This window comes from Shewanella sp. 2_MG-2023, from assembly GCF_030548905.1.
GTDB classification, from domain to species: Bacteria; Pseudomonadota; Gammaproteobacteria; order Enterobacterales; family Shewanellaceae; genus Shewanella; species Shewanella electrodiphila.
Genome location: NZ_JAUOSO010000020.1, coordinates 1 through 57,671 on the forward strand (window position 1 = coordinate 1; position 57,671 = coordinate 57,671).

Sequence of the window (57,671 nt, forward strand, 5' to 3'; positions counted from 1 at the left end):
CAATGAATTCTGATTACATTATGCAGACTCGGAAGAATCTACATCCTGTTTGTTACATATTGCTATGAACACTCATCGTTACATTGATAATAATTTTGATTGCCACCTAAGTGACAATTTCGATTAACTCAACACCTGTGAGTGTCCACACAGATTTACTTGTTTGATTGTTAAAGAGCGTGATATCAATTTTTCAGATATCGCCGTTAGACGCTAGGTCATTGGCTTGAGGAGGCGTATTCTACACTTCCCGTTGTTGGCGTCAAGCGTTTTTTAAACTAATTTAAAAACTCTTTTCTGCCTGTTAATTATGAGGTTTGAAACCGTCTTAATTAACTCTGATACGTTGAGCCTATTGGCCTGTTGCCGTGTCAGTGGATGCGCATTATAGGCAGATTCTGAAACACCGCAAGGGCTTTTTTAAAGAAAATTCACTTTCCGCGTTTGCTTGCTGAGAATTTAAACTAATCAGCTATTTTTTATGCTTTTTTAACAACAAAAGAGCACTTTTAGGCTTTATACTGAGGCTAATTAAACAAATCAGGGATTTTATATGTTTAGCTCAATTCGTTCTTATCAGGGGATCCATCCTCAATTAGCTGATAATGTCTATGTAGATAGTGCTGCTGTAATAGTAGGTGATATTGCTTTAGATCATGATGCCAGTATTTGGCCAATGGTTGCAGCGAGAGCTGATGTTAATATAATCCGTATCGGTAAACGTAGTAATGTACAAGATGGGTCTATTCTTCACGTTACTCGTAAATCACCTTCTAACCCAGAAGGTAACCCTTTATTGATTGGTGATGATGTCACTATTGGTCACAAAGCTATGCTTCATGGTTGTACTGTTGGTAATCGTGTTTTAGTCGGCATGGGCGCGATCATTTTAGACGGGGCTATCTTAGAGGACGATGTGATACTTGGTGCAGGCTCACTTGTCCCTCCTGGTAAGGTATTACAAAGCGGGTTTCTCTATGTGGGGAGTCCTTGTAAACAAGTGAGACCTTTAACTGATAAAGAAATCGCTTTTTTACCTCAATCTGCAGATAACTATGTGCGTTTAAAGAATGAGTATTTAGTGGACCTTCAACAGTCTAGCTAAACCCATCTTTATAAATTTGGCACATATAAGCCGAGACTATTCGATATATATGTGTCCGTGCTCATCGAACGACTCTGATTCGATGAGTGCCTCTGCTAAGTCCTCTATATCAAACCTGACTTGCTCAAAGGCAACTAATGCCTCTGTTCCATTTTTGATAGTTGTTGATGTCAACTTTTCTATAATCGCGGGTTTAATGAAGCAGCTAACATTCACTCCTTGAACTTGTACAATTAAGTAAACTTGTTTTAATGCTTCATCCCATTCGACAATATCGGTAAAAATAATACTTTGATTCATGCGAACGCCCTTATACCAATTGTGTTCTCAAGGTGTCGTGGACAGCTTGAGTCGTTGGCATAACGCCTCGCCAAATATTAAAGCTTTGCGCTGCTTGCCCAACTAACATGCCTAAGCCATCGGCGACTTCAACAGCGCCTCTTGATAATGCCCATTGATTAAATAATGTCATTTCTGCGCCGTATGACATGTCATAACATTGAGTTTTAGGGCTGATAATACTCTGTGGGAGACTAATAAGCTCTCCTGCTAATCCTGCCGATGTTGAATTAATTATCATATCGAATGGTGCATCCAACCCATCAATGGGTCTAGCTTGCACTTCACCAAACTCATTAAAAATCTCAGCAAGGTTTTGCGCTTTGCTAAACGTACGATTGCATATTGTTACTTTTGCGCCAGCTTCTAGTAATGGCTTAATACAGCCTCTTGCTGCGCCACCAGCCCCAACTAACAATAAACGCTTATTCGATATACAACCAAAGTGCTGCTTAATATCAGCGACAAGACCCACGCCGTCAGTATTGTCACCGCGTATTCGTCCATCTGGTAAATAGATAAGAGTGTTAACGGCACCTGCAAGTTTTGCTAATTCACTTAATTCATCACACGCCGCATAAGCTTGCTCTTTAAAAGGAGCGGTGACATTCGCCCCTTTACCACCAGCAGTGAAAAATGCCATTAACGATTGAGAGAATTGATCTACCGGTGCAAGTATTGCTTGGTAAGTGATTACTTGCTGAGTTTGTTTAGCAAACTCAGTATGGATATATGGCGACTTACTCTGTGCGATTGGGTTGCCAAATACTGCATACTTATCGGTCATCAATATTCTCTCTTCGTTTATTGCATTGATATTAAGTTATTAACATTACAAGTTACTTAGTGTAAGCCTTAGGCATACTGGATTGTGTCATATAGCGGTCACGTAGCTCATCATGGCGACTTTCAGTGCTTTGCTCTTCACCGTTAATCCACATCTTTTGAATGTGACTACTGTATTCAAACGGATCGCCACTCCACAACACCATATCAGCGGGCTTGCCAACGGCTATGCGTCCAGCATCAAGGTGAAAAGTATCTGCTACGTTTGACGTAATCGACGCCATTGCATCGTCATACTTCATCCCATTGGCAACGGCATTGCCGGCACTATAGCGCAAACCATATACGCCATGAGCATCACCTGGTACAGCTAACACGACTTGGACGCCAGCTTTACTTAATTTCCCTGCGTTATCCAGTGAATTATTCAAAGAGTCAAAACTTTCAGGTAAATTACGCATGGCATCCATCACCACAGGGATACCTGCTTGAGCGAGTTGATCTGCAACCACCACAGCGTCGGCAGCTTCCAACAACACTAAATCAAGCTTAAAGCGTTGCTTAAGTTTAATGAGTTGCAAAATATCGCTGGCACGATCTGCATAAGCGATTAAAGGCTTCTCACCACTCAGAACGGCATTCAAAATCAATTCTTCTTTAGTTGGAGCCTTATCGGCCTCTTTATCAGCTTTCTTCGTTGCCGCCTTAGTTAATGCTTTTTGACGTTCATCTAATTTATTAATTAGATTCTGCATACCGATAATTCGGGAACCATCGTGTTTCGCACCTAAAGCCACGAACAAGGCTTGCTCTGTGGCAACAATGCTATCCCAATCTCCAGTTAATTCAACCTCAATGGTTTGACCTGAAAAAATTGTCTCGCCGCCACCAGGTGCAACAATACTGCGGGTTAAGCCGCCTTTTCTAGCAAAAGGAATTGCTGTACTTTTAGGGTTAAATGCAAGGCTAGGATCAAAAGTCATATCCGCTGCTTTGTCGTTAGTATCACGCGTCATTTTTTCTTGACCCACTTCAACTAACCCCAATGAATTCATTGCGCCAATAAAGCCAGGAGTTAAGACTCCACCTTTGGCGTCAATGATAATATCGGCATTGACCAACTCTGGATTTACGGCAACGATCTTACCGTCTTCGACGATAACAGATGCGTTGGTCAGCATGCCTTTGTCTGTTGAGGTATAGATCTTCGCGTTAGTAACTGCAATCGTTTCAGCTTGTGATAGTGACGGTACTAAGCCCGCAAGCATTGAGATGGCAACTAATGATTTTTTAAATTTTTTCAATGTCTTGCTCCTTATTTTTGACCTAACATAAAATCACTTTTCGCTTGGTACTTATCATCTTGGCGATCAAACACTTTGGCGCCATCAATGAATACTTGTTCAGCCTTAGCGTAAACACTGAATGGATTACTGTTCCAAATGACAACATCGGCATTTTTACCCGCTTCAAGTGAACCGGTTTTATCTGCAATACCTAAAGACTTAGCTGCATTCGAAGTGATCCAGCTAATGACATGTTCTTCGGTTAGCTCAAAACCGTGCTGATTAGCACTATGCATGATCTTAGCTGTTTCTTGGTTTAAACGTTGAATAGTGGTGCTAGAGTCAGAATGAACTACGGCACAGGAATTCTTCACGGCATCGACCATTGCGACATTTTCAATCACCATGTCATTCGCTTCCATTTTAAAGCCCCACCAATCTGGCCACATCGCTGCGCAGTTACCATTTTCAGCCAATAGCTCAGCAATCTTATAACCTTCAATGGCATGGTGGAACGTGCCTGAGTGGTAATTAAATTCTTTACCTAAATCCACCATCATTGCCATTTCTTCAGCTTTGTAACAATGGTTATGGATCAGTATTTCGCCTTCTAACACCCCTTTTAAAGTGTCATTGGTTAAATCACGTTGAGGGACTTCTGGATTTAATCCAGCAGCATAATCCGCATCATACTTATCCCATGCACGCTTATACTCTGTCGCTTCTATAAAGGCTTGGCGATAACCAGCCATATTGCCCATACGCGTCATAGGTGCAACTTTTTGTCCTCTTCCATAAGCCCCTTTGGGGTTTTCGCCACAAGCCATTTTTAAGCCATAAGGCGCATCTGGAAATTTCATACCCTGCATTGTTGTTGATGGTGCATTTTTCAAGGTAACGCCACGCCCACCGATTAAATTGGCAGAACCAGGGAGAATTTGTAGCGTAGTCACGCCACCTTCCCTTGCTCGGTTAAAGGCTGGATCTTGCGGCCATACACTGTGCTCAGCCCAGACCTCTGCGGTATTAGGGTTGGTCACTTCATTGCCGTCACTATGCGCATCGGCGCTAGGACTCGGGTAAACACCAAGGTGAGAATGCACATCGATAATACCAGGAGTGATCCACTTATCTGTTGCATCAACAACTGTGGCACCTTTGACTAACTCTGAAGAAAGTTGAGCACCAACGGCTTTAATTTTGCCATCGACCATCAACACATCCGCTTGCTCTATTTTTTCGCCAGTGCCTGTTAATACTGTTGCATTGGTGAGTAAGGTCGTTGTACGAGGTAATACTTGATAAGTACTAGGATAGGGATTTTTATTAATTGTCACTTGAGGATCTTGCTGTTGAGTTTGATTACACCCTAACAGTGCCGTTGATACAGCAATTACTACTAATGACGGCGCAAATCTGGTCATTGCTTTGTACTCCCTTTTATTATTGTTGTGCCTAATCTAACTAAGTTGTTAACGTAAATAAAGTAACAGTCTGAAATGATTTGTAGCAAAACATTAACAATTAAGAAATACGACAGTGATGAGCTTTCCCTATTACATACTTAGAAAAAATGTCGTTATAATTCATCATCAAATTAGCCTAACTTAGCGTAATCATCATGAATTGGTTAAAAAAACTATTTAGTTCTAGACAACAAGGCAGCATATCAAGTGATGATCGTGATACTACACAATCCAACGCATATGATTTGATAGGTGGTGAGGAAACGATTCGATTACTAGCAAAGCAGTTTTATCAGCAAATGCAGCATCGTACCGACACAGAATCGCTACTTGCTATTCATCGAGCGCCTATTGCGGACTCTGAGCAAAAGTTATTTGAATTTTTAAGTGGCTGGTTAGGCGGACCACAGTTATATCAGCAAAAGTATGGCCATCCAGCATTACGTGCTAGACACATGCATTTTGTGATTGACCAAGCGATGGTCGATCAATGGCTCACCTGCATGGAACAAGCTATTATCCAGACAATAAAAAAGCCTGAACATCAACAAGTGATATTTCAGGCCATTTCAACGCTTGCCAATAATATGCGAAATAAAGATTAACTCTCGAGGTTTAACCAATCTTGTGGTTTCAGGTAGCGATCGTATAACTCTGCCTTTTGAGAATCTTGTTCTCGCGTAAAGGCGTAAAACCCTATTCCTAGCGAACAAATGATGAAGGCATAAACAGCAGAAATAATTTAGTGCCTCCATCGATTTTAAGCCATACAGAGACTAGCTTTCTAACTGTAACCAATCTTGTGGTTTCAGGTAGCGATCGTATAACTCTGCCTCTTGAGAATCTTCTTCGGGCGTAAAACCATATTCCCAGCGTACAAATGATGATGGCATAGACATCATTTACTTAGTACAGCTATTGTTTTAGCCCCTACAGAGACTAGTTATCTAACTGTAACCAATCTTGTGGTTTCAGGTAGCGCTCGTATAACTCTGCCTCTTGAGAATCTTCTTCGGGCGTAAAACCATATTCCCAGCGTACCAAAGGCGGCATCGACATCAAAATAGATTCGGTGCGCCCTCCTGTTTGTAGACCGAACAAAGTGCCTCGGTCATAAACCAAGTTGAACTCAACATAACGTCCACGACGGTATAACTGGAACTGACGTTCATCATCGTTGTATTCAAGGTCTTTGTTACGCTCTACAATTGGCGAATATGCGGTTAAGAAACCGCTACCTACCGCTTGCATAAATTCAAAGCTTTTCTCAAATCCGTGCTCATTAAGGTCATCGAAGAATAAACCACCGACGCCGCGAGTTTCATTACGGTGTGGTAAAAAGAAGTATTCATCACACCACTTTTTATATTTTGGATAGACTTCTTCGCCAAATGGCGCACAAATGTCAGCCGCAGTTTGATGCCATGAGACAACGTCTTCTTCAAAAGGATAATAAGGGGTTAAATCAAAACCACCACCAAACCACCACACAGGATCAGCGCCCTCTTTACGAGCAATAAAAAAGCGTACATTGGCGTGAGTGGTCGGAATGAATGGGTTTTTAGGGTGGATCACTAATGACACGCCCATGGCTTCAAAACTTCTACCTGCAAGTTCAGGACGGTGCGCTGTAGCAGATGCTGGCATTGCTGCTCCCATTACATGGGAAAAGTTCACCCCAGCTTGCTCAAATACTTGCCCGTTGGTTAATACCCTACTAGTGCCACCACCGCCTTCAGCACGTTCCCACGACTCAGCTTGAAACTTAGCTTTTTCATCAAGCGTTTCTAAACCTTCACAAATGCTTGCTTGAAGCGCTAACAAATATTGCTTAACTACTGAGGCATCAGGTATTGCCATATCAAAATCCTTATTGTCCATTGCGCAGCACTTTACCGCTGCGGGCGTCGATAATTGTTGAAGGCTGACGTTGAGCTCCTAACTCACCGAGTACGAGGGCATTAACGTCAGCAGAAAAAGTCTGTTCAATTTCACTTGCTGACATGGCAGGATTTTGACCTGCTAAGTTAGCACTACTTGAAACAAAAGGTTTATTCACGCTATCGCAAAGGGCTCTCACCACAGGATGGGCAGAGATGCGTACCGCAATTGAATCAAACTCACCACAAAGCAACTTACTAACACCCGCTTTAATTGGCATAACAAACGTATAAGGACCCGGCCATTTGCTGAATGCAAAAGCCAGTTGAGCCTCTGTTAGTTGAGCTTCATCGATGTAAGGCTTGAGTTGCTGGTAATCACTGGCCACAAGGATCAAGCCCTTTTGCCAAGGTCGTTGTTTTATATCCAGCAACTTTTGGATAGCAGAAAGATTATCAGGATCACACCCGAGGCCATAAACCGCCTCTGTAGGGTAAGCAATAACGCCCCCTTCAACAAACACCTTGCCGACTTCAGATGGTTGCAACAGCTGCATGATTTTCCCTTTAACCTTCTTAAATTAATGGCAAATTATACAGACTATACGGATATGAACAAATACTGATATACCAGCTATTTAGTCATAAGCTTAAAGCGGACGTTTATATTTACAGGATTTTTGAGGACACTCTAAGCGACTCCCCGCCGCGCCTTTACGCTCAACAAGAATACCAAAATCACATTCAGGGCATGTTTCGTTATGAGGTGGGTAATTCACTAAGTATTTGCACTTAGGGTAACAATTACAAGCAAAGAAAGTTTTGCCGTAACGACTCGTGCGAGACTCTAAATGACCTTTTTTACAATGTGGGCAGGGTATCACTTCAGCTTCTGCATCATGATCGTGCTTTTCAATATGGCTACACTCAGGGTAATTTGTGCAACCAATAAAAATACCAAAACGTCCAGACTTAACCGCTAACTCATTACCACAATCGGGACATTCAGAGCCTTCTATTACTTGAGTCTCTATTGACTCATGCTGCACTAAGGGCCTGGTAAAGTCACAAGTGGGATAATTATTACAACCAATGAAGCCACCATGCTTACTGTTTTTAACCGACAACTCGCAGCCACACTTAGGGCAGAGCTCAAACTCTTTTTCTAAAGCGTGTTCGTGCACGGTAAATAACTGCTCATCTATTTTAGACATCTGGCTCTCGATTCACATTTAAGGTGAAAACTGGTTTCAGCCTTCATGGGTAGTAAAGGATATAATTGGTATAAAAATATAGTAGCAAACAAGAAGATCAAAAAAGGAGGCCTAGCCTCCTTTTTAATCACTTCATCACAAACAACCAATCTTATGAATGTAAACGGCCATCAGGCTGCTCAAAAATAAGATCTTCCATTTGTTCATAAGCTGATTCGTTGCCTGGCACATTAAACAGCACCATCAACACCACCCATTTTAAATCTTCCAAGATTAGGGAGGTTTCATCTAACGCCATGACGCGGTCAATGACCATTTCACGAGTTTCCACTGTCAGCACTTGGATTTGCTCGAGGAATAAAATAAAACCTCGGCTTTCAACATCCAATTTCGCCATCTCGTCTTTGGTATAAATTCGAAATGATTGCTGCGCATGATTACACAAGTAAGGTTTATCACTTTCTTGTAAATCTGCTAAACGTTCTAGCCACGATAAGGCTTTTAAAATGTCAGCTTGGTGAAAGCCCGCACGGGTTAACTCTTTGGTAAGCTCATCTTCGTCAACTAATAGCTCAACTTCACTATGAACATAGTTCTCAAAAAGATACATGAGGATATCAAACATATGGTTATCTCCTCTCTAGTCTGACGTAACCACCAGGCACTTGCGCAACCCAGCCCTGTAATTCAAGTTCAAGCATTTCTACTAACACCAGATCTATCGACTTCCCGCTATGCTCGACCACCATATCAATACTGGTAGTCTCATAACCTACACTAGCTAACAGCGCAGAAAATGGCAAATTTGTTGTATTATCTTCTATATGGTGACGATTAGCGACATCTTCAAGGTGAAAGCTTGTCATTGTGGACAATTCTTCAACAACATCGGCTGCACATTCCACTAATTTCGCCCCATTCTTTAACAAATCATGACACCCTTGATGATAGCCACCAGCAACTGAACCAGGCACAGCAAACACTTCGCGGTTTTGCTCCATGGCTAATCTTGCAGTGATTAATGATCCACTTTTACGTGTTGCTTCGACCACAATACTGCCGAGAGATAAACCGCTTATTATTCGATTGCGCTTCGGAAAGTTGCCTGCAAATGGACCTATTTGAGGCCAGTATTCACTGACAACACTGCCCGACTGTTGAATCTGCTGATATAAATTACTGTGTCTTTTGGGATAGATACAATCGACTCCAGTACCTAACACTGCAATCGTCACTCCATTATTGCCTAATGTCGCTTTATGCGCAGCGCCATCAATCCCTGTCGCCATACCACTGGTAATCGAGAAACCTAATTGTACTAGTTCAGCCGCTAAGGTATTAGCCGTGCTCAAACCACCGACAGATGCATTTCGACTGCCCACCATACCAATGGATGGCAGTAACAAACTTTCTAGTTGGCCTTTTACGAACAATATTGAAGGCGGATCGGATATTTGTTTTAGTAAAGCTGGATATTCGGGATCAGAAAAGCAAAGTATGTGGTGTTGTGAGGACTGCTGTTGCCACTCAAGCGCTGTATCAACTTTGTCAAAATCTATCTGACATTGAGATAACAGCTTTGCCGATAACGGCAAAGACTGCTTTTCAAACTCTAAACGCTGTCGTAATTCCTCAACATCCATTTGAGTTAATAATTGTTGAATCCGGGCGGGTCCTAGCCCGGATACTGCACAAACAACTAGCCAATCGACCAGTTTTTCAGATATTTACTCGCCTCTTAAGTCAGTGCTTTTAGGGGTAATTAATTTATCATCAACACGCACAGGACGCTCATTAGCAACAATGATAGCCATGCTGGTCTTTTCAAAAACTTTAAAGACCATTAATTTTCCATGATAAGTATCAGGCATCATGAATACATCATCATCTGACACTTTCGCTTTCATACGGTCATAAGCACTTCGTTCAAGTGTTGATACAGGTAAGCCGTCGCCGTTAATGACAATCTGCTCACCGTTACGATATATCGCAAATACATGTCCCGTTTCAATATTGTCCTGTTCACCTTTATCTAAATAAACAATATCCAGTTTACCGACTTCGCGAATGTCTTTTTCAATCGCTATCACATTAGCGGGAACCGTTTCCGGTGCAGCTTTAGGAATAAAGTAAGCTGACATCAACGCTTCATCTTCAACGGGTGCGACTCTAAAGCCTGCCTTTGACTCACGAAAACTGCTCAATAATTGAACTTTAGATATTTCACCTGACTGAGTCACACGACCACTTGCCGTTAAAATAATTTCTTGCCCTAAGCTATCATTGGTTTCTTTATCTAAGAACTCACGACCTTCTTGATAAATAGCGAGCTTTTCTCCGACTGGCAAATTGGCATTAATATAAACCACATCATTGACCACATGGTGACGAGAATTCCTTTCACCATCTAAAATCATCGGCAAACCTTCAACCCACTCTGGGTCAACAATACGGTTTTGGACTAAATAAGGTTGAATCAAAGCAAGATCAATCGCTGGAATTGGACCACCTTTATCACTAATACGCCCTTCAGGTCCTTTTTTGATATGCTGCTTTAATACCAAGCGTGGTTCGCCATCGATAAAAACAAGCGTTAATCTATCACCTGGATAAATGAGATGCGGGTTAGCAATCTGTGGATTTGCGCCCCATAATTTAGGCCAATGCCAAGGATCGTCTAAGAAAAAAGCAGAGATATCCCAGAGGGTATCGCCTTTCTTAACGATATAAGAATCAGGGTGACCTGATTTTAATGTTAAAGTATCTGCATTAACTAACAGTGTACTTAGTGTCAAAAACGCGAGTAAAAATATCCGTTTCATGGTTCATTCCATGTGTTTAGCTCTTTATTAGAGCTTTTGCTGTTATTGATGGTCAGTAAGGATTAAAATTAACCCATTATCTAAGCCAGTATAGCTAACTGGCTGAAATTTGACAGACTTGTTAAGAGTTTATATATGCCATTATTAAAAGTTTTACGCTTTCCAGATGAAAGATTACGTACTGTAGCCAAGCCAGTAACCGATTTTGGTGAAGGACTACAAACCCAAATTGATAACATGTTAGAAACAATGTACGAAGAAAAAGGCATTGGTTTAGCAGCAACTCAAGTAGATTTTCATCAACAATTAATTGTGATGGACCTGCAAGATGATGTTGAACGTCCAACAATTTTTATCAACCCAGAAATCATTGCCAAGAGTGGTGACTTCACAAATGAAGAAGGCTGCTTATCGGTACCAGGTGTATACGCTAAGGTTGACCGTTCTGAGTTTGTCACTTTCAAAGCCTTGGATCGTCATGGTGAAGAGTTCACTGTTGAAGCAGATGACTTGTTCGCCATTTGTATTCAGCATGAAATGGATCACTTACAAGGTAAGCTTTTCGTTGATTATTTATCAAAAATGAAGCGTGACCGCATTAAGAAAAAGCTTGAGAAAGAAGCACGTTTAGAAGCTAAAGAAGCATAGGACTCCATTTGAAACCGTTAAATATTATCTTTGCTGGTACACCTGACTTTGCAGCTTTACATCTGCAAGCCCTGATCGAATCAGAACATAATGTGGTTGCTGTTTACTCACAACCAGATAGACCTGCAGGTCGAGGGAAGAAGTTACAAGCAAGTCCGGTGAAACAGTTAGCTGTTGCCAATGATATTCCCGTTTACCAACCAGCATCTCTGCGTAAAGAAGAAGCTCAAGCTGAGCTTGCCGCTTTAAATGCCGATATTATGGTGGTTGTGGCTTACGGGTTGATCTTGCCAAAGATAGTATTAGATACCCCACGCTTAGGTTGTATTAATGTCCATGGCTCTATTTTACCTCGATGGCGCGGCGCTGCGCCTATTCAACGAGCGTTATGGGCTGGCGATAATGAAACTGGTGTGACTATCATGCAAATGGATATCGGTTTAGATACTGGTGACATGCTATTAAAGACATCATTAAAAATTGAAGATACAGATACTTCTGCCAGTCTTTATAGCAAACTCGCTGAGCAAGGTCCAGCAGCGCTTATCGAAGCGTTAGTCGGTATTAGTGATGGTTCAATCACACCAGAGAAGCAAGACGAAGCTCTTGCTAATTACGCCGAAAAACTCTCTAAAGAAGAAGCGCAAATAGATTGGCGTAAAGATGCTAAACAGCTCTGGCAAGAAGTTCGTGCTTTTAATCCTTGGCCAGCCAGTCACTTTCCACTGCAAGGTAATACCATCAAGGTATGGCAAGCCAGTTACTCAGCCGAGCAAACGAGTGCTGCACCAGGTACGATCATTGAAAGCAATAAGCATGGTATCACTGTAGCAACAGGCAATGGCGCTCTACAATTGCAAGTTATGCAAGTTCCTGGGAAGAAACAAATGCCTGTGGCTGATATTTTAAATTCTCGCGCTGAGTGGTTTGTTGAAGGCACATGTTTTATTAGCGCGGATGAATCAAAAGAGGCACAAGCTTAATGAATGTTAGAGCCCTTGCAGCAAAAGCCATTTTTAATGTCTTAGAAAAAGGTGTTTCGTTATCCGTTGCCCTGCCAGATCAACAGCAACACTTAACGAATGGAAAAGACAAAGCTTTATTAGCAGAGCTTTGTTATGGCGTTATGCGTCAATTACCGCAATTAGATAAGTGTGTCAGTGATTGCCTCAGTAAACCTTTTAAAGCCAAGCAAAGAATACTGCATCAGCTACTTTTAGTTGGTTGCTATCAATTATATTTTACCCGTATTCCTGCCCATGCTGCGATTTCAGAAACGGCAGAAGCCTGTCGTCAAATGAAGTTTGATGGCTTAGTGAAAGTCGTTAATGGTGTTTTACGTAATATTCAGCGTAAAGAAGCGCCATTAAACACTGACAACGATACCTTAAAATACAATACACCTGCGTGGTTTATTAAACGCTTGAAAAGTGCCTACCCAGAAAGTTGGGCAGATATTATTGAGCAAAGTCATCAACGCCCTCCTATGTGGCTTCGCAACAATCAACTATCTCAAACTCGCGACGAATATTTAACCCTTCTTGCTGAACAAGAAATTGAAGCCAGTGCTGGTGACAGTGATGATGCCATTCTGTTGTCGTCACCAAAAGATGTGATGCAATTACCTGGTTTTGCAGAAGGTTCTGCATCTGTACAAGATGGCGCCGCACAATGGGCCGCGACGTTATTAACGCCTCAAGCAGATGAGCTAGTTCTGGATGCTTGCGCCGCTCCCGGCGGTAAAACTTGTCACACCATTGAATGTGAACCGAGTATCTCTATGGTTGCTGTGGATTTTGATGCAAAACGTTTAGAGCGTGTGCAACAAAATCTGGACAGATTAAATTTAAAAGCGCAAGTTATTCATGGTGATGCAGCAGATATTGATAGTTGGTGGCAAGGTGATAAGTTTGACCGTATCTTATTAGATGCACCTTGCTCGGCAACAGGTGTTATCCGTCGCCACCCCGATATTAAATGGTTACGCAAAAACAGCGATATTGAAGAGCTAGCTCTACTGCAGCAACAAATCATTGATCATTGCTGGAAGTGGCTCAAGCCTGGCGGCACGATGTTATATGCCACCTGCTCTATTTTGCCACAAGAAAACAGTCAGCAAATTGAACAGTTTTTACAACGTACTCCAGATGCGACACTAGCACCGATTGCGCAGCAATCGTCTGCTGATGATATTGGATGGCAAATCCTACCTGGTCAAAACAATATGGATGGCTTTTATTACGCCCGTTTAATAAAAGCGGCCTAAGCGTGTTATAGCAGGGATACCAGCACAGTAATGAAGATTATTATTTTAGGCGCAGGACAAGTGGGCGGTACTCTCGCTGAAAATCTTGTAGGCGAGAACAACGATATCACTCTGGTTGATAATGACCGAACGCGAGTTAAATATTTACAAGATAAGTTCGACTTGCAAACGGTTATTGGCCACGGCGCACATCCTAGTACCTTAAAAAAAGCCGGCGCTGAAGATGCTGACATGCTCATTGCTGTTACCAATAGTGACGAATGTAATATGGCTGCTTGTCATATTGCCTATAGTTTATTTGGTACTCCAACTAAAATTGCGCGTATTCGCTCTGAAGCCTATTTAGATCTGCAAGAAAAACTCTTCATCAATACCGAAGTGAAAAGCAGCGATGGCAAAACTCGTGGTGGTTTTGTTATTGATGAATTGATTGCACCAGAGCAACTAGTAACATCTTACATTGAACGATTAGTGCAATACCCTGGCGCATTACAAGTACTGCAATTCGCTAGAGGTAAACTCAGCCTAGTCGCTGTAAAAGCCTATTATGGGGGCCCTTTAGTCGGGAATGCCCTCGCTGCTTTACGCGAGCATATGCCAAATATTGATACTCGAGTGGCGGCTATTTTCCGAAAAGGCAAAGCCATTATGCCGAGAGGCACGACCATCATCGAAGCCGACGATGAAGTCTTCTTCGTTGCTGACACGCGTCACGTTCGCGCGGTAATGAGTGAAATGCAAAAACTGGATAACTCATACCGTAATATCATGATTGCCGGCGGGGGTAATATTGGCTTTGGTTTGGCTAAGCGTCTGCAAAAAAATCATTCCGTCAAACTGATTGAACACAGCTTAGAGCGCGCAGAAAGCTTGTCTGAAAAGCTAGAAAATTGCACCGTATTTAATGGTGACGCTTCAGACCAAGAATTATTACTTGAAGAGCACATAGATCAAACTGACGTATTTATTGCAGTTACCAATGATGATGAAGCCAATATCATGTCTGCACTGCTGGCAAAGCGCATGGGTGCTAAAAAAGTCATGGTGCTTATTCAGCGTGAAGCCTATGTCGATATAGTTCAAGAAGCGAATATTGATATTGCTATCTCTCCACAACAAACCACCATCTCGGCATTATTAACCCACATTCGCCAAGGCGATATCTGTAATGTTTATTCATTACGACGTGGTGCAGCCGAAGCAATTGAAGCCATTGCCCATGGTAACTCATCCACCTCTAAGGTAGTGGGTAAGCAAATTAGCGATATTAAACTGCCACCAGGAACGACTATTGGTGCCATCGTGCGAAATGATGAAGTGATCATGGGACACGATAAAACCATTATTGAAGAAGGAGATCATGTGATTCTATTCTTAGTGAACAAGAAGTTCATTGGGGATGTAGAAAAGCTATTCCAACCGAGTGCGTTTTTCTTCTAACAACCCATGCTGAATTTAAAGCCGCTGCTGTTTGTTGTTGGCATATTCTTGTCTATTCTCACCGCTTTTATGCTGGTGCCAATGGGGTTTGCACTTTTTTACCACGAAGAAACCATTGGCGACTTTATGATATCCGGTTTATTTTCCGGATTAGTCGCCATTTTATGTATTCAGGCTGGCCACACAAAGAAAGTAAAACTCAATATCCGTGACATGTTTTTTTTAACCACAATAACTTGGTTAATTGTCAGTTTATTTGCTGCACTGCCCTTTACGCTTTACCACGGTATTAATTATACCGATGCCTTTTTTGAAACCATGTCTGGGATCACCACAACTGGCTCTACTGTATTATCGGGTCTCGACGACATGGACCACAGCATCTTAATTTGGCGTTCATTATTACAATGGCTTGGTGGCATTGGCTTTATCGTAATGGCGGTGGCGATTTTACCCTTTCTTAATGTTGGTGGTATGCGCTTGTTTCGCACCGAATCTTCCGACTGGGGAGATAAAACGACCCCTCGTACCCAACATATGGCTAAACAACTATTCAAAGTCTATGTGTTACTTACCATCATTTGTGCTTTGGCTTATCACATATCAGGAATGCACTGGTTTGAAGCTATTAATCACGCCATGACCACCCTTTCAACCGGTGGATATTCAACATCCGACAGCTCAATGTCGGCATTTACACCCGCAGCTCACTGGGTCGGCGTATTGTTTATGGCCGCTGGTGGCTTACCTTTATTAATGTTTGTCCAAGCTATTCAGCAGCGGTCATTTAAAGTGTGGAATGATGAGCAGGTGAAAGGCTTCATCAAGTTTATTATGTTTGTCTCTATTAGCCTTGGGACTTGGTTATGGCTTAAGTCCGATATGAATTACCTCGATGCATTGAGGCTTTCTAGTTTCAATGTGGTTTCAGTGGTAACGACAACGGGATATGGCCTAACGGATTATCAAGCATGGGGAGCATTCGCGAGCCTGACATTTTTGTTTCTGATGTTTGTAGGCAGTTGCTCAGGCTCAACTTCTGGCGGAATAAAAATTTTTCGTTTTCAGATCTCAATCAAGGTCATGTACCAACAACTGACACAGCAATTTCACCCACAAGCCGTCATTAAAAAACGCTATAACAATCGCACCATTGATAACGATATTATTCGCTCGATTATGGCGTTCATTATGTTGTTCCTGCTGGTGATTCTTTTACTGACAATCATCTTGGTGCTAACTGGTTTAGACGCAGTGACGAGTATTACTGGCGCAGTCACTGCTGTGACTAATGTAGGGCCTGGCTTGGGGCCAGTAATCGGCCCTGCAGGAAACTTTTCTAGCTTACCGGATATTGCCAAATGGGCTTTAGCCTTTGGGATGTTATTAGGCCGACTTGAAATAATTACAGTGGCAGTGCTATTTGCACCTAAGTTTTGGAAATACTAGTTTTAGTCTCAACGATAAATATTGACCCAAATTCAGATAATAATGGCAATAAAAAAGGCAGTGCGATTAACGCCCCACCTTTCATTAATATTGCAGATCGAATATATAGTCTTAGCTAACCGCTTCCGAGTTAATCAAGCTAACCACATGATCAGCATAAACCTTCACATCATCCCAATCGGTGTAATCAATCACAGTCGTTGGATCGGTAGGTCCATCAGTCATTTTCATAATTAAACGAATAGCTAAACTATCGTACCAAGTCCAAGAAGGATAATTGACTTTTCCTGGAATGATTTTCACATCTTGTGGTGTCCAAGGTGAAAGTTCGATAAATTTTTGCAGGTACTTATTATTCTCAGGAATACGCTTTTCCGGTTTGCGCGCAACAACGTTAACGCAAAAGAAGCTATTTGGCTTACTGCTTAATTCTGCTTGGTAGCGAGTAACAAACTCAAAAACAGACTTATGGTATGAGCCATAAAGAACGCAAGCACCCAACGCAACAGCATCATAGCTAGCCCAATCAATGTCAGCATGATTATTATCAAGAATATTGACCACATCGCACTGATGACCACTCTGTACAATCTGCTCAGCTATCGCACGACTGATTTGCGCCGTATGACCGCCTCTTGAGTAATAAATCACTAATGTTTTTGCCATTTTCACACCGATGGTTGCGTTAGTAGGTAATCATTGTGGCAAAAAAAGCCATTGCAATCGTCCTCTTTGATCACAAATTAGAAATGACTCATATATTTGAACGATAAAATTGAGATCTGTGTTAGCCAGCAGTATGATGCCACTTAAGTAATAAATTTAATGTATTTACTCAGGTAAGGTATATAGATGTCTGAAAATATTGATGTAGATTCGATGCTAGGTAATGCGGAAATGGCAGCCAAGTGGCTAAAAGCGATTGCGAACCCATACCGTTTGATGATCTTGTGTTTATTACTCGACAAAGAGCACAGCGTGACAGAGTTGAATGACAAGGTACCATTGAGTCAGTCAGCGTTATCACAACACCTTGCAGTGATCCGAGCTCAGGACTTAGTCAATACGCGTAAAAGTTCGCAAAATGTTTACTACACATTAAAAAATGAAGAAGTGACTGAGGTTATTTCGATTCTGCACCGTTTATATTGCGCTAAATAAGCGTCTTGTAGCTTAGGCTTTAGCGACTAAAATGCTATCAAAGCCTAAGTGAGTCATTACAGCGAACACTGAAAAATTACAGCAGCTTAAACTCGTTAGCGAATGCTTCAACCTTATCCCAATTGGTAAACTCATAAGTTCCCGTGGTATCTGTAGGCCCTTTGGTCATCCACATAATAAAACGGATCATCACTCTATCCACAGTGCGATATTTCGGGTAATCAATCTTGCCAGCAAATACCCCTAGTAACGCAGGTGTCCAACTAGACAGTGTGAGAAACTTTTGCATATATGGATTAGTTTCTGGTGTATTTTTTTCAGGTTTTCTAGCGACGACATTAACGGTAAAAAATGCTGTTTTTACACCATCCAATACAGCTCTGTGCTGAGCAATAAACTCAAATAATGCAGGTCGATGCTTGCCATATCGAATGCTGGCACCGATTAAAATCTTATCAAAACTGCTAAGTGCCAATTCGCTCGCTTGTTCTAATGACACTATGGTCACTTGTTCATTTTCAGTGCTTAAATGCTGTTTGATTTTTTCACATATTGCCAGTGTTTGGCCATCAACAGTTGAGTAAATAATAAGGTTGTTCGACATTTTAATTCCTTGTAAATAGCCATTCCCTGTCAGTGAACATAAGGTATAAATTAGTTTTTCCAGAAAGTCGGTGTAAACAAGACTAACAAGGTAAACACTTCAAGACGGCCAAATAGCATCGCGAGTACTAACACCCATTTAGCGCCATCAGTCACGCTGGCATAGTTACTGGCCACATCACCTAAACCTGGGCCGAGGTTATTAATGCTGGCTGCTGTGGCACTAAATGCGGTAATTGCATCCATTTCCATCGCCATTAGCAACACCATACAAACGACAAACACTAACGCATAAGCCGAGAAGAACCCCCACACCGCATCAATCACCCGATCAGGTAATGCTGACTTGCCAATACGAATAGAGTACATAGCTTTAGGGTGAATAAGACGCTTCATCTCGCGGGAGCCTTGCAGCAATAACAGCACAAAACGAATGACTTTCATGCCGCCACCGGTTGAACCAGCACAGCCACCAATAAAGCTTGAAAAGATAAGTAAGATGGGGAGAAACAATGGCCAGGTATGGAAGCTTTCTGTACCAAAACCAGCGGTAGTTGAAATCGATACCACTTGGAAAAAGGCATAATCTAATGTTTGTTCTGGACTATCGTAAATACCTGAGCGATATAAGGTCGCAAAACAAATGGCAGTTAACACTAATTGAATACCAATGAGTGCTTTAAATTCAGCATCACGAAAATAGACTTTAAAGTTAATCCCACGCCAACTAAACGCAGCAAAGTGCAAACTAAAGTTCACTGCGGCAATCAATAAAAATACAGCACAAATGACATTAATTAGTGGGCTATCGAAGTAGCCAATACTGGCGTCATGGGTCGAGAAACCGCCTATAGCAATGGTTGAAAATGAATGACAAATAGCATCAAAAGCACTCATACCAGCAAAGTAAAATGCCGTCGCACAAGCAACTGTGAGCAATAAGTAAATATACCAAAGCGCTTTAGCGGTTTCGGCAATTCTCGGTTTCATCTTACTGTCTTTCACAGGCCCTGGAATTTCAGCTTTATACAGCTGCATGCCACCAATACCTAATAACGGCAAAATCGCTACAGCAAGTACAATGATACCCATACCGCCCATCCACTGCAGTAAATGCCGGTAAAACAAAATGGCTTTGGGTAAGTCATCAAGGCCGACAATAACAGTCGCACCTGTGGTAGTTAAAGCTGAGAAGGATTCAAAAAAGCTGTCAGTCCAACTTAAGTTGGGTTCAGTAGAAAAGATAAAAGGCAAAGCACCGATAGAACCCAGTACCGTCCAAAATAACACGACGATTAAAAAGCCTTCGCGGGTGCGTAAATCACCTTTTTCGCGGCGGTTGGGGTACCACAATAAAAAACCAAGAAACAAACTGACACAGAATGCCTGAATAAAAGCAGTCCCGCCGCCATCTTTATAAAGAATAGCCACTAAAGAAGGCGGTAACATGGTGATAGAAAATAATCCCATCAACAAGCCGGTAATTCTGATGATTGTTTTATATTGCATTGATTATTATTGTACTAGTTTGCATAGCATTGGATTCATTCAGCATTATGTTAACGGCTATTTAACGTTATATTTTGGCATACTTTCTAGCCCTATCAAACGTTAAACTTTGCTTTAAGCTGGCCTTGTGTTTGCGTGGCTAATTCTCGATTAAAATCATCATGAAATGTTTTCGCTATTTCAAACTCAACTTCTATCGCATCAGTAAAAACTTTATTGATAATAACGCCATCAAATTGGTTAATCAGATATTCCACATTATTGAGCTGCGGATAACTGCAAATGAGCGATGATGAATAACGGATATACTTGGTGACAGTTGCTAATTCGGGTAACCCCGATTTAATCCCGGATGAATAAGCGCGAACTAAACCGCCAACACCCAACTTAGTACCACCAAAATAGCGCACCACAACCGCGCCTATTTCACCAATACCAGAGCCTTGAAGCGTCGCCAACATAGGACGTCCTGCACTCCCAGCGGGTTCACCATCATCACTACTGCCAATAGCAATACTATTTTGAGGATCGGACGCCACAAAAGCATAGCAATAATGATTTGCGCCTGGGTATTCGACCTTTAAGTTAGTAAGTGCACACTTTAGCTCTGTTTCACTACAGCAGTGAAACAGCACTGTAATGAAACGGCTATGTTTAATATCTTCCTCAATCGTTAATGTTTGATTGGGAATTAAGTATTGTTCAGTCAACCAGGCCTAGTTCTCGTGTCATATTCTCATTATGGTCTTGATGAACAATAACATTATCTTCAATACGAATACCGCCATATGGACGCAATTCATTAACCATATCCCAATTTACTTGCGATTGGCGTTTATCGGCTTTTAATTCGCCTAATAATGAATTGATAATATATATACCTGGCTCGATAGTGAACACTTGGTTGGCTTGTATTTCACGAGTACAACGAAGGAATGGATGTCCATCCGGAGTTGGAATATGCGTTCCACGTTCATCATGTGCAAAACCGCCCATATCGTGTACCTGTAACCCCAGCATATGGCCTAAACCATGAGGGAAGAACACGCTAGTAATACCTTGTTCCACTAATCCCTCAGCATCACCTTTGGCGATATCAAAATCCAGCATCAACTGTGCGAGCTTGGCATGAGTAGTAAGATGAAGGTCAGTATATTTAACGCCTGGCTTCATTAAGTCGACAATAGCTAACTGCAACTTGTTCATTTCGACAATCAACTCATAAAAACGATTCTTCTCAAATGAATAAGTGCGGGTAATATCTGATGCATAACCATTATAGTTAGCACCTGCATCAATCAAAAATGATAGACGCGGTGATGGGATCTGATGCTCAAGTGCTGTGTAATGCAAAATGGCAGCATTTTGATTAAGGGCAACAATATTGCCATACGGTACTTCGTTTTCAGTTTGACCAATCGCTGACAAGTATTGCTGCTGGATTTCAAACTCACTGCCACCATTATAAAAAGCATTCTTAGCAGCTAGATGCCCTTTTACTGCGATTTGGTTAGCGCGGCGAAGACATTCTAATTCGTACTGTGTTTTATCAGCACGATGAAAATGCAGGTAATTCAAAACAGAGTCAGGATTACGCTTACTCATCCCTAATACTTCAGCGACATCAAGGTGCTCACCTATATATGCCCACTCTGCAATATTAGAAGGTAATAACTCAGCAACTCGGTCAGCTTTGGTTAATAATTTAATATCGAAATGTTCAGCCCAAAAATCATTTGGCTCATCACTGACTTTATGCCAGAAATCCACTGGACGATAAAAAATTAATTGCGGCTTATCTACACCGTTCGCGACAACCCAACAGTTTGGATTATCAAGCACTGGTAGCCACGCCTTAAATTGCGGGTTTACTTTGAATGGATAGCTTAAGTCGTCTAAAAACTGGCGATGAGCTTGGCCTGAATGTATCACTAAGCCAGCCAATTGTTCTCGAGAGACGATTTCGGCAACACGACGATTTAATTCTGCAATGTGAGCATGATAAAAATTAGCTAGCTGATCCATTTTTGCTATCCCTATGATGTTATTTTTCTTGTTTAAGAACCTGTGAAGTGTATCACAAAGGACAAAAATGCCTCTAGCAGAGAAAAATTTAAACGGACGTTTAAATTGAGTGTTGTAATTTATCTCATTTCGTCGCACACTGTTTGGCAACTGGTCAAATGATGGCCGTCGCTGCTGTGATAAAAAGCTAGATATCAAAGCTAAATAACAACACAGTAATTGTGATGTAGAAGTCGCTTTTAGCAAAAAGGAAGCAAGCAATGATCTACCAAAGTCCTACAATTCAAGTAGAGTTATTAGAGGATAACATTGCCAAGTTGTGTTTCGATGCACCTGGTTCAGTGAACAAATTCGATAAAGAAACTCTCTCTTCATTAGATGCCGCTCTTGAGAGCATCAAACAAAACACAAGTATTCAAGGTTTATTAGTAACATCAGGTAAAAGTACCTTTATTGTTGGTGCAGATATTACTGAATTCTTAGGTTTGTTCGAACTTGACGATGCAACGCTATTAACTTGGGTTGAACAAGCTAGTGCGGTATTTGATAAACTTGAAGACTTACCTTTCCCAACAGCCTCTGCTGTTAACGGGTTTGCTCTTGGTGGTGGTTGTGAAGCCATTCTTGCAACTGATTTACGTATCGCAGATACCAATGCTCGTATTGGTTTACCAGAAACCAAATTAGGCTTAATTCCTGGTTTTGGTGGCACAGTTCGTTTACCTCGCATCATAGGTGCAGATAACGCACTTGAGTGGATAACCACAGGTAAAGACCAACGTCCAGAAGCGGCATTAAAAGTTGGCGCAATTGACGCTGTAGTGGCTCCAGAAAACCTTGAAGCAGCTGCACTGCAGATGCTTAAAGATGCCATCGCTGAAAAGCTAGATTGGCAATCTCGTCGAAACCGCAAGCTTAAGGCGTTAACATTACCAAAGCTTGAAGCAATGATGTCATTCGCCACAGCTAAAGGCATGGTATTTAAAGTTGCAGGCAAACACTACCCAGCACCAATGATGGCTGTGAGTGTAATAGAACAAGCTGCAACACTTGACCGTGCAGAAGCCCTCAAAGTTGAAAACAAAGCTTTCATCAAATTGGCTAAAACCGACGTTGCGACCTCACTGATTGGTATTTTCTTAAATGACCAATTTGTAAAAGGTAAAGCGAAAAAAGCAGGTAAACTTGCTAAGAAAGTGAACAGTGCAGCCGTATTAGGCGCTGGTATCATGGGCGGCGGTATTGCTTATCAAAGCGCAAGTAAAGGCACGCCGATTGTCATGAAAGACATCGCACAACCTGCATTAGATTTAGGCTTAGGCGAAGCAGCTAAGTTGCTAGCGGCACAAGTTAAACGTGGTCGCTCTACTCCAGCTAAAATGGCTGCAGTATTAAACAACATCACACCAGCTTTAGATTACGCACCAGTAAAAGATGCTGACGTTATTGTTGAAGCAGTCGTTGAGCATCCAAAAGTGAAAGCATCTGTATTAGCTGAAGTTGAAGGCTATGTTGCTGATGATGCTATCATCGCGTCAAACACATCTACTATTTCCATTAACCTACTTGCTAAGAGCATGAAGAAACCTGAGCGTTTCTGTGGCATGCACTTCTTTAACCCTGTGCATAAAATGCCTTTGGTTGAAGTCATCCGCGGTGAAAACTCTTCTGAAGAAACGATTGCTTCAGTAGTGGCATACGCAAGCAAAATGGGCAAAACACCAATCGTTGTTAACGACTGTCCAGGTTTCTTTGTTAACCGAGTTTTATTCCCATACTTTGCAGGCTTCAGCGGTTTATTAGCCGACGGTGCTGACTTTGCTAAAGTAGATAAAGTGATGGAGAAGCAGTTCGGTTGGCCAATGGGCCCAGCTTATTTGCTTGATGTTGTTGGTCTAGATACAGGTCATCATGCACAAGCGGTAATGGCTGAAGGTTTCCCTGACCGCATGGGTAAAAATGGCAAAGATGCTATCGACATTATGTTTGAAAGCGAGCGCTTTGGTCAGAAAAACACTAAAGGTTTCTATGCTTACTCTGTTGACCGTCGTGGTAAGCCAAAGAAAGATTTAGACCCAACCAGTTACCAATTATTGGCTAAAGAGTTCGGTGAGCTAAAAGAGTTTGAAGCAGATGAGATCATCGCACGCTGTATGATCCCAATGGTTATCGAAACAGTTCGTTGTTTAGAAGAAGGCATTATTGCTTCTCCTGCTGAAGGCGATATGGGCCTAGTTTACGGTATTGGCTTCCCACCATTTAGAGGCGGTGTATTCCGTTACCTAGATACTATGGGTGTGGCTAACTTTGTCGCGATGGCAGACAAATTTGCCCACTTAGGTGGTCTATATCAAGTGACTGATGCAATGCGCGAGCTTGCAGCCACTAACGGCACATACTACCCAGCCTAATTAGCAGTAAAGGAATATCATCATGAAAAACGCTGTAATCGTAGACTGCATTCGTACTCCGATGGGCCGCTCTAAGGCTGGAGTATTTAGAAATGTACGTGCAGAAACCCTTTCTGCTGAACTAATGAAATCATTATTAAGCCGCAACAGTAAGCTTGATCCAAATGATATCGAAGATGTTATCTGGGGTTGTGTACAACAAACTCTAGAACAAGGTTTTAATATCGCCCGTAATGCTGCGCTATTAGCTGGCATTCCAAAAACAGCCGGTGCTGTTACGGTAAACCGTTTATGTGGTTCATCAATGGATGCACTTCATCAAGCAACGCGAGCCATTATGACAGGCCAAGGCGATACCTTTATCGTTGGTGGTGTTGAGCATATGGGCCATGTACCAATGAATCACGGTGTCGATTTCCATCCAGGCCTTGCAAGCAATGTTGCTAAAGCATCTGGCATGATGGGCTTAACCGCTGAAATGCTTGGCAAGATGCACGGTATCACTCGTGAACAACAAGATGCATTTGCAGTTCGTTCTCATCAACGTGCTCATGCTGCTACTGTTGAAGGTCGTTTTGATAACGAAATCGTACCTATTGAAGGTCATGACGCAAATGGTGCGTTAATTAAAGTGACTCATGATGAAGTGATTCGTCCTGAGACATCACTTGAATCACTTTCAGGATTACGCCCAGCATTTGACCCAGCTAACGGTACAGTGACAGCCGGTACTTCATCAGCATTATCTGATGGCGCTTCGGCAATGTTAGTTATGGAAGAAGAAAAAGCCAAAGCATTAGGTTTACCTATCCGAGCTCGAATTCGTTCAATGGCTGTAGCCGGCTGTGATGCTGCAATCATGGGTTATGGCCCAGTGCCAGCAACAAAGAAAGCATTAGCTCGTGCAGGTCTAACTGTTGATGATATGGATGTGATTGAATTAAACGAAGCATTCGCAGCACAGTCTCTTCCATGCGTTAAGGATTTAGGCCTTACTGATGTGGTTGACGAAAAAGTTAACTTAAATGGCGGCGCAATTGCTCTTGGTCATCCACTAGGTTGTTCAGGAACGCGTATCTCAACAACGCTGATTAACTTAATGGAAGCTAAAGATGCAAAATATGGTCTAGCGACTATGTGTATTGGTTTAGGCCAAGGCATCGCAACAATTTTTGAGCGTGTTGATAGCTAAAAAATAAATGTAAATAAAAAGCCGCTTCACAAATTAATTGTGTAGCGGCTGTTTTTGTAATTCAAATATTAGTAACGCTTGATAGCTTTTAACTCACGAATATCAGCTTCAAAACTCTGAATTTCTTCAGCTGACACATATTTCTTTAATTGAACCATAGAGCCTTGGTAAAATTTTGTCATCGCATCGGCATAAGCTTTATCGACGTTATTAACCAAAACATCTGGCTTGCTAGCATGTTTCATTGCTCCGCCAATTGCCCCACCAATAATACCACTTCCACCTGCTTTAGTTTCCCATTGAATAATATACTCTTCAGAGATATTTAACTTAGTTAGATCAACTCTCTTTTGAGACATAACCTGTCCTGTTAATGGCTCAATAAACTTTAGAATAAATGAACCGTCAATTTTTATGGTTCCAGTTTCTTGCGCATAAGACGAAAAACTTTCCTTATTAACGTTTGCTTTACCAACTTTAATATCAAACTGTGGAACGATAGCTAAATAGCTATTCTTCTTGTCACCATAGGTTATCTCATCAAAAGTTTCGTATGGTCCAGAATAGGTAAAACCTTTACGCGTTATTAAAGTCTCAACACCATTTTGAAAAGCGCTTCTTACTTTTGCATTGTAATTTAAGCGTACAGCTTCAAAATTGTCATTTCGTGAAGGACGACTTAAACCAAATTGATTTAACATTGCATTTTGTGCAGATACACGCTGCTCGTAAGTAGTAATTACTCCACCTGGTTTAACAATTGCAATTTTCTTATCGACAGATGCTTGTTGGGCACCAAAATCAAAATTGGTATCTACGACTCCAGATTCATTTTTTACCGGAATGGCAGAGCAGGCTGAAAGTGATAATACCGCTAGAGTTAAAACTATTTTCTTCATGATACATATTCCCTTACCTTAATTAACAAACACCTAGCATCGTACACCATAAGTATTAACCCAAACAGTTTTATAAGGAGTTTAGCATTTGAATTCAGTAACTTAAAAAAACTAAAAAAAGTGTAATATTCTATTTATTTATCGACTTTGAATTATTAACCTAAAAAAAATACATGAATGAAATTAAATTCTGAAAATAGTATTGTGAATTAGAGATAAACGAGGTGTTACATATTGTATCTGCGAAGTCAGTTGTGTTTCACGTGGAACATCCTGTGTTAGTTCACGAAATACTAATAAAGCTATGTTTCAGCACTTGCAACAGACTTTAACCAGAGTAAAATTAGCGCAATTATTGTTAGCTAGTCGTATATAAGAGTTAGTATGAGCGAAATTTTTTCAACAGCAGAACATCATTTAGACGCCCTAGGTCTACGTTGTCCAGAGCCTGTAATGATGATCCGTAAAACCGTGCGTAAGATGGCTGAAGGTGAAACCTTACTTATTACTGCTGATGATCCTGCAACCACCCGTGATATCCCTAGCTTCTGTGAGTTCATGGATCACACCCTCATTGCCAGCGATACTCAGAAAACTCCATACAAATATATGATAAAAAAAGGACTTTAATCATGTCAGCACTAAAAGCTATTGCTTATAAAACAGCTAAAAAAGGCAAAATGAACCCTGTCTTTTGTGCCAATGTAAGTTTGCTTCGTGGTGTTGAAAATGATGTATTCGGTCGACCAGGCAAACGACAAGTTACTGTCATGTCAGTTGAGCAATGGCAAATAGCTTGTCAGGAAATTAATGCTGATTTAGATTGGCTAACAAGACGAGCTAATATTTTAATCGACGACTATCAGTTTAGCGCTGATGATGTCGGTAAAGTGATTTCAATTGGCGACGATGTTAGCTTAATTATCACTGGCGAAACCGACCCTTGTGCCAAAATGGAAATTGCACACCCAGGTCTTGAACAAGCATTACTACCCCAGTGGCGAGGCGGTGTTACCTGTAAAGTTGTCACAGAAGGGCTAATTCAAGTAGAGGATACAGTTCGTATTCGATAAGGTCATTTATTAATAAAAGCTGATTAACAATAAAACCGTTTAACAACACACTGGACCAAAAAAGAAAACCCACACTTTTTTTAATCCAATCAGCATGCCCATTAATTATTCATCAAGCTAAAAACGACTCTTCAACGTCTAAACAATAAGCTAAACCATCAACACCCTTCTGTATTAATCCTCAATAATTCAAATCGCTTTTGTACTGTCATCATTTGAAACAGAAAAACTGTTTAGTTCTTGGTTAATTTATGCGATAAATATCATCAGTTTTACAACTCGCAAACAACACTCGATTAATAAAAGTATAACTCGACCTTATAACGATAATCATAAATGGACTGTGCATGTTTACCTCAAAAATAAAACCTCTCTACACTGCTATTGCGCTTAGCTTAGCGAGTGCTTCATTAGCTGTTAACGCAGCAGATGAAACCGAAAAATGGCAAGTGAATGCGCCAGCTAATGCGCCTTTAGAAAAACTACAAATTGATGTTACTGAAGGTACATGGATGAATGTCAGCGTTTCACCTGACGGCAAAACCATTGTATTTGACCTATTAGGCGATATTTATCAGATGCCTATTAGTGGCGGAGAAGCCAAAAAGCTCGCCTCAGGCATTGCTTGGCAAATGCAACCTGTCTATAGCCCTGATGGCAAACAAATCGCTTTTACATCGGATGAAGATGGCGGCGATAATATTTGGGTAATGAATGCTGATGGCAGTAACCAAAGAGCAGTCACCTCAGAAACATTCCGTTTATTAAACAGTCCTGCATGGAGTCCTGACTCACAATACCTTGTGGCACGTAAACACTTTACCGCCAGTCGCAGCTTAGGTGCTGGTGAAGTGTGGATGTATCACGTTGCGGGTGGCGAAGGTGTAAAACTAACAGAGCGCCCTAACGATCAAAAAGATTTAGGCGAACCCGCTTACTCTCCTGATGGCCGATATATTTACTTCAGCCAAGATGCTACGCCAGGTAAAACGTTCCATTACTCAAAAGATTCTGTAAAAGGGATTTATAAAATTAAACGCTACGATACTCAAACTGGTGATATCGAAGTCCTAATTGAAGGTACTGGCGGTGCAATCCGACCTACACCAAGTCCTGATGGGACTAAGCTCGCCTATATTAAACGTGATGGTTTCCAGTCGACATTGTATTTATTGGATTTAAAATCAGGTAAACACACTAAACTTTACGATAATCTTGATCGTGACATGCAAGAAACATGGGCTATCCATGGCGTATACCCAACCATGTCTTGGACTCAAGATAACGAAGAAATCGTATTTTGGGCAAAAGGGAAAATTAATAAACTCAATGTTGAAGACAAAGAAGTCAGCAATATTCCTTTTTCAGTCAAAACAGAGTTAGATGTTCAACCTTCAGTTCGTTTTACTCAAAATCTAGATCAAGATGAGTTTGATGTAAAAATGCTACGTATGGCACAGGTATCACCTAATGGTGAGAAAGTAGTCTTCGAAGCATTGGGTAAGCTGTGGGTTCGTGATATTGAAGACGGAAAACGTAAACGCTTAACTCGTCTAGATGACGATGTTAATGAACTATTCCCGCAATGGTCACGTGATGGTAAGAACATAGTCTTCACGACTTGGAATGACCAGGACCAAGGCACAGTCAGTATTGTCAGTGCTAAAGGCGGCCGTAGCAAAGAGTTAACCAGTGAACCAGGCAAGTACGTTGAACCTACCTTTTCACCTGATGGTAAAACGGTTGTATACCGCAAAGCCAAAGGCGGCTATATGACGCCTCGAACTTGGTCACAAGAACCAGGTTTATATAAGGTAGATTTAAAGAAAAAGAACAACATCAAAATAACCGCTAGCGGTTACCAACCGCAATTTGGTGCTGATTCAACACGTGTATTCTTCATGGATTATGGCGAAACACCTGAGCTATCTTCTATCAGTTTAGATGGATTTGAAAAGCGTACTCATTATACCAGCGAGCATGCAACGGAGTTCCGTGTATCACCTAACGGAGAACATTTAGCATTTTCTGAACGTTTCCGTGTATACGTTACGCCATTTGCTAAACATGGTGAAACAGTTCGAATTAGCCCTAAAGCAACGAACCTACCTGTAACTCAGTTAAGTGTACGCGCAGGTGAAAGTATTAGCTGGAACAATAAGAGTAACGAACTTTATTGGACCCTCGGCCCAGATCTATATCAAGCCGCTGTTGATACCCAATATGCTAAGACAGAAGATGAAGTTAAACCAAGCATTACTGCCATTGGCTTCAAAGAAAAAGCAGATGTTCCACGTGGAACAATCGCTTTTGTTGGTGGCAAAGTCATTACTATGGAAAACGACCAAGTCATCGATAATGGTGTTGTCATCATTACAAACAACAAAATTGTTAGTGTCGGTGATGCCAACGTGACAATTCCTAAAGGTGCACAAGTTATCGATATTAAAGGCAAAACATTAATGCCTGGTTTATTCGATGCTCACGCACATGGTGGACAAGCTGATGATGAAATTATTCCTCAGCAGAATTGGCAACTATACTCTGGCCTGTCTTTAGGTGTTACAGCAATTCACGATCCATCAAATGATACCACTGAGATTTTTGCAGCTTCAGAGCAGCAAAAAGCCGGTAACATTGTTGGCCCACGTATATTCTCGACTGGTACAATTTTATATGGTGCCAATGCTCCTGGTTATACGTCTCATGTTGACTCACTGGATGATGCCAAGTTCCATTTGGAGCGCTTAAAGAAAGTCGGTGCTTTTAGTGTGAAAAGTTATAACCAGCCACGTCGAAACCAACGTCAGCAAGTTATCCAAGCGGCGCGTGAACTTGAAATGATGGTTGTGCCTGAAGGCGGAAGCTTACTTCAACACAATTTATCAATGATTGCCGATGGTCATACGACAATCGAACATTCACTTCCTGCAGGTTCAATCTACAGTGATATCAAACAGTTCTGGAGCCAAACTGAAGTAGCTTACACGCCGACATTAGTTGTCGCTTATGGCGGTATTTCAGGAGAGCATTACTGGTATGACAAAACTGACGTATGGGCTCATCCTCGTTTAAGTATGTACGTACCAAGTGATATCTTGAATGCTCGCTCAATGCGCAGAACCAAAGCACCTGATGAACATTACAATCATTTCAATGTTGCCCGCGTCGCCAATGAGTTAAATGAAATAGGTATTCATCCAAACATTGGTGCTCATGGTCAACGTGAAGGTTTAGCAGCACATTGGGAAATGTGGATGTTTGCTCAAGGCGGGATGAGCAATATGGATGTATTGAAAACAGCCACAATTAACCCAGCGAAAACCTTTGGAATGGATCATCAGATTGGTTCAATCAAAGAAGGAAAATTAGCTGATATCATTGTTATTGATGGTGATCCACTTGCGGACATCAGAGTGACTGATAAAGTGACTTATACCATGGCAAACGGCAAATTATACAATGCTGAAACCATGAACCAGTTAAATGGCGATGAAGTTAAGCGTAAACCATTTTTCTTTGAAACCACTAAATAGTAACTATCCAGCTACTAGATAACAAAAAGGGATGTTCCACGTGGAACATCCCTTTTTTATATTAAGAGAATTGACCTAAAAATCACTTTCCATAACGAAAACAGTCTGTTGTATGGTCATTAATCATCCCTACCGCTTGCATAAATGCATAACAAATTGTCGGTCCAACAAAATTAAAACCGAGCTTTTTTAAGGCTTTAGACATGGCTTCAGATTCAGGTGTTTGCGCTGGCACTTCTGACATCGTAGCGAAGTGATTGATTTTCGGCTCACCTCCGACAAACTCCCACAGAAATTTTGAAAAGTCATTTCCTTGTTCTACAAAAACCAAATAGGCTTTAGCATTTTTGATGATAGAATTCACTTTCAAACGGTTTCTAACTATCCCAGGGTTAAGTAATAACTCCTCTACTTTAGCATCGTCAAAAGTGGCAATGACTTTAGGATCGAAGTTAGCAAACAAGTCTTGGTAATTATGCTGCTTCTTTAAAATAGTTATCCAAGATAATCCAGCTTGTTGGCCATCAAGGCACAGCTTCTCAAATAACACGATGGGATCATAAACAGGCCTTCCCCAAACGTTATCATGATAATCGATATAAAGCGGGTCGTTACTCAACCAAGCACAGCGTTTCAGATCCATTTGTATAGCCCATTTAAATTTTTAATCTCTACGTTAAAAAATAACCTACATCTGTATTAATCTACAAGGTATAATCAAAACCATTTTCTATTTTTAGCCTCAACCAGTAGATAAGCGGACATGACGACGAAACACGACGTAAAGACATTCCAGGGCTTCATTATGACCCTGCAGGAATACTGGGCGCAGCAAGGTTGCGCAATCGTTCAACCATTGGACATGGAAGTGGGTGCAGGTACATTCCACCCGATGACATTTTTGCGTTCATTAGGCCCAGAGCCAATGAGCAGCGCATATGTGCAACCATGTCGCCGACCTACCGATGGCCGCTACGGTGAAAACCCTAACCGCCTACAACATTACTACCAATTCCAAGTAGTGCTTAAGCCTTCTCCAAGTAACATTCAAGAGTTATATCTTGGTTCTTTAGAAGCACTAGGTGTGGATATGGGCGTTCATGACGTGCGTTTTGTTGAAGATAACTGGGAGTCGCCAACACTAGGTGCTTGGGGCTTAGGTTGGGAAGTTTGGTTAAACGGTATGGAAGTATCGCAATTTACCTATTTCCAACAAGTCGGTGGTATAGAGTGTAAGCCTGTCACTGGTGAAATCACCTATGGTCTAGAACGTCTTGCGATGTATATCCAAGAAGTTGACAGTGTTTATGATCTTGTCTGGACAGATGGTCCAATGGGCAAAGTGATGTACGGCGATATTTTCCATCAAAATGAAGTGGAGCAATCAACTTATAACTTCGAACACGCTGATGTTGAAGTGCTATTTAAACAATTTGATGATTGTGAAAAAGCCTGCCAGAAATTATTAACCCTAGAAAAGCCTTTACCATTGCCAGCTTACGAGCAAGTAATGAAAGCCTCTCATGCATTTAACTTACTTGATGCACGCCATGCAATTTCGGTTACAGAACGTCAACGCTATATTTTGCGTGTACGTACTATGGCAAAAGGTGTTGCTGAATCTTATTACCAAGCACGTGAAGCGCTTGGTTTCCCAATGTGTAAGTAGAGGTAGAATATGAACGTTGAAAACTTACTCATTGAAGTGGGTACAGAAGAATTACCACCAAAAGCATTACGTAAACTTGCAGAGTCATTTCTAGCAAACTTTACCGAAGAGTTAACTAAAGCAGAATTAGCTTTTTCCGATGCTACTTGGTACGCAGCGCCTCGCCGTCTAGCGATTCGTATTGAGCAACTTGCTGTCGCTCAAGCAGACAAAGTTGTTGAAAAACGTGGCCCTGCAGTTGCACAAGCATTTGATGCTGAAGGTAACCCAACAAAAGCCGCTATGGGCTGGGCTCGTGGTAACGGTATTACCGTTGAACAAGCTGACCGCCTTAAAACAGATAAAGGCGAATGGTTATTACATCAAGCAAAAGTGGTTGGTGTTGAAACTAAGTCACTTATTGCAACGATGGCGCAAAAGTCACTTGATAAGTTACCTATTCCTAAGCCTATGCGCTGGGGTAGCAATACCACACAGTTTATCCGTCCTGTTCACACCGTAACCATGTTATTAGGTGATGAGTTAGTTGCTGGTGAATTATTAGGTATTGAATCAGCACGCACGATCCGTGGCCATCGTTTCATGGGTGTGGATACCTTTGAACTAGACCATGCAGACAACTACTTAACCGAGTTAGAAACGCAAGGTAAAGTATTAGCTGACTACCAACGTCGTAAAGACATCATTAAAGTGAATGCTGAAATTGCAGCCAAACAAATCGGCGGCGTGGCAGAACTTGAAGATGAACTACTTGAAGAAGTCACAGCATTGGTTGAATGGCCGGTTGTGTTGACTGCAAGCTTCGAAGAAAAATTCTTAGATGTGCCAGCTGAAGCCTTGGTTTACACCATGAAAGGCGATCAGAAATACTTCCCAGTATTTGATAAAGCGGGTCAGTTATTACCTAACTTTATCTTCGTCACCAATATTGAATCTAAAGATCCACAGCAGATTATTTCGGGTAACGAGAAAGTCGTTCGCCCTCGCCTTGCTGATGCTGAATTCTTCTTTGAAACTGACAAAAAACAGTCTTTAGAAACACGTTTATCCAGCTTAGAGTCTGTTGTTTTCCAAAAGCAATTAGGCACGATTAAAGCCCGCGTTGAACGTATTTCAGCTATGGCGAGTTTCATTGCCACCAGCATAGGTGCAAATAGCGAAGAAGCTGCGCGTGCAGGTTTATTGTCTAAGTCAGACTTGATGACCAATATGGTGATGGAATTTACCGACCTTCAAGGCACTATGGGCATGCATTACGCACGCTTAGACGGTGAAACTGATGCGGTTGCTGTTGCCCTTGCTGAGCAATACAAACCTAAATTCTCTGGCGATACTGTGCCTACTGCACCTATCTCAATCTGTGTCGCATTAGCTGAAAAGCTTGATACTTTAGTGGGTATTTTTGGTATTGGCCAAGCACCAAAAGGCGCAGCTGATCCATTCGCACTTCGCCGTGCTGCTATCGGGATTTTGCGTCTTTGTTTAGAGAACAATTTACCGTTAGATTTAGTTGATTTGATTGCTAAAGCAAAAGAATTACACGGTGAAAACCTGACTAACGATAAAGTATCTGAGCAAGTACTTGAGTTCTTTATGGGCCGCTTCCGTTCTTGGTATCAAGATCAAGGTGTGGGTGTTGATGTTATTCTTGCGGTCTTAGCACGCAAACCGACTGCACCTGCAGATTTTGAAAGTCGCATTAAAGCTGTGGCTCACTTCAGAACTTTAGAGCAAGCATCAGCACTTGCTGCTGCCAATAAGCGTGTGTCTAATATCTTGGCTAAAGTTGAAGGTGAAATCCCATCTACTATTGATTCAGGACTTTTAGTTGAAAGTGCTGAAAAGGCATTAGCAGACAAATTAGCAGCGCTACAACCTCAGCTAGCGCCTTTATTTGCTGCCGCTAACTATCAAGAAGCACTAGCTTTACTAGCAAATCTACGTGAAAGCGTTGATACCTTCTTTGAAGATGTGATGGTAATGGCTGATGATGCAGCACTTAAGAATAACCGTTTAGCACTGTTAAATAGCTTACGTGAACAATTCTTACATGCTGCGGATATTTCATTACTTCAGTAATGAATATGTCGTATAAGCACTTATAAAAAAACGCGCCTTTCGGCGCGTTTTTTATTGTTCATCAAGCATTAATCACGTCGAAGATAGATCGACTTATGACTATAAACTCAGCAACTTTTGATGCAGCACTTCAAACTGCTCGGCATCTATTTTCACTTGAGACAAAAGTTGTCCCTGCGCCTCGACAGTTAATTTATTCACCTGCTTTAGCATAGAACATTCACTGACAATATTGGCTCGCCATACCGCGATTGCTAATGGATCACTAGGTTGATGAAGTGAGTTAGCCAGTTGCGCTAATGGCTGTTCAAATTGAGCTGGTAACTGCCAATGTTTAACCAACAATGCACTTAAGCTTAATGATTTAGTGGTCATGACTTGCTTAAACAACACTGAGCTAGGCTGTTCACCCGGTTCTGCTTGTCGAAAAGCTTCAATCATCATTTTAAAAATGGCAATTTTACCCACATCATGCAATAAACCGAGAAAAAAAGCTGTGTCACCATCCTCGTCAGCAAACGCCTTCGCAAGAAAGGCAACCTGCATAGAGTGGCGCCAAATTTCGGCACCAAAACGCCTGAAGTAAATAGGCTTAATATTTATCATTTCTTTCATCAAACTAGTACGTACAAACAACTGCAGCTGCTGCAAACCAATTTGAACCACAGCTTGCTGTAAGCTAGTAATCTCTTTGTCAGAACGTTTAAAGGCACTGGAATTACATAGTTTTAAAACCTCGATACTCAAAACAGGATCTTGTTCAATCATGCCGAGCAAATCTTTAGTATCAATATCTTCTTGAGCCAACTTTCTATCTAACTCAGATAGACGGCTTGGCAATTTAAGTACCTTCTCTGCAATCACTTTTGGCGAACTAAAAGCCTGCTCAATTTTAGATAGAACATTGCGCTCTAAACTATTGGCCATTGCGCCAGTGTCTTGATCGCTTACAGGAAACAATAAGCTGTAGAACAAAGCTGAAGAGTCGACAGCGATTGCCATCGTTGGCGCTGGCTGATTTGTAGACTGATGTATCGCCGTTTTGCTCACCGCATGTGATGCGTTTACAGAAGCCGTTTTAGATAAAAGACTGTTTTGCGAATTTAATGCGCTAGCAGCATTCACCTCTTTCTTAGAGCGAATATTAAATATCTTATTAAATAATGCTTTAACCACTTGTATGACCTAAGTAAAAGTAATAACCACTAAACCGAGAGTAATCCTTTACTGTGTTCTAGTATAAAGTATAGCGACCGCAAGGAATCAAGAACGTAACCACTTCACACATTTGGAAATATAAAAAGATATCTCCCAATAATGTCTAAAAGTGAACGTAACATTATATCCAAACAAACAAATTTATTTTATCCCTTTAAAGGATAATGATTGATAACCCTTTGCTTATATCATTACCTCTATGAGTCATCACAGTAAAAATAAATAATAAAAAACCGAACCATTCAATGTTGTCTCTCGTCTTTACTCTACATCTTGTTAAAACCTTACATGGAGTATCTATTTATCCGACAAGCACAAATAGAACTTTGGGTACTTGAAGCTCAAGCTGGAAATTTAAAAGCGTTTGATCAGCTCTATCAGCACTTTTATCCGCAAGTATTGTCGTTTGCATATAGAACAACCAGCAACAAAGGGCTAGCTCAGGATGCTGTTCAAGAGGCATGGCTAAAGCTTTCAACAACAATGACTAGAATAAATGATCCTGCAGCATTTAAGACTTGGTTATTTAAACTAACTCATTGGCAAGTTTTAGATATGGTCAAAAGCAATAAAAAGCATATGTACACCCCACTTGATGCAATAGGTGAGATAGCAGCAGAAACCAAAGCCGATACATCAGAGTTAGCACAAGCAATGAAGCATTTAAGCTTAATTGAGCATCAGGTTATTCATTTATTTTACTTAGAAGGCTTCAATCTCAGTGAAATAAGTCACATTTTAAACATTGCTTCAGGCACAGTTAAATCAAGACTATTTCGAGCCAGAGCAGCGTTAAAACAAGTATTAGATAAGGATTAATTATGAGTTTAGATGACAAAATACGTGAACAACTTGAGCATGAAAATGAGTTATTAAAAGCCCAAATAAATCGAGACCCCAATTTGTGGAGTATGTTGGCAAGTGCCTATCAAGGTAGGCTAGGTGGCTGGATGATCATATCGACTATTGTTGCATTTGGTCTTTCTGGTCTGATGTTGTGGTGTGGCTATGAATTCTTTTTTGTAGAGTCATCAATGGCAACTAAACTGCAATGGGGAGTGGGCCTACTACTGAGTAGTATGATGCAGATAGCAATAAAAATGTGGACCTTTAATGAGATGAACCGCAGTGCAACCCAAAGAGAGATTAAAAAACTAGAAATTGCGATTCAGACATTGAGTCAGCAAATCACAGAAAAGCAGAAATAGATTTTGTGCAAGTAGCTGATTGTGCATGTGGTTGTGGTTGTGTATGGGTAAATGTATTGGGATGGGTATGCTTGAGTGTGACACTGAGATGTAGGCACAAAAAAGGGAAAGCAAAGCTTTCCCTTTTAATTTAAGACTTAACAAATAATTGTTACACGTCTAAGTTAGCTACGTTCAATGCGTTAGTTTCAATAAAGTCACGACGTGGCTCTACTTGATCACCCATTAACGTTGTAAATAGTTGATCAGCACCTACAGCATCTTCAATCGTCACACGCAACATACGACGTGTTTCAGGATCCATTGTAGTTTCCCACAATTGCTCAGGGTTCATCTCACCCAATCCTTTATAACGTTGGATATAAAGACCACGTTTAGCTTCGCTCATCGTCCACTCAAGCGCTTCTAAGAAAGTTTCTACTTCCTTCATACGCTCACCACGTTTTATGTAACCGCCTTCTTCAATCATACCGTCTAACGCTCTACCTAGCTTAGCAATAAGCGAGTAGTCGTTTGACTGGAAGAAGTCATAGCTGAACAAGTAATTAGTATCGATACCATGCTTACGAATCGTTAAGCTAGGCAGGTAAGCTTTACGCTCTGGATCTAATACCGGCTCAATGCTGTAAATCACGCCGTCAGACTCAAGTTCAATTAAGTCTGCCACGAATGCATCACACCACTGCTTCATTTGACCTTCATCAGATAGCATTTCATTGCTCACACCTGGATGATGGATCATACGATTAGTAATAGACTCAGGGTAACGTTTAGCTAAACGATCAATGATTGCTTCAACTTCACGATATTGGCTCACTAAACGTTCTAAAGGTTCACCAGTCATACCTGGAGCGCCTTGAGTCGGATAAATATGAGTGCCATCTAACGCTTGAGTAGTTAAGTATTCAGTTAACGCCGGCTCATCTTTTAGATACTGCTCTTGCTTACCTTTTTTAACTTTAAACAAAGGAGGCTGTGCAATATAGATAAAGCCACGCTCAATTAGCTCAGGCATTTGACGGAAGAAGAAGGTCAATAGCAAGGTACGAATGTGCGAGCCATCGACGTCGGCATCGGTCATGATGATGATGTTATGATAACGGGTTTTCTCTGGGTCGTAATCTTCACGGCCGATACCACAACCTAGTGCAGTAATTAACGTTGCCACTTCTTGCGAAGATAACATTTTATCAAAACGTGCTTTCTCAACGTTTAAGATTTTACCTTTAAGCGGAAGAATCGCTTGGTTTTTACGGTTACGTCCCTGCTTGGCTGATCCGCCAGCAGAGTCCCCTTCCACTATGTAGATTTCAGAAAGACCAGGGTCTTTCTCTTGGCAATCTGCAAGTTTACCTGGCAAACCACCTAAATCGAGTGCGCCTTTACGACGTGTCATTTCACGAGCTTTACGCGCTGCTTCACGAGCACGAGCGGCATCAACAATCTTACCCACAATCAATTTTGCATCGACAGGGTTTTCTAATAGGTAATCATTTAACTGCTCACCCATTGTTTGTTCTACAGCGCCTTTCACTTCACTTGAAACCAATTTATCTTTGGTTTGTGAACTGAACTTTGGATCTGGTACTTTTACAGAAACAACCGCGGTCAAACCTTCACGAGCATCATCACCCGTTGCGTTGGTTTTGCCTTTCTTATTGAAGCCTTCACGCTCCATGTAGTTATTTAAGTTACGTGTTAATGCACCACGGAAACCCGCTAAGTGAGTACCACCATCACGTTGTGGAATGTTATTGGTAAAACAGAAAATGCTTTCTTGATAACCATCATTCCACTGCATTGCGACTTCAACGGTAATGCCATCTTCACGTTCTTGAGTAAAGTGGAATACGTCTTTGTTGATTGGCGTCTTGTTACGGTTCAAGTAATCTACGAATGCGCTAATACCGCCGTCGTATTTAAAGAATTCATTACGCTCATCACGTTCGTCAACAAGGCGGATACCCACACCTGAGTTCAAGAATGATAATTCACGTACACGTTTGGCAAGAATATCAAAATGGAACAAGGTATCTGAGAAGGTTTCAGCACTTGGCCAAAAACGGATATGAGTCCCAGTCTTTTCAGTATCACCAACTGGTGCGATAGGCGCATCTGGAACACCCATAGTGTAGAACTGTTCATAAATATGACCATCACGACGAATGATCATTTGCAGTTTTTCAGATAATGCGTTTACTACCGAAACACCTACACCGTGCAAACCACCAGAAACTTTGTATGAGTTATCATCGAACTTACCACCAGCATGAAGTACGGTCATAATCACTTCTGCAGCTGAAACCCCTTCTTCTTCATGGATTGCAACTGGAACACCACGGCCATCATCTGTAACAGATACAGAACCATCAGCATGAATGGTGATAGTAATGTCATTACAGTGACCCGCTAAGGCTTCATCGATAGAGTTATCGACCACTTCGAATACCATGTGATGAAGACCCGTACCATCATCTGTATCGCCGATGTACATCCCTGGTCTCTTACGAACTGCATCAAGGCCTTTTAAAACCTTAATACTCGAAGAATCATAACTATTCTCTGACATATTTCTCTCTCGTTTTTATTCAACTACCGTGACTTGCCCGTGTTCCACATGAAACATTTTACTTGGCGGGCTTGCCAGCGAATCGACTATTGCAACAGGATCAATCGCTGTGACAAAAATTTGTGCACCGGTTTCGGTTAACTGTTTTAGCAATAGCTGCCTATGTTGTGCATCCAACTCAGATGGAAGATCATCCACAAGGTAAATACTATGCTTGTTCTGTTGTTCTTGAAGCAATTTGCCTTGTGCAATACGCAGTGCACAGACTAATAATTTTAACTGTCCTCGGGATAACGCATCTTGCACGGGTAGGTTGCCAACACGTAATCGCAAATCTGCTTTGTGTGGTCCACTACCTGTATTACCCGATGATAAATCTCGGTGATATTGAGTTTCGAGTAACTCGGAAAAATCCGTTTTGCTATCCCAGCCACGAGTAAAGGAAACTTTAATATCAACTCGTGGTAAAAACTCTTCGATTATACCCTTAAGTAGCTCATTTAACGAGTCTACATAGTGATTTCGTATCGAAGTAACTTGTTCAGCATACCGCACCAATTCCTTATCCCAAAATTGAATTGTGGCATAAGAAGATCTGTCTCTAAGTAGCTGATTTCTTTGTTTTAAAATTCTTCTCGTATTTACCCATGCTTGATAAAAATTAACGTCAGCATGAAAAGCGCCCCAATCAATGAATTGACGGCGGGCTTTTGGACCTTCAAATAGCAAAGAAAAACTTTCAGGGGTGATAACTTGAATAGGTAACGTTTCAGCTAAAACAGATAATCGCTTCACTTTATCGCCATTCATTTTGACATCAATGTCGCCATTTCTAAAACGTCTTAGGCCTAATTTCGCTTCACCCGACTCCATTTCGAGTTCGGCAAATAACGTTAGGCTGTCTTGCTCAATATTAATCACCCTTTGCGATAAGTGACTTCGAAAAGAACGCCCCATTCCCAAAAAATATATCGCTTCTAATATACTGGTTTTTCCACTGCCATTTTCACCATAAATCAAGTTTAAACCTGACGCTGGGGTTAATGACGCCGAAAGGATATTACGAAACTGGGCGATATTAAGACGGGTTAAACTCATGAGTGGTAATTTCTCAAACCTATCAACAAAGACATAAAACTAAAAAAGGTGCCTTAATGTAGCACCTTCTTGGGATAAAAACGTTTCGGTAATCTATTTAGTTCAATAGAAACTATAAACGCATAGGCATCACGACATACATTGAATCTTCTTCGGCGTGGTTTTCTATTAACGCACTCGAGTTTCCATCAATAAGCGTGATTCTGACGTCGTCACTGGCTAAGTTATTCAATACATCTAGCAAATAGCTTACGTTGAAACCAATTTCTAAATTTTCAGCGTTATATTCAACATCGATAATTTCTTCAGCTTCTTCCTGCTCAGGGTTATTGGCAGTAATGCGCAATAAACCAGGCTCAAGCTGAATACGCACCCCACGGAACTTCTCATTAGATAAAATAGAAGCTCGTGTTAATGCTTGTTTTAAGTGGTTTCGACTAGCAACGACAATCTTATCACCACCTTTTGGCAATACACGGCGATAATCAGGGAAGCGTCCATCAACTAACTTACTGGTAAATACTGCATTGTCAGTGGTCGCACGTATAGCACTATCGCCAATGGCAATATTAATTTCTTTGTCTTCACTTTCTAGCAAACGAGACATTTCTACCACACCTTTACGCGGCACAATGACTTGCTTTTCAGGTAGTGCAATACCAATGTCACGATGACTTAATGCTAAACGGTGTCCGTCAGTCGCAATCGCTTTTAATGAAGTACCAGACGTTTCAAATAACAAACCATTCAGGTAATAACGCACATCTTGGTTAGCCATTGAAAATTGAGTTGAATCAATAATCGACTTAAGCGTGCCTTGTTTAAGGCTAAATTCTATTTCAGCTTGGAATGCTTCAACATTCGGGTAATCGGATGCTGGTAAGGTTGCTAAAGAAAATCGGCTTCGGCCTGAGCGCAATAACCACTTATTTTCTTGTTGCTCAATCTTGATTTCGACTTGTTCTGGAAGTGACTTAACAATGTCTAATAGCTTTTTAGCAGGAACTGTCGTACTGCCCACTTCAACTTCACCTTGAATAGGAGCCTGACCAACAAGCTCAACCTCTAAATCCGTACCTGTAAGCTTAAGTGAGTCTTCACTAACTTCGATTAGCAAGTTGGATAAAATAGGTAAATTGTGACGTCTTTCTACTGCGCCACACACTAATTGAAGTGGTTTTAATAGGGCATCCCTATCAATTGAAAATTTCATTCGACTCAATTTCCTGATATTAAGAAGATAATGTACGTATCAAGTTAGCATAATCTTCTTTAATGTCATGACTTTCTTCACGCAATTGGGCAATTTTTCTGCATGCGTGTAATACGGTAGTATGATCACGACCCCCAAAGGCATCCCCAATTTCAGGTAAGCTTTGGTTTGTTAGTTCTTTTGATAATGCCATCGCGACTTGACGAGGTCTCGCAACACTGCGAGAACGACGCTTAGATAACATATCAGCCATTTTAATTTTGTAGTATTCAGCAACCGTCTTTTGAATATTATCAATGGTCACTAATTTTTCTTGCAGTGCTAATAAATCACGTAATGCTTCACGGACAAAATCAATTGTGATGGGTCTGCCGGTAAAGTTAGCGTTGGCAATCACGCGGTTTAATGCGCCTTCCAATTCACGAACATTTGAACGTAAACGCTTAGCAATAAAGAAAGCCACTTCATCAGGAAGGTTAATACCACTCTCTTCTGCTTTACGCATTAAGATTGCCACACGGGTTTCCAGTTCTGGAGGCTCAATCGCCACCGTTAAACCCCAACCAAAACGTGATTTTAAACGATCTTCTACCCCATCAATTTCTTTAGGGTACTTATCAGATGTCAGAATGATCTGATGATTACCTTCTAATAGTGCATTGAAGGTATGAAAGAATTCTTCTTGTGAACGATCTTTATTGGCAAAGAATTGAATGTCATCAATAAAGAGTGCATCTACACTACGGTAATAACGTTTGAAGTCTTCAATTGCATTATTTTGCAATGCTTTAACCATATCCTGAACAAAACGCTCAGAATGCATATAAACCACTTTAGCATTGGGATTATTTTTAATAATGCCATTACCCACAGCATGTAATAAATGGGTTTTACCTAAACCGGTGCCGCCATATAAGAATAATGGGTTGTATGCTCCACCAGGGTTTTCTGCTACTTGCAGTGCCGCCGCTTTACCTAATTGGTTTGATTTACCTTCAACAAAATTATCAAACTGGTAAGTTGGATTGATGTTACTGCGATGGTTCGCATGTTCAACTGGCTCTGCTTGCGTATTAAATGCAGTGCTAACTCGTGGCTTAGCTTGAGTGCTTTGCGGTTGTCTTACCTCTGCCTTTACAGGTGCAGGTGTTCTGACCGCTGACGGACGGCTACCAATATCAAAGCGCAGCTTAGGGGCATTTCCACCTAACTGTTCGGTAAAAAATTGATTGATGATATTGATGTACTTATCTCGAACCCAATCGAGTACAAAACGATTAGGTGCATAAAGTACCAAAGTATCGCCATCCATTTCAGCCTGTAACGGACGGATCCACATACTGAATTGCTGCGCAGAAAGTTCGTCTTGCAGCCTGCCGATACATTGTTGCCAAAGTGAAACCGCCACTTAAAATTCCTTAATATCGTTTGTTGAAGGAGGGGTATTCTATCGTTAGATCTCAATGATCGCTATCGATAAAAAAATATTTATCCCCAGCCTGATCATTGTATGTGGATATCTGTGATCTTTAAAGATCAAAAACGATCCAATTAATCGTATTTGTTCGCAGATCCTGCTTTATTAACCGATCACTCTTGATCTATAATAGCCGCAGTTTGATCTCGTAAAACAGCCTTTGATCCACTACATGTAGTGTTGATTCACAGAGTTATCCACATCCTGTGGTGCATTTTTGGCGTTTAACGAAAAACTAATTAGGTAAAAATTGTTCATATAGCTACTTTCCTTGTTGACGGTAGTGATTAAAGTGATTACAATTCGGCCTCTTTTTTGCCCTTACCTCTTATTTTAAGAATGTAAGGTTTATTAACTACTAAATATACGGATTGCCAAAATGAGTAAACGTACTTTTCAACCAAGCAACCTGAAGCGTAAGCGTTCTCACGGCTTCCGCGCACGTATGGCCACTGTAGGCGGCCGTAAAGTGATTGCACGTCGTCGTGCAAAAGGTCGCGCTCGTTTATCTGCTTAATCGGTAGATATTCATAGTGACTAGCTATGCTTTTACGCGGGAGTTACGTTTGTTAACTCCCGCGCAATTTAAATCTGTATTTTCAAATCCCATCAAAGCATCTTCTGCTGAAATAACTCTGCTCGCTATACCTAATTCAGAACAACATCCTCGTATTGGATTAACAGTTGCTAAACGTTTTGTTAAAAATGCCAGCGACCGTAATCGTATTAAGCGAATAATCAGAACAAATTTCCGTTTAAGTCAGCATGACATCCCAAATCTTGATATTGTAGTCTTGGTTCGAAATGGCGTGGTCGATATGGAAAATGCAGAACTACATAAATTAACAGAGAAGTTATGGCGCAAGCTCAGTCGCCGTTACAATGGCTAGCCACCAAGGCTATTCGTGGTTATCAACTTCTTATCAGCCCCATGCTGGGACCTCGCTGTAGATTCAACCCAACGTGCTCTTATTATGCAATTGATGCAATAAAAACGCATGGAACTGCGAAAGGTTGTTGGCTTGCAGCGAAACGCATACTAAAATGTCACCCTTTACATCCCGGCGGAAGTGATCCCGTCCCCCCTAAAAACGACAGGTGTAACAAATAGGCTATGGAATCTCAACGCAATTTAATGCTTATCGCACTACTGTTTGTCAGTTTTTTACTTTGGCAAGCATGGCAAGACGATAAAGCACCACAACCGGCAGCAACACAATCGGTTGTTCAAACGAATAACGTACCTTCGTCAAACATTGGCGATGTACCCGATGCTGATTCAAGCATGCCTGTTCAATTACCGGCGACGCAAAACCTCATTTCAGTTAAAACTGATCAGCTAGATATCAAAATCGACCCTGTCGGTGGTGATATTGTTTACGCAGCGCTGGTTGACCATAAAGTTGAAATCGACAGTGATGACTCATTTGTTCTATTAGAGCAAAACGGTACATTCAACTATATTTCTCAAAGTGGTTTAATCGGTCGTGATGGTATTGATAGCAGTACTCATGGACGTGCGCATTTTTCTGCTAAATCAGAAGAATATGAATTAGCCGCTGGCCAAGACTCTTTATCTGTACCATTAAGCTATGTAGATGCAAATGGCGCAAGTTACACCAAAGTATTTACCTTCACTCGTGGCCAATATGATGTGACTGTTGATTACAACGTAAACAACACCACTGCAGCTCCGCTTCAAATGCAAATGTACGGTCAAATTAAACAAACCGTTCAAGCATCTGAAAGCAGCATGATGATGCCAACTTACCGTGGTGCAGCATTCTCTACTCAAAACGTGCGTTACGAAAAGTATGATTTTGAAGATATTGCTAAAAGTAACCTGAACCAACAAACACTGGGTGGTTGGGCTGCAATGCTTCAACATTACTACGTGTCAGCTTGGGTGCCACCAGCAACTGATTCAAACACTATTTTCACTAGCATGAGTGCTGGTGGACAAGCGAACATTGGTTTCCGTGGTGCTGTTCATGATATTGCTCCTGGTACACAACAAACCATCAGTGCGCAGTTCTTTGTAGGTCCTAAAGACCAGAAAGCCCTTTCTTCTATTTCAGAAACCCTGAACTTAGTAGTCGATTATGGTTTCCTTTGGTGGTTAGCTATTCCAATTTACAAACTACTGATGTTCTTCCAGTCGATTGTAACTAACTGGGGTTTGGCAATTATCTTAATTACGCTTTCTGTTCGTGGTCTGTTATATCCACTGACTAAAGCGCAATACACCTCAATGGCAAAAATGCGTAACCTACAGCCAAAACTTGCTGAACTGAAAGAACGTTTCGGTGATGACCGTCAGAAGATGGGTCAAGCAATGATGGAGCTTTACAAGAAAGAGAAAGTTAACCCAATGGGTGGCTGTCTTCCTATCTTGCTGCAAATGCCAATTTTCATCGCATTATACTGGGTATTACTAGAAAGTTATGAATTGCGTCACGCACCATTCATGCTTTGGATTGACGATTTATCGGTTCAAGATCCTTACTACGTACTACCGTTACTAATGGGTGTGTCAATGTGGTTAATGCAGAAAATGCAACCAATGGCACCAACCATGGATCCTATGCAAGTTAAGATGATGCAGTGGATGCCGGTTATCTTTACTGTGTTCTTCCTATGGTTCCCATCAGGCCTAGTACTATACTGGTTAGTGGGTAACTTAGTGGCGATTACACAACAAAAGATTATTTATGCAGGTCTTGAGAAAAAAGGCTTAAAATAAGTCATAGCTCAAACTGATATAATCTTTAAAGGCGGCTATTAAGCCGCCTTTTCCTTTACTATTTTCAACAAGGTTTTCCTCAATGACAGACACTATCGTGGCACAAGCAACCGCACCAGGTCGTGGCGGCGTCGGTATCATTCGTGTATCAGGTGATAAAGCAACTGAAGTCGCGCACAGCGTTCTAGGCCACTTACCTAAAACTCGTTATGCCGATTACTGTGACTTTAAAAGTGCTTCTGGAGAAGTCATTGACCAAGGAATTGCCTTATTTTTTAAAGGACCTAATTCCTTTACTGGTGAAGATGTATTGGAACTACAAGGCCACGGCGGTCAAATCGTACTAGACATGCTGATTAAGCGTGTGATGGAAGTTGAAGGACTTCGTATTGCTAAGCCAGGCGAGTTTAGTGAACAAGCCTTTATGAACGACAAGCTTGATTTAACCCAAGCTGAAGCCATTGCCGATTTAATTGATGCCACCAGCGAACAGGCTGCTAAAAGCGCCTTAAACTCGCTCCAAGGTGAATTCTCAGATGAGGTACATCAACTCGTAGAGCAAGTCACCAACTTGCGCTTATACGTTGAAGCAGCGATTGATTTTCCCGATGAAGAAGTCGATTTCTTATCAGACGGTAAAATTGCCAACTCACTGTATAAAATCATCGATAAACTTGATTCAGTCCAAGCGAGTGCGAAACAAGGCTCAATTATCCGTGAAGGCATGAAAGTCGTTATTGCAGGCCGTCCGAATGCGGGTAAATCGAGTTTACTGAATGCATTAGCAGGTAAAGAGTCTGCTATTGTGACTGAAATAGCAGGTACGACTCGTGATGTGCTACGTGAACATATTCACCTTGATGGTATGCCACTGCATATTATCGATACTGCGGGTTTACGTGACACCGTTGATACCGTAGAAAAAATAGGTATTGAGCGAGCTTGGGATGAAATAGCCACTGCAGATAGAGTGTTATTTATGGTTGATGGCACAACCACTACTGATGTTAACCCTCATGATATTTGGCCTGACTTTATCGACCGTCTACCATCAAGACTTGGCGTCACTGTTGTACGTAACAAAGCTGATTTAACCGGCGAGCCCGTTATGACCACAGATGAACATGGTTATAACGTTTACCGCATTTCTGCTAAAACAGGTTTAGGCGTTGAAGAACTTAAACAGCACCTTAAGACATTAATGGGTTACCAAAGTAACCTAGAAGGCGGCTTTATCGCCCGTCGTCGCCATTTAGAAGCATTAGACTTAGCATCAAGTCACTTACAGCTAGGTAAAGAACAGCTGGAAGTGTATTTAGCAGGGGAGTTACTGGCAGAAGAACTGCGCATGGCACAAATGGCGCTATCTGAAATTACCGGTAAATTCACCTCTGATGATCTATTGGGTAAAATCTTTAGCTCATTTTGTATTGGTAAATAAGTTCCACATTTAAAAGAGAAATTCAGTGTCTATAGCATCAAGCACATTAGCAAATACCGTCATCGTTCTCGACTTTGAAACCACAGGTTTATCACCAGATAATGGTGACCGCGCAATTGAAATTGGTGCAGTAAAGCTAGTTGATGGTGTGGTAGTTGATTCATTTCAAGAATTGATGAATCCAGGGCGTCGAGTAAATAGTTTTATTGAAAACTACACAGGTATTAGTAATCAAATGCTGCAAACAGCCGATGACTGCGAAACGGTCATGGCGCGGTTTGCTAATTTTATTGAAGACTTCAACCTTGTAGCCCATAACGCTAGCTTTGATAAGAAGTTTTTAGATGCTGAATTCGAGCGAATTAATTACCAATACTCTGGACAGTTTGCTTGTTCTTTATTGTTATCACGCAGAATTAACCAAGATGCGCCCAATCATAAATTAGGGACCTTGGTGGATTATCATCAATTACCCAATGATGGTGTATTTCACCGCGCGTTAGCCGATGCAACCATGACCGGTCACTTATGGCTTCACCAACTTGATACCATTGAGCTACACCGTCCGCATCAAGTCATAACATTCGATAATATTCAAACAATCACTCGTTTACCCAAAGCTAAAGTGATGGATTTTATCAAAAAAATATAATGACGAGTTTTTAATAAAAACACGATATCGTGAATTCAGTTTAGAATTAATGCCAGCTTGAATGTTGGCATTTTTGGGTTTTATCACTGTAATCTATTCAATAATTTGTTCAGGCACTTCTAATCCATATCGTTCAAAGTACTGATTTATCTTACCTGTGTCGCCATACTCTTTTATCAATCTAGCCACGTCAGAATACAATTTAACTGCTTTAGACTTTTTAGGTATGCTGATATACATAGGATTTTCAAAAGTATCTACAAGAGTAATTTTTTCAAACTTACCCTCAAATAACTCAACATTATGAGAAGCTGAGGTAACGGCAACATCTATACGGTTCCTTTCTAACATTCCCACCAATTGCTGTGTTTTACCCACCAGAGTTAACTCCCTACTCTCGAAAGTTGAAAATGTTGGTGAATAGAAATTACCTCGAATAGCGCCAACTCTATAATTATCGAGTTCTTTATATGATTTTATATCTACGTCTAACCTAGGAGATTTATAAAAATTCAGATTTCTTATGTAATAACCGTATGCGATTGGATATAGAAATACTTGTCTTGCTTCAGTCATAGAATGGCGAACTAATAGGTCTACCTTGCCACTTTCAGCTTCTTTAATAGAACGGATCCATGGTACATTTTCCCAGTTAATCTGATGCCCTAGCTCAATAAAGATATCAGTCATCATTTCAGGAACGACACCTTTGCATTCGCCATTTTCAAAAAATAACTCAGGAGGGTAATTGCGGCAATGTGCAGTGAATGTTTCAGCAAAGATATTCGAGGAAAAAAATCCAACAAAACAAATGATCAATATTTTCATACGCCTCCTTTTTCATCTAATACTTGCAATAAAGTCACACTTAAACAGTGTAGTTCAAACAAGCTAATTAGGAATAATATGCGGATACTTTATCAAGGCTAAGCCTGTATCGAGTGCAGAGTTTTACTCTCCACCTTACTTAACCTATGCCGCACACTGTTGCTGCGGCATGTTATTTAACCACTCTTGAAATTTAGCTATCCCAGGTAAACGCTTATCTGAATGCCCCAATAACTGCACAATGGCGTAGCAGTATTGATAATATAACTGGACATCATTACCATCTTTATCAGCATCATCAGTGTTAATTATTGCGCCGCGTAAATAGTTAATCACTAACTCACCTCGATTAAAGCCTTCAACTTTACCAATTCTAGCAATCATCTCATTGAACCATACAAAGTAAGCATCGTAGCTTTGCTGATATGCTAACTGATAAACCTCACTTGCCTGTGATAGTACCTCAGAGTTAGGCATAACTCTTTCAATAACAAAAGTCTTATTCACTAAAGTGTCGTGTAATCGCCAACATTGATGAGCTAAAAATTGAATGAGAGGATCTTGATAATCCTGTTTATCAAGTTCAGCTTGAGCACTCCAGCGATTTAAATCATTAATAGCAACCGCGACCATTAAATCAGCCTCTGTCGGAAAGTGATTATAAATAGTCCCTTTTGAAATCTGGCTCGCTTTGACTAAATGTGAACGGCATAAATCAAAAGTTTTATGTCCTTTTAAGCATCGTTGTGACACTTCAACTAGGTATTCACCTCTTTGTTGCCAACTTCCCATGTTACATTCCTTACTTCATATCAAAATTATGTTATCAGTTCACATTCACACGATAACAAGCTTTTTACGACTTCGATATTAAGTAATACTGATACCACTATGAACATTATCAATAGCCAGTTTTTCTAAAGCCTATGTTAAAAATTGAATTACTAGAAAGCTTCATTGCCGTGGCTGAAAATGGCAACCTTTCGAAAGCAGCTGAGCAAATTTGTCGAACTCAATCAGCATTGAGTTTGCAAATAAAAAAGTTGGAAGAGAGTGTCGGCCAGCCATTATTAATACGTGATAATAAAGGGGTAACACTGACAGAGTCTGGTGTCACTTTACTCAATTACGCCTATAAAATGATGCAACTAAATTCACAAGCTTTAGATGATTTAAAAGATAGTCAAAATCGCGAAATTATCCGTCTTGGCGTGCCAACAGATTATATAAAACGTTATCTAAGTAGCTGTTTACTTGAATTTATTCGTGAATTTACCCGCATAGAACTGGTAATTGATACTGACGTGAGTGGCAACCTTTACAAACGCCTGAAGCAAGGTGAGTTTGATGTGATAGTCGCGACACATTGGCAAACACCAGCAAATGGTGAATTGTTATTTGAACGACGCTTTCATTGGGTTGCAGCCAAAAATGGTAATGCTCATAAACGTAGCACGATCCCAATGGCTTTATACCCAGAAAACTGCCCTATTCGTGCCCAAGTATTTGCTAACCACCAACTGACAATGCGCTCGATCAACGTATTACTTTCAACCCCCTCACCCCAAGCCTTATGTATGGCCGTTGAAAACGATCTGACTATTGCACCCGTTGCCGAATTTAGGATCAACGATAAAATGCAGATATTAGATCCCGTTGAGCACGGACTGCCTATATTGCCGGTATTCAATGAAGCGCTATACCTCAATCCTGATACTCAAACAGATGCAACCCAGCAACTGATCACTCTAATCAAAGCCAATGTTGAAAACTTAGCAGAAGTGGCTGATAGCTAATAATTCAAAACGATTAAAAAACAAAAAGCCTCTAACAAGATAGTTAGAGGCTTTCAGAAGACTTCATAAATGAGTTTAAATGGGCAAATTAATAACTCATTATTTGTACTAGCTCAATCTTCTTTTGAGACGTGACAATTAAGTATTATTTTTTGTGCTTATCATACTTAAACGTATGACAGTCTCTACAAATCGGCTCTTTCGCTTTATGTTCACCATGACATTCCTGACAAGGTAACTCTTTACCGTAATGTAAGTTGTTATGTGGGTTTTGCCACTTATCCTCTTCACTACGGGCAGTTGTTTCAGCTAATTCATCCACATCATGACATTGCTGACAAGCTTGGTCTGATGGAAATTGTTTAATACCATTGTCATGACAAGCTTTACAATCTTTGCCGATAACGTCTTGATGGTAAGCTCTGATTTCTACCGCTTGTACTGTTGCACTACTTAAGCAAAGTAATCCCAACGCAAGCATCATCTTTAATGTTTTCATCAATAATTCCTCTTGTTAATTGGGTTAAGCTTTCATTGTGCTACGGGCGGCTGTCATACCCATGACCATACATTCAGGAATAGAACAACTACCTAAACGGCTCACACCATGGATACCACCACACACTTCACCTGCGGCATATAACCCCTTGATAGGGTTACCTGTAAAGCTATCTTTCACTTCAGCTTTAGTGGTAATTTGCACGCCGCCTTGGCAGTAATGCACTTTTGGCCATAAACGAACAACGGTAAATGGTGCTTCAATATACTTATCTTTAGCTTTGGTCATATTCTTGCCAAATTGAGTATCTTCACCAGATTTAACGTACTGGTTATATTCTTCAATTTGGGTTTTAAGTGCTTTTAATGGCACTTTGAAATGCGCAGCTAATTCTTCGACAGAATCAAACTTCCAGCCGACGTTATACTTAATGACCTTTTTAGTATTAGGATGCTTTTTAGAATCCTTATAGCTGGTAATTAAGATTGGTGGTAATGCATTGCCTTTTTCATCACGACAAGCTAACTCAGCATCAGCACGGGTTTTACGGTCGGCAATTTCATTCATGAAGCGCTGACCAGTTAAACGGTTAATCGCAATTGAATGTGGAAAGTTATAAATAGAGTAGTTAGACACATAGCCAAATCCACCTTCATCAGGTGATGCCCAAGGGCCAGATTGAATATGCGCTAAATGGACAGGTACCGCGCCTAAGCGGAACATTTCATACATCCCCTCACCTGTAGCACCAGGCGCATTGGTACAACCCACTTCAGAGGTTAATGTTGGATCTTGCGCCATACGTAAATTAACGTTTTGAGCAAAGCCGCCAGTTGCCATTATCACACCGCGTTTTGCGCGGATATTAATAATTTTTCCAGGTTGGTCTTCGCCAAAGTGGTAGTTATCACGCATTTTAACGCCTACAACTTCACCTTTATCACCAATCAAGAAACCTTCAAATTTCGAGCGATTATGGGTATGAACACCCAATTCACGACACTTATGTAATAAAGGCTGAGTGATACCCGCGCCACAACTCACAGTTGTTTGGTAAGTACGCGCAACCGAGTGACCACCAAGTTGCTGTAAATATGGATGGTATTCAGACCCCGCATCAAAGGTCATTTGCAACGCTTCCATTGCATGTTCTGCAACATGGCGTAATAAAGCTTCATCAGCGATACCACGTCCAGCAGCCATTTGATCAGCAACCATGCGCTCTACTGAGTCATTCACGCCTTCTTTAGATTGCATTGGCGTACCAGGGGCGGCAAACAAGCCACCATTAATCGCCGAATTACCACCAAAATAAGACATTTTCTCGAAAATATGGACATCTTTAGCGCCTAGTTTAGTCGCTTCAATTGCGGCGGCTAATCCTGCGAAACCCGAACCAATAATGACAATTTCAATTTCCTTGTCCCACTTAACACCGTCTGCCTTTTCAGAAACAGCCATCGCAGGCGCTACCATTGCAGCCCCTGCTGCTACACCTAGTCCAGCAATAAATTTACGGCGTCCTAACAGATCTACATTACTCATAGGTCATCACCCTTTGTTTAAATTGACTCTTTCATCATAAAGATGGAATCAATTCCAAAAAGGGAATTAGGCAGCAGTTAGCTATATCTAAAGGAGTAGATATTCAAAAATGAAATGTAGCGCATAATTTAATCAAATATGGATGTGAGTTACCGATTTGGAATAGGTTCCAAATCGGTAACTCACAATAAAATCGAGGGAAATAACAAGTAAATTACTGCTGAGTAAGAGAAACTGTCAATTTATCTACTAATAGTCTTACTTTAGGCGATAAATGACGGTTTTGTGGGTACAAGGCCCAAATCCCTTCTTTTTCTTGTTGAAACGGTGCCAGTAATACCGTTAACTTATTATCGTTAATAGCCTGCTGAACGTAATATCCTGGCAGTTGTACAATACCTAAGCCTTTTAATGCCGCATCAAGTAAACTAATGCCACTACTACACTGCAAGTTCCCTTGCACTTTTATACTTCTATTTTTACCTGATTCAGTAAAGTGCCAATGGGATTGTGAGCCGATTAAGCAATTATGCTGGCTCAGTTCTGATAACGAATAAGGTGCACCAAAACGGCTAATATACTCAGGCGAAGCGCAAACAAATTGTTCTCGGCTAGTTAATCGTTTAGCCATCATGCTTGAGTCTGCTAATCGGCCTAAACGAATAGCAAGATCATAGCCGCCTTCTACCAAATCTAATTGTCGATTGGTTAACTCACATATAACTTCTACATCTGGATATTGCTGCATATAGTCAGTCACAATCGGCATAATAAATTTTTCACCGTAAGTTACAGGCGCTGTCAGTTTAATCAGGCCTTGAGGCTTATTCTGTAAACTGGTTATCGCCCGCTCAGCTTCTTCAAGACCATCGATAACTTGACGGCAATGACGATAAAAAACCTGTCCTTCTTCGGTTAACGATACTTTTCGTGTCGTGCGATAAAACAGTTTGGTACTTAGTCTATTTTCAATTTGACTAATTTGACGACTGACTTGTGCTGTTGAAATCGACAAACGCTTACCCGCAGCAGTAAAGCTATCCGTTTCAGCCACCGCGACAAATTCATAAACCCCTTCCCATGGCAGCATTGTTACTCACTCGTAAAAGTTATTTGCAATTTAAGCTTATTATCAACTGACAGAAAATAAATACAATAGACTTATCTTCTACACGGTATGATCTACACTGTGTAGATCCACATTTTTATCGTCACGCTAAAAGGACAAACACAATGTCAGCACAATATATAAAATCTAAAGCCGCTGTTGCATGGGGAGTGGGACAACCATTATCAATTGAAGAAGTGGATGTCATGTATCCAAAAGCTGGTGAAGTCATGGTTAAGATTATTGCTTCTGGTGTTTGTCATACCGATGCTTTCACCTTGTCAGGCGATGATCCAGAAGGTATTTTCCCGGTCATTTTAGGTCACGAAGGTGGCGGTATTGTGGAAATGGTCGGTGAAGGCGTTACCAGTGTACAAGTAGGTGACCACGTCATTCCGCTATACACAGCCGAGTGTGGTAAATGTAAATTCTGTACTTCAGGTAAAACCAACCTATGTAGCGCAGTACGTGAAACCCAAGGCAAAGGTTTAATGCCTGATGGTACGACACGCTTTTATAAAGATGGTCAGCCAATTTTCCACTACATGGGCTGCTCAACCTTTTCAGAATATACCGTGCTTCCAGAAATTTCTTTAGCAAAAGTGAATCCAAAAGCCCCACTTGAAGAAGTGTGTTTATTAGGCTGTGGTGTAACAACAGGTATGGGCGCCGTATTTAATACCGCTAAAGTGCAAAAAGGCGACACTGTGGCCATTTTCGGCCTAGGCGGCATTGGTTTATCAGCCATTATTGGTGCCACTATGGCTGGTGCGAGTCGCATTATTGGTGTTGATTTAAACGAATCAAAATTTGAATTAGCCACTAAATTAGGCGCGACGGATTGTATTAATCCCAAAAATTATGACAAACCGATTCAGGATGTCATTGTGGAAATGACGGATGGCGGGGTAGATTTCTCGTTTGAATGTATTGGTAACGTTAATGTCATGCGCAGTGCGCTTGAGTGTTGTCATAAAGGCTGGGGCGAATCGGTTGTTATTGGTGTTGCCGGTGCAGGCCAAGAAATTTCAACCCGTCCATTTCAATTGGTCACTGGTCGAGTTTGGAAAGGGAGTGCATTTGGCGGTGTTAAAGGGCGTAGTCAGTTACCCGGTATTGTTGAGCAATACTTAAATGGTGAATTTAAGCTGGATCACTTCATTACTCATACCATGGGTCTTGAAGGAATAAATGATGCCTTTGACTTAATGCATAGCGGTGAAAGCATTCGTTCAGTCATTCACTTCGATAAGTAATATTATTGTTGTATTGGATTAATATCATGCCCATAACCTTCTGCTAAGGGCATTTTTATCATAAGCGATCAATCAAATGACTTTAGAAAACGTCAGTAGTAATAAAATGTTCGGCGGCTGGCTAAAGCAATATCGCCACCATTCATATACACTAAATTGCCACATGCGCTTTGCTATTTATCTGCCGCCACAAGCCGCTTCACAAAAAGTTCCCGTGCTTTATTGGCTGTCAGGACTCACCTGCACCGACGAAAACGTCATGCAAAAATCAGGTATTCAGCGTGTCGCCGCAGAATTAGGTATCGCCATCGTTGCCCCAGATACCAGTCCACGTGGTGAGAATGTCGCAGATGATGAATCTGCAGCCTATGATTTTGGATTAGGAGCAGGGTTTTACCTCAATGCTACCCAAGCCCCCTTTAATACTCACTATCAAATGTATGACTATGTGGTGAAAGAGCTGCCAACATTAATTGAGCAGCATTTTCCTGTCAGTAACATGCGCAGTATTAGTGGTCACTCAATGGGCGGCCATGGCGCTATTTCGATTGGCCTAAAAAACCCAGAGCAATATCAGTCAATTTCAGCATTTAGTCCGATCTGTAACCCTATAAATTGCCCTTGGGGACAAAAGGCCTTTAATGGTTATTTAGGATCAGATCAAACCACCTGGGCTGAGTACGATAGTAGTGAATTAATGAAAAACTCAACGGTTAAACTGCCTATGCTGGTGGATCAAGGCACTGAAGATAACTTCTTAACTGAACAACTAAAGCCTGATACCTTAGTTGATGCCGCCAAAACTCAGCAATACCCGCTGACATTACGCATGCAGGAAGGTTATGATCATAGCTACTTCTTTATTAGTAGCTTTATAGAAGATCATCTTCGGTTTCATGCAAAGTACTTATTAAAGTAAGTCATTATTTCTTATGACCGAACACAAAAAGGGAGTGAATAATCACTCCCTTTTTGATCCGTTATAATGAATATATTTTAGAATTCACGACACATTTATGAATTATTTTGCGCCAATTTTGCAAAGTACTTCTTAGAAGCAGCTCTGACTTTAGGGGCTAATAAAATTGCAGAGGTCATGGTTGGAATCGCCATTAAGGCATAAGCAGCATCAATAATATTAACGATTTCTTGAATTGTGGCTGTTGCAGCAAATAAGATCGCCAGCAAGAAAAAGCACTGATATAAACGTAGTCTTTTACGGCCAAATAAAAATGCAAAACATTGCCCACCGTAAAAAGCTTGCGTGAAAATGGTACTAATACTGAAAAACACCACACAAAGGATCAGTAAATAGGGACCAACGCCAGGCATAGTCACTTCAAATGCTTGAGCTGATAAGTTCACACCTTGCGCTTCCCCGCCTTGCCAAACCCCCGATATTAAAATGATCATAGCCGTTGCGGTGCACACAATTAATGTATCAATAGCAGGGCCTAACATGGCTACTAAGCCTTCTTTAACTGGTTCATTAGTTTTGGCACTCCCGTGAGCCATTACCTCAGTACCAATACCCGCCTCATTAGAAAAAGCTGCTCTGCGGATCCCAATCAACATAGTACCTAATATGCCTCCTCCCACAGAATTAAGTGAGAAAGCTTCACTAATAATCAGCTCAAAATAGCCGGGAATATCAGTTAAATTAGTGGCTATCACATAAAAAGCACAACCCATATAAATGAAGATCATTAATGGCACCACTTTAGATGCCACCGATGCTATACGTTTGATCCCACCTAAAATGACGCTTGCGACAATCAACATCACTACAATACCAAGGGAAAGATCGACCCAAAAAGTTGATTCACCAGCTGGAAAATGTCCCGGTTTCACGATTAGCCATTCACGAATGATCTGCACTAATTGATTGGCATTAAATAATGGAAAGTTGCCCACTAAGCCTACAACACAGAAAAATACCGCTAAAAAGTGCCATTTCTTAGACAGTCCTTGGGTGATAATGTACATAGGTCCACCTTGTACATCACCATTTTCATCTTTACCGCGATACATAATAGCCAAGGTACAAGTAAAGAATTTCGTCGCCATCCCCACAATCGCACTGATCCACATCCAAAAAATAGCACCTGGTCCACCCACCATTATAGCTACGGCGACACTACCAATATTGCCCATTCCCACAG

54 protein-coding genes and 1 pseudogene (1 of these 55 running past the window's edge) are annotated in these 57,671 nt (G+C 41.1%); 26 read left to right on the top strand and 29 right to left on the bottom strand.

Features of this window, described 5'->3' with window-relative positions; translation table 11 throughout:
* Nucleotides 1-553: 553 nt before the first annotated feature.
* Entirely contained in the window at nt 554-1,105 is a 552-nt protein-coding gene (locus Q4600_RS17640; RefSeq protein ID WP_303517421.1) for a gamma carbonic anhydrase family protein, read from the top strand.
* A 36-nt stretch (nt 1,106-1,141) separates the two neighbouring features.
* Here the strand turns inward: Q4600_RS17640 and Q4600_RS17645 are convergent, their stop codons facing one another.
* From Q4600_RS17645 to Q4600_RS17660, 4 genes are read right to left on the bottom strand one after another with little or no spacing between them, the layout of a single operon-like run.
* On the bottom strand, nt 1,142-1,405 hold the full coding sequence (locus Q4600_RS17645; RefSeq protein ID WP_303517420.1) for a DUF1488 domain-containing protein: 264 nt from the start codon (nt 1,403-1,405) through the stop codon (nt 1,142-1,144).
* Nucleotides 1,406-1,415: 10 nt separating this feature from the next.
* A complete protein-coding gene (gene aroE, locus Q4600_RS17650) occupies nt 1,416-2,231 on the bottom strand; it encodes a shikimate dehydrogenase (protein ID WP_303517419.1) in 816 nt (271 codons plus the stop codon).
* A gap of 52 nt (nt 2,232-2,283) precedes the next feature.
* Complete coding sequence (locus Q4600_RS17655; protein ID WP_303517418.1) at nt 2,284-3,534, bottom strand: amidohydrolase family protein; 1,251 nt, start codon at nt 3,532-3,534, stop codon at nt 2,284-2,286.
* Nucleotides 3,535-3,545: 11 nt separating this feature from the next.
* A complete protein-coding gene (locus tag Q4600_RS17660; RefSeq protein ID WP_303517416.1) occupies nt 3,546-4,940 on the bottom strand; it encodes an amidohydrolase in 1,395 nt (464 codons plus the stop codon).
* Nucleotides 4,941-5,137: 197 nt separating this feature from the next.
* On the opposite strand from Q4600_RS17660, the gene Q4600_RS17665 reads away from it, so the two are divergent.
* Nucleotides 5,138-5,587: a group II truncated hemoglobin gene (locus Q4600_RS17665; protein WP_303517415.1), complete on the top strand. Its 450-nt coding sequence runs from the start codon at nt 5,138-5,140 to the stop codon at nt 5,585-5,587.
* Nucleotides 5,588-5,758: 171 nt separating this feature from the next.
* Here Q4600_RS17665 and Q4600_RS17670 read toward each other — a convergent pair.
* The 7 genes and pseudogenes from Q4600_RS17670 to Q4600_RS17700 all read right to left on the bottom strand — a co-directional run.
* Nucleotides 5,759-5,884 (bottom strand): annotated as a pseudogene (locus Q4600_RS17670) (coproporphyrinogen III oxidase); the annotation flags it as partial.
* Between the two features lie 37 nt (nt 5,885-5,921).
* Nucleotides 5,922-6,842: an oxygen-dependent coproporphyrinogen oxidase gene (gene hemF / locus Q4600_RS17675; RefSeq protein WP_248956963.1), complete on the bottom strand. Its 921-nt coding sequence runs from the start codon at nt 6,840-6,842 to the stop codon at nt 5,922-5,924.
* A gap of 10 nt (nt 6,843-6,852) precedes the next feature.
* Nucleotides 6,853-7,419 (bottom strand): L-threonylcarbamoyladenylate synthase, encoded by a 567-nt coding sequence (locus tag Q4600_RS17680; protein ID WP_102529087.1) that lies wholly within the window; start codon nt 7,417-7,419, stop codon nt 6,853-6,855.
* Nucleotides 7,420-7,512: 93 nt separating this feature from the next.
* Nucleotides 7,513-8,076: a type I DNA topoisomerase gene (locus tag Q4600_RS17685; protein ID WP_303517414.1), complete on the bottom strand. Its 564-nt coding sequence runs from the start codon at nt 8,074-8,076 to the stop codon at nt 7,513-7,515.
* A 151-nt stretch (nt 8,077-8,227) separates the two neighbouring features.
* Entirely contained in the window at nt 8,228-8,701 is a 474-nt protein-coding gene (locus tag Q4600_RS17690) for a DUF494 family protein (RefSeq protein WP_102529089.1), read from the bottom strand.
* A gap of 4 nt (nt 8,702-8,705) precedes the next feature.
* Complete coding sequence (gene dprA / locus Q4600_RS17695) at nt 8,706-9,719, bottom strand: DNA-processing protein DprA (protein WP_303517413.1); 1,014 nt, start codon at nt 9,717-9,719, stop codon at nt 8,706-8,708.
* Nucleotides 9,720-9,803: 84 nt separating this feature from the next.
* Complete coding sequence (locus Q4600_RS17700) at nt 9,804-10,898, bottom strand: LysM peptidoglycan-binding domain-containing protein (protein WP_102529091.1); 1,095 nt, start codon at nt 10,896-10,898, stop codon at nt 9,804-9,806.
* Nucleotides 10,899-11,033: 135 nt separating this feature from the next.
* Here Q4600_RS17700 and def point away from each other — a divergent pair, with 135 nt between their 5' ends.
* The 5 genes from def to Q4600_RS17725 are packed head-to-tail and all read left to right on the top strand — an operon-like array spanning nt 11,034 to nt 16,701.
* Nucleotides 11,034-11,546 carry a peptide deformylase gene (gene def / locus Q4600_RS17705; protein WP_102529092.1) on the top strand — a complete coding sequence of 171 codons (513 nt, stop codon included), beginning with the start codon at nt 11,034-11,036 and terminating at the stop codon, nt 11,544-11,546.
* A gap of 8 nt (nt 11,547-11,554) precedes the next feature.
* On the top strand, nt 11,555-12,529 hold the full coding sequence (gene fmt / locus Q4600_RS17710) for a methionyl-tRNA formyltransferase (protein WP_102529093.1): 975 nt from the start codon (nt 11,555-11,557) through the stop codon (nt 12,527-12,529).
* A complete protein-coding gene (gene rsmB / locus Q4600_RS17715; protein WP_102529094.1) occupies nt 12,529-13,812 on the top strand; it encodes a 16S rRNA (cytosine(967)-C(5))-methyltransferase RsmB in 1,284 nt (427 codons plus the stop codon). Before fmt ends, rsmB begins: the two co-directional genes overlap by 1 nt.
* A 30-nt stretch (nt 13,813-13,842) precedes the next feature.
* Nucleotides 13,843-15,252 carry a Trk system potassium transporter TrkA gene (gene trkA / locus Q4600_RS17720; RefSeq protein ID WP_102529095.1) on the top strand — a complete coding sequence of 470 codons (1,410 nt, stop codon included), beginning with the start codon at nt 13,843-13,845 and terminating at the stop codon, nt 15,250-15,252.
* 6 nt (nt 15,253-15,258) lie between these two features.
* Nucleotides 15,259-16,701 carry a TrkH family potassium uptake protein gene (locus Q4600_RS17725; protein ID WP_303517412.1) on the top strand — a complete coding sequence of 481 codons (1,443 nt, stop codon included), beginning with the start codon at nt 15,259-15,261 and terminating at the stop codon, nt 16,699-16,701.
* A gap of 111 nt (nt 16,702-16,812) precedes the next feature.
* Here the strand turns inward: Q4600_RS17725 and hemG (Q4600_RS17730) are convergent, their stop codons facing one another.
* The gene (gene hemG / locus Q4600_RS17730; protein WP_229371019.1) at nt 16,813-17,367 is read right to left on the bottom strand and encodes a menaquinone-dependent protoporphyrinogen IX dehydrogenase; all 555 of its coding nucleotides are present in this window, start codon (nt 17,365-17,367) and stop codon (nt 16,813-16,815) included.
* A gap of 186 nt (nt 17,368-17,553) precedes the next feature.
* Between hemG (Q4600_RS17730) and Q4600_RS17735 the strand changes: the two genes are divergently transcribed.
* Nucleotides 17,554-17,862: a metalloregulator ArsR/SmtB family transcription factor gene (locus tag Q4600_RS17735; protein ID WP_102529098.1), complete on the top strand. Its 309-nt coding sequence runs from the start codon at nt 17,554-17,556 to the stop codon at nt 17,860-17,862.
* A 76-nt stretch (nt 17,863-17,938) separates the two neighbouring features.
* Here the strand turns inward: Q4600_RS17735 and hemG (Q4600_RS17740) are convergent, their stop codons facing one another.
* From hemG (Q4600_RS17740) to pepQ, 4 genes are all read right to left on the bottom strand, one after another.
* Entirely contained in the window at nt 17,939-18,466 is a 528-nt protein-coding gene (gene hemG, locus Q4600_RS17740) for a menaquinone-dependent protoporphyrinogen IX dehydrogenase (protein WP_303517411.1), read from the bottom strand.
* 50 nt (nt 18,467-18,516) lie between these two features.
* Nucleotides 18,517-19,974 (bottom strand): TrkH family potassium uptake protein, encoded by a 1,458-nt coding sequence (locus Q4600_RS17745; RefSeq protein WP_102529100.1) that lies wholly within the window; start codon nt 19,972-19,974, stop codon nt 18,517-18,519.
* Nucleotides 19,975-20,069: 95 nt separating this feature from the next.
* A complete protein-coding gene (locus Q4600_RS17750; RefSeq protein ID WP_229371014.1) occupies nt 20,070-20,684 on the bottom strand; it encodes a YigZ family protein in 615 nt (204 codons plus the stop codon).
* Nucleotides 20,677-21,999, bottom strand: coding sequence for a Xaa-Pro dipeptidase (gene pepQ / locus Q4600_RS17755; protein WP_303517410.1), 1,323 nt, complete (start codon nt 21,997-21,999; stop codon nt 20,677-20,679). Before pepQ ends, Q4600_RS17750 begins: the two co-directional genes overlap by 8 nt.
* A 260-nt stretch (nt 22,000-22,259) precedes the next feature.
* On the opposite strand from pepQ, the gene fadB reads away from it, so the two are divergent.
* Together fadB and fadA are read left to right on the top strand one after the other, a co-directional pair.
* Complete coding sequence (gene fadB / locus Q4600_RS17760; protein WP_303517408.1) at nt 22,260-24,410, top strand: fatty acid oxidation complex subunit alpha FadB; 2,151 nt, start codon at nt 22,260-22,262, stop codon at nt 24,408-24,410.
* A gap of 22 nt (nt 24,411-24,432) precedes the next feature.
* Complete coding sequence (gene fadA / locus Q4600_RS17765; protein ID WP_102529104.1) at nt 24,433-25,602, top strand: acetyl-CoA C-acyltransferase FadA; 1,170 nt, start codon at nt 24,433-24,435, stop codon at nt 25,600-25,602.
* Between the two features lie 68 nt (nt 25,603-25,670).
* Here the strand turns inward: fadA and Q4600_RS17770 are convergent, their stop codons facing one another.
* Nucleotides 25,671-26,501: an HpaA family protein gene (locus tag Q4600_RS17770; protein ID WP_229371008.1), complete on the bottom strand. Its 831-nt coding sequence runs from the start codon at nt 26,499-26,501 to the stop codon at nt 25,671-25,673.
* A gap of 384 nt (nt 26,502-26,885) precedes the next feature.
* Here Q4600_RS17770 and tusA point away from each other — a divergent pair, with 384 nt between their 5' ends.
* The 3 genes from tusA (at nt 26,886) to Q4600_RS17785 (ending at nt 31,110) form a co-directional block, all read left to right on the top strand.
* On the top strand, nt 26,886-27,131 hold the full coding sequence (gene tusA / locus Q4600_RS17775; RefSeq protein ID WP_102529105.1) for a sulfurtransferase TusA: 246 nt from the start codon (nt 26,886-26,888) through the stop codon (nt 27,129-27,131).
* Nucleotides 27,132-27,133: 2 nt separating this feature from the next.
* The gene (locus Q4600_RS17780; RefSeq protein ID WP_102529106.1) at nt 27,134-27,574 is read left to right on the top strand and encodes an MOSC domain-containing protein; all 441 of its coding nucleotides are present in this window, start codon (nt 27,134-27,136) and stop codon (nt 27,572-27,574) included.
* 347 nt (nt 27,575-27,921) lie between these two features.
* A complete protein-coding gene (locus Q4600_RS17785; protein ID WP_303517406.1) occupies nt 27,922-31,110 on the top strand; it encodes an amidohydrolase family protein in 3,189 nt (1,062 codons plus the stop codon).
* 82 nt (nt 31,111-31,192) lie between these two features.
* Here Q4600_RS17785 and Q4600_RS17790 read toward each other — a convergent pair whose 3' ends face one another.
* Nucleotides 31,193-31,753 (bottom strand): DNA-3-methyladenine glycosylase I, encoded by a 561-nt coding sequence (locus Q4600_RS17790; RefSeq protein WP_303517405.1) that lies wholly within the window; start codon nt 31,751-31,753, stop codon nt 31,193-31,195.
* Nucleotides 31,754-31,873: 120 nt separating this feature from the next.
* Here Q4600_RS17790 and glyQ point away from each other — a divergent pair, with 120 nt between their 5' ends.
* Nucleotides 31,874-32,779, top strand: a complete 906-nt coding sequence (gene glyQ, locus Q4600_RS17795) for a glycine--tRNA ligase subunit alpha (RefSeq protein ID WP_102529109.1) — start codon at nt 31,874-31,876, stop codon at nt 32,777-32,779.
* A 9-nt stretch (nt 32,780-32,788) separates the two neighbouring features.
* Nucleotides 32,789-34,858 (top strand): glycine--tRNA ligase subunit beta, encoded by a 2,070-nt coding sequence (glyS, locus tag Q4600_RS17800; RefSeq protein ID WP_303517404.1) that lies wholly within the window; start codon nt 32,789-32,791, stop codon nt 34,856-34,858.
* A gap of 99 nt (nt 34,859-34,957) precedes the next feature.
* Here glyS and Q4600_RS17805 read toward each other — a convergent pair whose 3' ends face one another.
* The gene (locus Q4600_RS17805) at nt 34,958-35,860 is read right to left on the bottom strand and encodes an HDOD domain-containing protein (RefSeq protein WP_229371051.1); all 903 of its coding nucleotides are present in this window, start codon (nt 35,858-35,860) and stop codon (nt 34,958-34,960) included.
* A gap of 504 nt (nt 35,861-36,364) precedes the next feature.
* Here Q4600_RS17805 and Q4600_RS17810 point away from each other — a divergent pair.
* Nucleotides 36,365-36,895, top strand: a complete 531-nt coding sequence (locus tag Q4600_RS17810; protein ID WP_303517402.1) for an RNA polymerase sigma factor — start codon at nt 36,365-36,367, stop codon at nt 36,893-36,895.
* Between the two features lie 2 nt (nt 36,896-36,897).
* Entirely contained in the window at nt 36,898-37,284 is a 387-nt protein-coding gene (locus tag Q4600_RS17815) for a DUF6768 family protein (RefSeq protein ID WP_303517401.1), read from the top strand.
* 151 nt (nt 37,285-37,435) lie between these two features.
* Here Q4600_RS17815 and gyrB read toward each other — a convergent pair whose 3' ends face one another.
* The 4 genes from gyrB to dnaA all read right to left on the bottom strand — a co-directional run bounded on the left by gyrB (nt 37,436) and on the right by dnaA (nt 43,572).
* Nucleotides 37,436-39,853, bottom strand: coding sequence for a DNA topoisomerase (ATP-hydrolyzing) subunit B (gyrB, locus tag Q4600_RS17820; protein WP_248956947.1), 2,418 nt, complete (start codon nt 39,851-39,853; stop codon nt 37,436-37,438).
* Nucleotides 39,854-39,868: 15 nt separating this feature from the next.
* Complete coding sequence (recF, locus tag Q4600_RS17825) at nt 39,869-40,951, bottom strand: DNA replication/repair protein RecF (RefSeq protein ID WP_303517399.1); 1,083 nt, start codon at nt 40,949-40,951, stop codon at nt 39,869-39,871.
* 112 nt (nt 40,952-41,063) lie between these two features.
* Nucleotides 41,064-42,164 (bottom strand): DNA polymerase III subunit beta, encoded by a 1,101-nt coding sequence (gene dnaN / locus Q4600_RS17830; RefSeq protein ID WP_102529115.1) that lies wholly within the window; start codon nt 42,162-42,164, stop codon nt 41,064-41,066.
* Between the two features lie 19 nt (nt 42,165-42,183).
* Nucleotides 42,184-43,572 (bottom strand): chromosomal replication initiator protein DnaA, encoded by a 1,389-nt coding sequence (gene dnaA / locus Q4600_RS17835; protein WP_102529116.1) that lies wholly within the window; start codon nt 43,570-43,572, stop codon nt 42,184-42,186.
* Nucleotides 43,573-44,020: 448 nt separating this feature from the next.
* Here dnaA and rpmH point away from each other — a divergent pair, with 448 nt between their 5' ends.
* The 6 genes from rpmH to Q4600_RS17865 all read left to right on the top strand — a co-directional run bounded on the left by rpmH (nt 44,021) and on the right by Q4600_RS17865 (nt 48,477).
* Complete coding sequence (gene rpmH, locus Q4600_RS17840; protein WP_011867659.1) at nt 44,021-44,158, top strand: 50S ribosomal protein L34; 138 nt, start codon at nt 44,021-44,023, stop codon at nt 44,156-44,158.
* Between the two features lie 16 nt (nt 44,159-44,174).
* Entirely contained in the window at nt 44,175-44,531 is a 357-nt protein-coding gene (gene rnpA / locus Q4600_RS17845; RefSeq protein ID WP_102529117.1) for a ribonuclease P protein component, read from the top strand.
* Nucleotides 44,498-44,752 (top strand): membrane protein insertion efficiency factor YidD, encoded by a 255-nt coding sequence (gene yidD / locus Q4600_RS17850; RefSeq protein WP_102529118.1) that lies wholly within the window; start codon nt 44,498-44,500, stop codon nt 44,750-44,752. Before rnpA ends, yidD begins: the two co-directional genes overlap by 34 nt.
* 3 nt (nt 44,753-44,755) lie before the next feature.
* Nucleotides 44,756-46,384 (top strand): membrane protein insertase YidC, encoded by a 1,629-nt coding sequence (yidC, locus tag Q4600_RS17855; protein WP_303517398.1) that lies wholly within the window; start codon nt 44,756-44,758, stop codon nt 46,382-46,384.
* An 82-nt stretch (nt 46,385-46,466) separates the two neighbouring features.
* Nucleotides 46,467-47,825 (top strand): tRNA uridine-5-carboxymethylaminomethyl(34) synthesis GTPase MnmE, encoded by a 1,359-nt coding sequence (gene mnmE / locus Q4600_RS17860; protein WP_229370989.1) that lies wholly within the window; start codon nt 46,467-46,469, stop codon nt 47,823-47,825.
* Nucleotides 47,826-47,850: 25 nt separating this feature from the next.
* Nucleotides 47,851-48,477 carry a PolC-type DNA polymerase III gene (locus Q4600_RS17865; RefSeq protein ID WP_241906462.1) on the top strand — a complete coding sequence of 209 codons (627 nt, stop codon included), beginning with the start codon at nt 47,851-47,853 and terminating at the stop codon, nt 48,475-48,477.
* Between the two features lie 93 nt (nt 48,478-48,570).
* Here Q4600_RS17865 and Q4600_RS17870 read toward each other — a convergent pair whose 3' ends face one another.
* Entirely contained in the window at nt 48,571-49,305 is a 735-nt protein-coding gene (locus Q4600_RS17870) for an ABC transporter substrate-binding protein (protein ID WP_102529121.1), read from the bottom strand.
* 144 nt (nt 49,306-49,449) lie between these two features.
* Nucleotides 49,450-50,097 (bottom strand): TetR/AcrR family transcriptional regulator, encoded by a 648-nt coding sequence (locus Q4600_RS17875; RefSeq protein WP_248956943.1) that lies wholly within the window; start codon nt 50,095-50,097, stop codon nt 49,450-49,452.
* Nucleotides 50,098-50,231: 134 nt separating this feature from the next.
* Between Q4600_RS17875 and Q4600_RS17880 the strand changes: the two genes are divergently transcribed.
* Complete coding sequence (locus Q4600_RS17880; protein WP_229370982.1) at nt 50,232-51,101, top strand: LysR family transcriptional regulator; 870 nt, start codon at nt 50,232-50,234, stop codon at nt 51,099-51,101.
* 145 nt (nt 51,102-51,246) lie between these two features.
* Here Q4600_RS17880 and Q4600_RS17885 read toward each other — a convergent pair whose 3' ends face one another.
* The 3 genes from Q4600_RS17885 to Q4600_RS17895 form a co-directional block, all read right to left on the bottom strand.
* Nucleotides 51,247-51,600, bottom strand: a complete 354-nt coding sequence (locus tag Q4600_RS17885; RefSeq protein ID WP_303517396.1) for a cytochrome c3 family protein — start codon at nt 51,598-51,600, stop codon at nt 51,247-51,249.
* 24 nt (nt 51,601-51,624) lie between these two features.
* A complete protein-coding gene (locus Q4600_RS17890; RefSeq protein WP_102529125.1) occupies nt 51,625-53,145 on the bottom strand; it encodes a flavocytochrome c in 1,521 nt (506 codons plus the stop codon).
* Between the two features lie 214 nt (nt 53,146-53,359).
* The gene (locus Q4600_RS17895) at nt 53,360-54,235 is read right to left on the bottom strand and encodes a LysR substrate-binding domain-containing protein (protein WP_102529126.1); all 876 of its coding nucleotides are present in this window, start codon (nt 54,233-54,235) and stop codon (nt 53,360-53,362) included.
* 143 nt (nt 54,236-54,378) lie between these two features.
* Between Q4600_RS17895 and Q4600_RS17900 the strand changes: the two genes are divergently transcribed.
* Together Q4600_RS17900 and fghA are read left to right on the top strand one after the other, a co-directional pair.
* Nucleotides 54,379-55,509, top strand: coding sequence for an S-(hydroxymethyl)glutathione dehydrogenase/class III alcohol dehydrogenase (locus Q4600_RS17900; protein ID WP_102529127.1), 1,131 nt, complete (start codon nt 54,379-54,381; stop codon nt 55,507-55,509).
* 76 nt (nt 55,510-55,585) lie between these two features.
* A complete protein-coding gene (gene fghA, locus Q4600_RS17905) occupies nt 55,586-56,428 on the top strand; it encodes an S-formylglutathione hydrolase (protein ID WP_303517395.1) in 843 nt (280 codons plus the stop codon).
* 95 nt (nt 56,429-56,523) lie between these two features.
* Here the strand turns inward: fghA and Q4600_RS17910 are convergent, their stop codons facing one another.
* Nucleotides 56,524-57,671 carry the 3' portion of a sodium:alanine symporter family protein gene (locus tag Q4600_RS17910; protein ID WP_102529163.1) on the bottom strand. 223 nt of this gene lie beyond the right edge of the window, so only the last 1,148 of its 1,371 coding nucleotides appear in the window; the start codon falls outside the window, past its right edge; the stop codon is at nt 56,524-56,526.

Coding starts and splice junctions, on each gene's coding strand:
- Q4600_RS17640 (WP_303517421.1), top strand. CDS start 554: ATGTTTAGCTCAATTCGTTCTTATCAGGGGATCCATCCTCAATTAGCT.
- Q4600_RS17645 (WP_303517420.1), bottom strand. CDS start 1,405: ATGAATCAAAGTATTATTTTTACCGATATTGTCGAATGGGATGAAGCA.
- aroE (WP_303517419.1), bottom strand. CDS start 2,231: ATGACCGATAAGTATGCAGTATTTGGCAACCCAATCGCACAGAGTAAG.
- Q4600_RS17660 (WP_303517416.1), bottom strand. CDS start 4,940: ATGACCAGATTTGCGCCGTCATTAGTAGTAATTGCTGTATCAACGGCA.
- Q4600_RS17665 (WP_303517415.1), top strand. CDS start 5,138: ATGAATTGGTTAAAAAAACTATTTAGTTCTAGACAACAAGGCAGCATA.
- hemF (WP_248956963.1), bottom strand. CDS start 6,842: ATGGCAATACCTGATGCCTCAGTAGTTAAGCAATATTTGTTAGCGCTT.
- Q4600_RS17680 (WP_102529087.1), bottom strand. CDS start 7,419: ATGCAGCTGTTGCAACCATCTGAAGTCGGCAAGGTGTTTGTTGAAGGG.
- Q4600_RS17685 (WP_303517414.1), bottom strand. CDS start 8,076: ATGTCTAAAATAGATGAGCAGTTATTTACCGTGCACGAACACGCTTTA.
- Q4600_RS17690 (WP_102529089.1), bottom strand. CDS start 8,701: ATGTTTGATATCCTCATGTATCTTTTTGAGAACTATGTTCATAGTGAA.
- dprA (WP_303517413.1), bottom strand. CDS start 9,719: ATGGATGTTGAGGAATTACGACAGCGTTTAGAGTTTGAAAAGCAGTCT.
- Q4600_RS17700 (WP_102529091.1), bottom strand. CDS start 10,898: ATGAAACGGATATTTTTACTCGCGTTTTTGACACTAAGTACACTGTTA.
- def (WP_102529092.1), top strand. CDS start 11,034: ATGCCATTATTAAAAGTTTTACGCTTTCCAGATGAAAGATTACGTACT.
- rsmB (WP_102529094.1), top strand. CDS start 12,529: ATGAATGTTAGAGCCCTTGCAGCAAAAGCCATTTTTAATGTCTTAGAA.
- trkA (WP_102529095.1), top strand. CDS start 13,843: ATGAAGATTATTATTTTAGGCGCAGGACAAGTGGGCGGTACTCTCGCT.
- Q4600_RS17725 (WP_303517412.1), top strand. CDS start 15,259: ATGCTGAATTTAAAGCCGCTGCTGTTTGTTGTTGGCATATTCTTGTCT.
- hemG (WP_229371019.1), bottom strand. CDS start 17,367: ATGGCAAAAACATTAGTGATTTATTACTCAAGAGGCGGTCATACGGCG.
- Q4600_RS17735 (WP_102529098.1), top strand. CDS start 17,554: ATGTCTGAAAATATTGATGTAGATTCGATGCTAGGTAATGCGGAAATG.
- hemG (WP_303517411.1), bottom strand. CDS start 18,466: ATGTCGAACAACCTTATTATTTACTCAACTGTTGATGGCCAAACACTG.
- Q4600_RS17745 (WP_102529100.1), bottom strand. CDS start 19,974: ATGCAATATAAAACAATCATCAGAATTACCGGCTTGTTGATGGGATTA.
- pepQ (WP_303517410.1), bottom strand. CDS start 21,999: ATGGATCAGCTAGCTAATTTTTATCATGCTCACATTGCAGAATTAAAT.
- fadB (WP_303517408.1), top strand. CDS start 22,260: ATGATCTACCAAAGTCCTACAATTCAAGTAGAGTTATTAGAGGATAAC.
- fadA (WP_102529104.1), top strand. CDS start 24,433: ATGAAAAACGCTGTAATCGTAGACTGCATTCGTACTCCGATGGGCCGC.
- Q4600_RS17770 (WP_229371008.1), bottom strand. CDS start 26,501: ATGAAGAAAATAGTTTTAACTCTAGCGGTATTATCACTTTCAGCCTGC.
- tusA (WP_102529105.1), top strand. CDS start 26,886: ATGAGCGAAATTTTTTCAACAGCAGAACATCATTTAGACGCCCTAGGT.
- Q4600_RS17780 (WP_102529106.1), top strand. CDS start 27,134: ATGTCAGCACTAAAAGCTATTGCTTATAAAACAGCTAAAAAAGGCAAA.
- Q4600_RS17785 (WP_303517406.1), top strand. CDS start 27,922: ATGTTTACCTCAAAAATAAAACCTCTCTACACTGCTATTGCGCTTAGC.
- Q4600_RS17790 (WP_303517405.1), bottom strand. CDS start 31,753: ATGGATCTGAAACGCTGTGCTTGGTTGAGTAACGACCCGCTTTATATC.
- glyQ (WP_102529109.1), top strand. CDS start 31,874: ATGACGACGAAACACGACGTAAAGACATTCCAGGGCTTCATTATGACC.
- glyS (WP_303517404.1), top strand. CDS start 32,789: ATGAACGTTGAAAACTTACTCATTGAAGTGGGTACAGAAGAATTACCA.
- Q4600_RS17805 (WP_229371051.1), bottom strand. CDS start 35,860: ATGGCAATCGCTGTCGACTCTTCAGCTTTGTTCTACAGCTTATTGTTT.
- Q4600_RS17810 (WP_303517402.1), top strand. CDS start 36,365: ATGGAGTATCTATTTATCCGACAAGCACAAATAGAACTTTGGGTACTT.
- Q4600_RS17815 (WP_303517401.1), top strand. CDS start 36,898: ATGAGTTTAGATGACAAAATACGTGAACAACTTGAGCATGAAAATGAG.
- gyrB (WP_248956947.1), bottom strand. CDS start 39,853: ATGTCAGAGAATAGTTATGATTCTTCGAGTATTAAGGTTTTAAAAGGC.
- recF (WP_303517399.1), bottom strand. CDS start 40,951: ATGAGTTTAACCCGTCTTAATATCGCCCAGTTTCGTAATATCCTTTCG.
- dnaN (WP_102529115.1), bottom strand. CDS start 42,164: ATGAAATTTTCAATTGATAGGGATGCCCTATTAAAACCACTTCAATTA.
- rpmH (WP_011867659.1), top strand. CDS start 44,021: ATGAGTAAACGTACTTTTCAACCAAGCAACCTGAAGCGTAAGCGTTCT.
- yidD (WP_102529118.1), top strand. CDS start 44,498: ATGGCGCAAGCTCAGTCGCCGTTACAATGGCTAGCCACCAAGGCTATT.
- yidC (WP_303517398.1), top strand. CDS start 44,756: ATGGAATCTCAACGCAATTTAATGCTTATCGCACTACTGTTTGTCAGT.
- mnmE (WP_229370989.1), top strand. CDS start 46,467: ATGACAGACACTATCGTGGCACAAGCAACCGCACCAGGTCGTGGCGGC.
- Q4600_RS17870 (WP_102529121.1), bottom strand. CDS start 49,305: ATGAAAATATTGATCATTTGTTTTGTTGGATTTTTTTCCTCGAATATC.
- Q4600_RS17875 (WP_248956943.1), bottom strand. CDS start 50,097: ATGGGAAGTTGGCAACAAAGAGGTGAATACCTAGTTGAAGTGTCACAA.
- Q4600_RS17880 (WP_229370982.1), top strand. CDS start 50,232: ATGTTAAAAATTGAATTACTAGAAAGCTTCATTGCCGTGGCTGAAAAT.
- Q4600_RS17885 (WP_303517396.1), bottom strand. CDS start 51,600: ATGAAAACATTAAAGATGATGCTTGCGTTGGGATTACTTTGCTTAAGT.
- Q4600_RS17890 (WP_102529125.1), bottom strand. CDS start 53,145: ATGAGTAATGTAGATCTGTTAGGACGCCGTAAATTTATTGCTGGACTA.
- Q4600_RS17895 (WP_102529126.1), bottom strand. CDS start 54,235: ATGCTGCCATGGGAAGGGGTTTATGAATTTGTCGCGGTGGCTGAAACG.
- Q4600_RS17900 (WP_102529127.1), top strand. CDS start 54,379: ATGTCAGCACAATATATAAAATCTAAAGCCGCTGTTGCATGGGGAGTG.
- fghA (WP_303517395.1), top strand. CDS start 55,586: ATGACTTTAGAAAACGTCAGTAGTAATAAAATGTTCGGCGGCTGGCTA.